52 protein-coding genes, 1 tRNA gene and 1 CRISPR repeat array (1 of these 54 running past the window's edge) are annotated in these 57671 nt (G+C 58.3%); of the genes, 36 read left to right on the top strand and 17 right to left on the bottom strand.

The window, feature by feature from the left end; all coding sequences use genetic code 11:
• The first annotated feature begins 45 nt into the window (after nucleotides 1-45).
• A CRISPR array of direct repeats spans nucleotides 46-1093; the repeat unit is 36 nt; unit sequence CTTTCCGCAGTGGAAACACTGCGGCCTCATTGAAGC.
• A 165-nt stretch (nucleotides 1094-1258) separates the two neighbouring features.
• The 7 genes from N655_RS0100010 to N655_RS0100040 form a co-directional block, all read right to left on the bottom strand.
• Nucleotides 1259-2137: a hypothetical protein gene (locus N655_RS0100010; RefSeq protein ID WP_026441349.1), complete on the bottom strand. Its 879-nt coding sequence runs from the start codon at nucleotides 2135-2137 to the stop codon at nucleotides 1259-1261.
• Nucleotides 2134-2493 carry a hypothetical protein gene (locus N655_RS16420; protein ID WP_049961143.1) on the bottom strand — a complete coding sequence of 120 codons (360 nt, stop codon included), beginning with the start codon at nucleotides 2491-2493 and terminating at the stop codon, nucleotides 2134-2136. Before N655_RS16420 ends, N655_RS0100010 begins: the two co-directional genes overlap by 4 nt.
• Nucleotides 2493-3491: an RAMP superfamily CRISPR-associated protein gene (locus N655_RS16425; protein ID WP_202900299.1), complete on the bottom strand. Its 999-nt coding sequence runs from the start codon at nucleotides 3489-3491 to the stop codon at nucleotides 2493-2495. Before N655_RS16425 ends, N655_RS16420 begins: the two co-directional genes overlap by 1 nt.
• Nucleotides 3452-6445, bottom strand: a complete 2994-nt coding sequence (locus N655_RS0100025) for a hypothetical protein (RefSeq protein WP_202900300.1) — start codon at nucleotides 6443-6445, stop codon at nucleotides 3452-3454. The genes N655_RS16425 and N655_RS0100025 overlap by 40 nt, the downstream gene beginning before the upstream one ends.
• Nucleotides 6442-7383 carry an RAMP superfamily CRISPR-associated protein gene (locus tag N655_RS0100030; protein ID WP_049961145.1) on the bottom strand — a complete coding sequence of 314 codons (942 nt, stop codon included), beginning with the start codon at nucleotides 7381-7383 and terminating at the stop codon, nucleotides 6442-6444. The genes N655_RS0100025 and N655_RS0100030 overlap by 4 nt, the downstream gene beginning before the upstream one ends.
• Entirely contained in the window at nucleotides 7380-8405 is a 1026-nt protein-coding gene (gene cmr1 / locus N655_RS0100035) for a type III-B CRISPR module RAMP protein Cmr1 (protein WP_026441352.1), read from the bottom strand. The genes N655_RS0100030 and cmr1 overlap by 4 nt, the downstream gene beginning before the upstream one ends.
• A 99-nt stretch (nucleotides 8406-8504) precedes the next feature.
• Entirely contained in the window at nucleotides 8505-9692 is a 1188-nt protein-coding gene (locus tag N655_RS0100040; protein WP_026441353.1) for an IS256 family transposase, read from the bottom strand.
• Between the two features lie 367 nt (nucleotides 9693-10059).
• On the opposite strand from N655_RS0100040, the gene N655_RS16430 reads away from it, so the two are divergent.
• The 4 genes from N655_RS16430 (at nucleotide 10060) to N655_RS0100060 (ending at nucleotide 14183) form a co-directional block, all read left to right on the top strand.
• Entirely contained in the window at nucleotides 10060-10737 is a 678-nt protein-coding gene (locus N655_RS16430; RefSeq protein WP_049961146.1) for an ABC transporter ATP-binding protein, read from the top strand.
• A 60-nt stretch (nucleotides 10738-10797) separates the two neighbouring features.
• Complete coding sequence (locus N655_RS0100050; protein ID WP_238324399.1) at nucleotides 10798-11526, top strand: ABC transporter permease; 729 nt, start codon at nucleotides 10798-10800, stop codon at nucleotides 11524-11526.
• A 57-nt stretch (nucleotides 11527-11583) separates the two neighbouring features.
• A complete protein-coding gene (locus N655_RS0100055) occupies nucleotides 11584-11805 on the top strand; it encodes a hypothetical protein (RefSeq protein ID WP_026441355.1) in 222 nt (73 codons plus the stop codon).
• A 281-nt stretch (nucleotides 11806-12086) separates the two neighbouring features.
• A complete protein-coding gene (locus N655_RS0100060; RefSeq protein ID WP_026441356.1) occupies nucleotides 12087-14183 on the top strand; it encodes a radical SAM protein in 2097 nt (698 codons plus the stop codon).
• Nucleotides 14184-14496: 313 nt separating this feature from the next.
• Here N655_RS0100060 and N655_RS0100065 read toward each other — a convergent pair whose 3' ends face one another.
• A complete protein-coding gene (locus N655_RS0100065; RefSeq protein WP_238324401.1) occupies nucleotides 14497-17406 on the bottom strand; it encodes a protease pro-enzyme activation domain-containing protein in 2910 nt (969 codons plus the stop codon).
• Nucleotides 17407-17814: 408 nt separating this feature from the next.
• Here N655_RS0100065 and N655_RS0100070 point away from each other — a divergent pair, with 408 nt between their 5' ends.
• Nucleotides 17815-18339: a hypothetical protein gene (locus N655_RS0100070; protein ID WP_349509459.1), complete on the top strand. Its 525-nt coding sequence runs from the start codon at nucleotides 17815-17817 to the stop codon at nucleotides 18337-18339.
• 42 nt (nucleotides 18340-18381) lie between these two features.
• On the opposite strand, the gene N655_RS0100075 is transcribed toward N655_RS0100070, so the two are convergent.
• A complete protein-coding gene (locus N655_RS0100075; RefSeq protein ID WP_026441359.1) occupies nucleotides 18382-18831 on the bottom strand; it encodes an antitoxin Xre/MbcA/ParS toxin-binding domain-containing protein in 450 nt (149 codons plus the stop codon).
• Nucleotides 18832-18946: 115 nt separating this feature from the next.
• Here N655_RS0100075 and N655_RS0100080 point away from each other — a divergent pair, with 115 nt between their 5' ends.
• The 3 genes from N655_RS0100080 to N655_RS16440 are packed head-to-tail and all read left to right on the top strand — an operon-like array spanning nucleotide 18947 to nucleotide 20945.
• A complete protein-coding gene (locus N655_RS0100080; RefSeq protein WP_026441360.1) occupies nucleotides 18947-19789 on the top strand; it encodes a purine-nucleoside phosphorylase in 843 nt (280 codons plus the stop codon).
• Entirely contained in the window at nucleotides 19786-20439 is a 654-nt protein-coding gene (gene udk / locus N655_RS16435; RefSeq protein ID WP_044933695.1) for a uridine kinase, read from the top strand. The genes N655_RS0100080 and udk overlap by 4 nt, the downstream gene beginning before the upstream one ends.
• A gap of 8 nt (nucleotides 20440-20447) precedes the next feature.
• Nucleotides 20448-20945 (top strand): DUF192 domain-containing protein, encoded by a 498-nt coding sequence (locus N655_RS16440; RefSeq protein WP_049961147.1) that lies wholly within the window; start codon nucleotides 20448-20450, stop codon nucleotides 20943-20945.
• Between the two features lie 13 nt (nucleotides 20946-20958).
• On the opposite strand, the gene N655_RS16445 is transcribed toward N655_RS16440, so the two are convergent.
• Entirely contained in the window at nucleotides 20959-22485 is a 1527-nt protein-coding gene (locus N655_RS16445) for an ArnT family glycosyltransferase (protein WP_044933696.1), read from the bottom strand.
• A 104-nt stretch (nucleotides 22486-22589) separates the two neighbouring features.
• Between N655_RS16445 and N655_RS0100100 the strand changes: the two genes are divergently transcribed.
• The 8 genes from N655_RS0100100 (at nucleotide 22590) to N655_RS0100135 (ending at nucleotide 29778) form a co-directional block, all read left to right on the top strand.
• Entirely contained in the window at nucleotides 22590-23330 is a 741-nt protein-coding gene (locus N655_RS0100100) for a uracil-DNA glycosylase (RefSeq protein WP_044933698.1), read from the top strand.
• Nucleotides 23331-23675: 345 nt separating this feature from the next.
• A complete protein-coding gene (locus N655_RS0100105; protein ID WP_026441362.1) occupies nucleotides 23676-24233 on the top strand; it encodes a hypothetical protein in 558 nt (185 codons plus the stop codon).
• 65 nt (nucleotides 24234-24298) lie between these two features.
• Entirely contained in the window at nucleotides 24299-25093 is a 795-nt protein-coding gene (locus tag N655_RS0100110) for a hypothetical protein (RefSeq protein ID WP_155987436.1), read from the top strand.
• 15 nt (nucleotides 25094-25108) lie between these two features.
• A complete protein-coding gene (locus N655_RS0100115; RefSeq protein WP_044933700.1) occupies nucleotides 25109-25636 on the top strand; it encodes a hypothetical protein in 528 nt (175 codons plus the stop codon).
• A 208-nt stretch (nucleotides 25637-25844) separates the two neighbouring features.
• Nucleotides 25845-26702, top strand: coding sequence for an NAD(+)/NADH kinase (locus N655_RS0100120; RefSeq protein WP_026441365.1), 858 nt, complete (start codon nucleotides 25845-25847; stop codon nucleotides 26700-26702).
• 47 nt (nucleotides 26703-26749) lie between these two features.
• Complete coding sequence (locus N655_RS0100125; protein ID WP_238324403.1) at nucleotides 26750-27811, top strand: L-threonylcarbamoyladenylate synthase; 1062 nt, start codon at nucleotides 26750-26752, stop codon at nucleotides 27809-27811.
• 10 nt (nucleotides 27812-27821) lie between these two features.
• Nucleotides 27822-28757 (top strand): glutamate formimidoyltransferase, encoded by a 936-nt coding sequence (ftcD, locus tag N655_RS0100130; protein ID WP_026441367.1) that lies wholly within the window; start codon nucleotides 27822-27824, stop codon nucleotides 28755-28757.
• A gap of 67 nt (nucleotides 28758-28824) precedes the next feature.
• Nucleotides 28825-29778, top strand: coding sequence for a hypothetical protein (locus N655_RS0100135; RefSeq protein ID WP_026441368.1), 954 nt, complete (start codon nucleotides 28825-28827; stop codon nucleotides 29776-29778).
• Nucleotides 29779-30212: 434 nt separating this feature from the next.
• On the opposite strand, the gene N655_RS0100145 is transcribed toward N655_RS0100135, so the two are convergent.
• Genes N655_RS0100145 through N655_RS16450 form a run of 3 tightly spaced genes read right to left on the bottom strand, consistent with a single transcriptional unit; the run spans nucleotide 30213 to nucleotide 31968 of the window.
• Complete coding sequence (locus N655_RS0100145; protein ID WP_026441369.1) at nucleotides 30213-30917, bottom strand: cytochrome c biogenesis protein; 705 nt, start codon at nucleotides 30915-30917, stop codon at nucleotides 30213-30215.
• Nucleotides 30918-30946: 29 nt separating this feature from the next.
• Nucleotides 30947-31396: a tRNA (N6-threonylcarbamoyladenosine(37)-N6)-methyltransferase TrmO gene (gene tsaA, locus N655_RS0100150; RefSeq protein WP_026441370.1), complete on the bottom strand. Its 450-nt coding sequence runs from the start codon at nucleotides 31394-31396 to the stop codon at nucleotides 30947-30949.
• A gap of 14 nt (nucleotides 31397-31410) precedes the next feature.
• A complete protein-coding gene (locus N655_RS16450) occupies nucleotides 31411-31968 on the bottom strand; it encodes a carboxymuconolactone decarboxylase family protein (protein WP_044933703.1) in 558 nt (185 codons plus the stop codon).
• Between the two features lie 162 nt (nucleotides 31969-32130).
• Here N655_RS16450 and N655_RS0100160 point away from each other — a divergent pair.
• Nucleotides 32131-32205 (top strand) — tRNA-Asn (locus tag N655_RS0100160).
• 6 nt (nucleotides 32206-32211) lie between these two features.
• Here the strand turns inward: N655_RS0100160 and N655_RS0100165 are convergent.
• Nucleotides 32212-33576: a tyrosine-type recombinase/integrase gene (locus N655_RS0100165; protein ID WP_162173456.1), complete on the bottom strand. Its 1365-nt coding sequence runs from the start codon at nucleotides 33574-33576 to the stop codon at nucleotides 32212-32214.
• A gap of 28 nt (nucleotides 33577-33604) precedes the next feature.
• The gene (locus N655_RS0100170; protein WP_026441372.1) at nucleotides 33605-33955 is read right to left on the bottom strand and encodes a helix-turn-helix domain-containing protein; all 351 of its coding nucleotides are present in this window, start codon (nucleotides 33953-33955) and stop codon (nucleotides 33605-33607) included.
• Nucleotides 33956-34308: 353 nt separating this feature from the next.
• On the opposite strand from N655_RS0100170, the gene N655_RS16455 reads away from it, so the two are divergent.
• Nucleotides 34309-35211: a LysR family transcriptional regulator gene (locus N655_RS16455; protein ID WP_049961148.1), complete on the top strand. Its 903-nt coding sequence runs from the start codon at nucleotides 34309-34311 to the stop codon at nucleotides 35209-35211.
• A 70-nt stretch (nucleotides 35212-35281) separates the two neighbouring features.
• Here N655_RS16455 and N655_RS16460 read toward each other — a convergent pair whose 3' ends face one another.
• A complete protein-coding gene (locus N655_RS16460) occupies nucleotides 35282-38701 on the bottom strand; it encodes a TonB-dependent receptor (protein WP_155987437.1) in 3420 nt (1139 codons plus the stop codon).
• Nucleotides 38702-39182: 481 nt separating this feature from the next.
• Between N655_RS16460 and N655_RS0100185 the strand changes: the two genes are divergently transcribed.
• The 8 genes from N655_RS0100185 (at nucleotide 39183) to N655_RS0100225 (ending at nucleotide 47194) form a co-directional block, all read left to right on the top strand.
• The gene (locus N655_RS0100185) at nucleotides 39183-39506 is read left to right on the top strand and encodes a TrbC/VirB2 family protein (protein WP_026441373.1); all 324 of its coding nucleotides are present in this window, start codon (nucleotides 39183-39185) and stop codon (nucleotides 39504-39506) included.
• A gap of 58 nt (nucleotides 39507-39564) precedes the next feature.
• Nucleotides 39565-39906 (top strand): VirB3 family type IV secretion system protein, encoded by a 342-nt coding sequence (locus tag N655_RS0100190; protein ID WP_026441374.1) that lies wholly within the window; start codon nucleotides 39565-39567, stop codon nucleotides 39904-39906.
• The gene (locus N655_RS0100195) at nucleotides 39906-42410 is read left to right on the top strand and encodes a VirB4 family type IV secretion system protein (RefSeq protein ID WP_026441375.1); all 2505 of its coding nucleotides are present in this window, start codon (nucleotides 39906-39908) and stop codon (nucleotides 42408-42410) included. The genes N655_RS0100190 and N655_RS0100195 overlap by 1 nt, the downstream gene beginning before the upstream one ends.
• Entirely contained in the window at nucleotides 42407-43171 is a 765-nt protein-coding gene (locus tag N655_RS0100200) for a TrbG/VirB9 family P-type conjugative transfer protein (RefSeq protein ID WP_026441376.1), read from the top strand. The genes N655_RS0100195 and N655_RS0100200 overlap by 4 nt, the downstream gene beginning before the upstream one ends.
• A gap of 12 nt (nucleotides 43172-43183) precedes the next feature.
• Entirely contained in the window at nucleotides 43184-44533 is a 1350-nt protein-coding gene (locus tag N655_RS19560) for a TraB/TrbI/VirB10 family type IV secretion system protein (protein ID WP_049961150.1), read from the top strand.
• Nucleotides 44534-44808: 275 nt separating this feature from the next.
• Nucleotides 44809-45618 carry a hypothetical protein gene (locus tag N655_RS0100215; RefSeq protein ID WP_026441378.1) on the top strand — a complete coding sequence of 270 codons (810 nt, stop codon included), beginning with the start codon at nucleotides 44809-44811 and terminating at the stop codon, nucleotides 45616-45618.
• An 18-nt stretch (nucleotides 45619-45636) separates the two neighbouring features.
• The gene (locus N655_RS0100220; RefSeq protein WP_026441379.1) at nucleotides 45637-46491 is read left to right on the top strand and encodes a type IV secretion system protein; all 855 of its coding nucleotides are present in this window, start codon (nucleotides 45637-45639) and stop codon (nucleotides 46489-46491) included.
• 19 nt (nucleotides 46492-46510) lie between these two features.
• A complete protein-coding gene (locus N655_RS0100225; protein WP_026441380.1) occupies nucleotides 46511-47194 on the top strand; it encodes a VirB8/TrbF family protein in 684 nt (227 codons plus the stop codon).
• Between the two features lie 211 nt (nucleotides 47195-47405).
• On the opposite strand, the gene N655_RS20415 is transcribed toward N655_RS0100225, so the two are convergent.
• Nucleotides 47406-47582, bottom strand: coding sequence for a hypothetical protein (locus tag N655_RS20415; protein ID WP_155987438.1), 177 nt, complete (start codon nucleotides 47580-47582; stop codon nucleotides 47406-47408).
• Between the two features lie 120 nt (nucleotides 47583-47702).
• On the opposite strand from N655_RS20415, the gene N655_RS0100235 reads away from it, so the two are divergent.
• The 10 genes from N655_RS0100235 to N655_RS0100285 all read left to right on the top strand — a co-directional run.
• Complete coding sequence (locus tag N655_RS0100235) at nucleotides 47703-48092, top strand: single-stranded DNA-binding protein (RefSeq protein ID WP_026441381.1); 390 nt, start codon at nucleotides 47703-47705, stop codon at nucleotides 48090-48092.
• Between the two features lie 65 nt (nucleotides 48093-48157).
• Nucleotides 48158-49141, top strand: coding sequence for a TadA family conjugal transfer-associated ATPase (locus N655_RS16470; protein ID WP_044933704.1), 984 nt, complete (start codon nucleotides 48158-48160; stop codon nucleotides 49139-49141).
• Complete coding sequence (locus N655_RS0100245) at nucleotides 49135-49494, top strand: hypothetical protein (protein WP_026441382.1); 360 nt, start codon at nucleotides 49135-49137, stop codon at nucleotides 49492-49494. Before N655_RS16470 ends, N655_RS0100245 begins: the two co-directional genes overlap by 7 nt.
• A complete protein-coding gene (locus N655_RS0100250) occupies nucleotides 49481-49816 on the top strand; it encodes a hypothetical protein (RefSeq protein ID WP_026441383.1) in 336 nt (111 codons plus the stop codon). The genes N655_RS0100245 and N655_RS0100250 overlap by 14 nt, the downstream gene beginning before the upstream one ends.
• Before the next feature lie 162 nt (nucleotides 49817-49978).
• Nucleotides 49979-52285, top strand: a complete 2307-nt coding sequence (locus N655_RS16475) for a type IV secretion system DNA-binding domain-containing protein (protein WP_162173457.1) — start codon at nucleotides 49979-49981, stop codon at nucleotides 52283-52285.
• Nucleotides 52286-52291: 6 nt separating this feature from the next.
• Complete coding sequence (gene mobF, locus N655_RS16480; protein ID WP_044933706.1) at nucleotides 52292-55015, top strand: MobF family relaxase; 2724 nt, start codon at nucleotides 52292-52294, stop codon at nucleotides 55013-55015.
• A gap of 160 nt (nucleotides 55016-55175) precedes the next feature.
• Complete coding sequence (locus N655_RS16485; protein WP_044933708.1) at nucleotides 55176-55517, top strand: helix-turn-helix domain-containing protein; 342 nt, start codon at nucleotides 55176-55178, stop codon at nucleotides 55515-55517.
• Nucleotides 55514-56224, top strand: a complete 711-nt coding sequence (locus N655_RS0100270) for an ImmA/IrrE family metallo-endopeptidase (RefSeq protein WP_026441384.1) — start codon at nucleotides 55514-55516, stop codon at nucleotides 56222-56224. The genes N655_RS16485 and N655_RS0100270 overlap by 4 nt, the downstream gene beginning before the upstream one ends.
• A 58-nt stretch (nucleotides 56225-56282) precedes the next feature.
• Complete coding sequence (locus N655_RS0100280) at nucleotides 56283-57506, top strand: SAVED domain-containing protein (protein WP_155987440.1); 1224 nt, start codon at nucleotides 56283-56285, stop codon at nucleotides 57504-57506.
• Nucleotides 57493-57671, top strand: partial view of a hypothetical protein gene (locus tag N655_RS0100285; protein ID WP_155987441.1) — the beginning only. The gene runs 721 nt beyond the window's last position; 179 of the gene's 900 nt are visible here — the first part of the coding sequence; the start codon lies at nucleotides 57493-57495; its stop codon lies beyond the right edge, outside the window. Before N655_RS0100280 ends, N655_RS0100285 begins: the two co-directional genes overlap by 14 nt.

The raw sequence follows: 57671 nt of genomic DNA on the forward strand, positions 1-57671 counted from the left end.
ATTGAAGCGCGCCGCTAAAGTTCGCGTCGGTGCAATCGGCACCGCCTTTCCGCAGTGGAAACACTGCGGCCTCATTGAAGCACTTTTAGTGCTGTAGATTCTCATCATCGTGCCTCCTCCTTTCCGCAGTGGAAACACTGCGGCCTCATTGAAGCATGGCCGCACAGGTGCTTTGTCGTATGGAACCGTGCCGCTTTCCGCAGTGGAAACACTGCGGCCTCATTGAAGCCAATACTTCGCCATTCGTGCTACCAGGTTGAATATTGCTTTCCGCAGTGGAAACACTGCGGCCTCATTGAAGCTCAAACATCCAGACAAGCCATATCAGGCACAAGGTCTTTCCGCAGTGGAAACACTGCGGCCTCATTGAAGCTCTTGAAAATCATCTACAATCTTTTGTCTTTCCTCCTTTCCGCAGTGGAAACACTGCGGCCTCATTGAAGCATGAGACTATCTCACAGCCAGACAATTTTTTCAGCCCTTTCCGCAGTGGAAACACTGCGGCCTCATTGAAGCACACATTTTCGGCAGCGGATGCGGGGCGGGTCGTATACTTTCCGCAGTGGAAACACTGCGGCCTCATTGAAGCAAAGTGGCGCAGGAGTGGCTGGCATGGCCTTATCGGCTTTCCGCAGTGGAAACACTGCGGCCTCATTGAAGCAAATGGTTTGGGTCCCAGGAGGCTGCCTTTCAGGCGCTTTCCGCAGTGGAAACACTGCGGCCTCATTGAAGCAATCGAAAAGGGTTAGCGCATATTTGACTGGAATGGCCTTTCCGCAGTGGAAACACTGCGGCCTCATTGAAGCACTGGACTAATTTCAGCGGTGCTCGCATTAAGAGTCTTTCCGCAGTGGAAACACTGCGGCCTCATTGAAGCAATAATACTGACTTCCGCGGGGCTGATTGTTACGGGGCTTTCCGCAGTGGAAACACTGCGGCCTCATTGAAGCTTTCTTTGCCAGGCGCTCCAGCTTATTGCGCACCTCTTTCCGCAGTGGAAACACTGCGGCCTCATTGAAGCTCGGCGTCGCGCAAATCGAGAAAACCCAGAAATTTGCTTTCCGCAGTGGAAACACTGCGGCCTCATTGAAAGCCGTCCCTTTTCCAGAAATTCTGCTCGTCGCGGCAATTCGCAGCAATCCTAACCCCAACTCCACCGGCCATTTGCATCCTTTGAAATCATCGAGCATCTCACTTACATCCGGATTCCATTTCTCGATCTCTCCATTTCTCCATATGCACTGCTTCGCGCTAACGCTCAGTTCTCAGCATCCCTTTTCCAGATTCCATCCTCCTCGAACATCCATCGATACTTATCCCTTTCGTCTTCGTCGCGTACTCGTGAACCCGGTGTCCACAACGGCGTTTCCGAGACCTTGCGAAACGGATTGACTTTCGTTCGATCCCACCCTGCAAGCAGTTCCTGGCCTCCGACAATCTCTGGAACATGATCGTCGGGTCGGGTGTGTGCGAGCAGATGGCTGCTTTGAACCGCGGGCGCGTCCTGATTCAACGACACTCCAGCGCCGAAAACCTCGGAAGCCGGCGCCATCTCAATCCGACGCAGCCGGCCGAGCCCGTATCGCGTGTCGCCCCCCAGAAAGAGATCAGTGAGGTCGCGCAGTTCCGGCAAGTCCTGCTTAAGGAACACGTAGCCCACAAAGGCAACGGGAGATTCGTTGCTTCGCCACTGGGGCAGCACGCACTCGGTTTCGCGCAAACTGCCCTCCTGGGCGCTATCAGAATCGGGATCAATGGCGGTTCCCGGGCGGGCATCCAGCAGCCGGAGGCGCATCTGATGATTAGTGAGGTCGTGCTTGACGTCCGACCGGTCCTCGCGCCGCCAGACCAAACCATCCCGCTCTTCATACCGCGGCAGCCAGGCCCGCCAATGCTTCCCGTCGCATTCCCCAGGATACAGGTAGCTGAAGCGAGCGTTCTTCTGCAGCGTTCTGCCCACTTCTTCGTAACTCGGGAAACCATTCTCTCGGCGTCGCGTCATCTCGGCCGTAAGGGCGCCCCACAGAGCACGCGAGGGCACATACAGCCGGCAACGATTCAGGCTCCCTGCGGGCAGCGCTCCCACGAACAGAGAAGACTCCAGCCGCCACGTCCAGCGATAGAGCGTCCAACTCACTGCGCCTTCGCCTCCCTGGCCTTGGCGTGATAGCGGCCATAGACGAGCGCCTGGCGGAGCAGGTCCCGCGCGAAGAGCAACTTGTCGAGATCCCCGGCGAGCGTTTGTAGGGCGTTGAACAAGTCGCCGGTCCCGAGTAGGGGCGAGCCTGCGGGAATTTTCTGAAGGAAGTCAGCAAGTTTGGAGCTGACATTGCGTCCAGCGTCCTTGCCTTGCGCATGGAGAAAGAGAAAACAGGCATAAACGCCTTGCTCTTCCAACACGCTCAACGCGCTAGTCAGCGTCTTGTCATCGACTTTATCGAGTTGAGCCAGCTCCCGGCCGAGTTTCGCGCATTCGACGTCCAGGTTCTGCATCAGGCACCTCCTGTCGGCTTGGGAGCGGTGGGCTGCTGTGGAGTCGCTGTGGGCGACAACACGCGGAGGCGTCCCATCCCGCGTGTACCCATCCCGCCGATCCCAAGGCATTCCATATATGGGTGTGCCGCGGCCACTACGTTGAAAACTCCAGCCGTGTCCTTCACTGCGTCAACGGTGGCGTCGCTCACCTTGAAGTGTGCCGGGTTCTTCGAGCTCACCTCCCACAGGAGTACCGTGGAACGCGGGAGCGCTTCGTAGGTAAACAGCGCGCCTTCCTCGGCTGCTCCGGTTTCTGGGTTGATGGACACGGAAGTCCGCACTTCCAGATAGCTGTTGACGATGTGGGAAAAGAGCTTGTCGGAGACGGCTGCTAGGTGTTGACGGATATACTCCGGAATCTCCAACTTATTCAGGGCTGGACCAGGATCTTGGCCATTGCCGTACTGCTTCACCTGGAGCAACAGCCAGCCAAGGTTGAGTGCATATCCTGCTTGCGACCGAAAAATGACGTGATCCTCTAGATCCGGGAAATCGCCAGCAACCAGCCGCATCGCCCCTGGACACGTGATCCAGACCGGCCCTTCGCACGTCGCCACAGGAAAGAGCAGGACCTGCGCATCGCTAAAGGCGGCCAGCCCGGCGAATCCGCCGCCCGCGCTCCGAGCGAAACCGAACACGGTACAGATCGGACACTCGGGCTTGCCGCAGTGGCCTCCCTTGCCTTGCTTGTCCGGCTGCCCCTGGCCCGCGCAGTCAGGGTACTTATCTTTGGCCATGGCGGCATAGGCCCGATAGACACCCGCCAGGCTCGATCCGGGAATCTTTGGCACACGCGTCACCGGATCCCGGACGATTGATTGATCCACGCGACCGAGACGCCCGCCGCCGGTGCCGACGTGAATTGGGTCGACTGCTATCCCTGTGATGCGGCGCGTTTTGAAGCTTTCTCCCATGCTCAATCCTCCATTTCCTGCTTCAGCCAGCCCAGATGCCATTCGATGGCCCATTCCAGAATGCCGTCGCGAGCGGCTTCCGTCAGGTGCTCCAGCGCTGCGCCCGAAACGCCGAGCCGGTTGCGCAGAACTGCATGCGCAAGGGCAATCCACTCCTTGTCTCCGCCGTCCACCCAACCTCCGTCTGCGTTGCGCCAGGCGATTTGCCGCTCTTTGAGTTCCGCCCATGCGCCGCGCAAGGCGCCAAGGCTCGGCGTGACGCGCTCTAGCAGAGCCCACGTGTCCCGCATGCGGCCGAAATCGGAAAGGTACCAACTCTTGGCCTTCTCAAACCGGCGGCCGGTCGCGTCCAGGAAGACCGCGGTCACGCGGCTCGGGTGGACCACGACGCCATCTCCACGATGGAGAGCCGCGGCATGCCGGTACAACGTTCCGCTCGGATGTTGGAAGTCGCGGACATCTCGGAGCTCACGATCCTCCACACGGACGTACGGATAGAAAACGTCATCGCGGCCGTCGGGCAATCCGGTGGGCACGAGGACCGCTTCATAGGCGCGATCGGAACGAACGAACGTCAAGGCCGTCACTCCGTACTTTGTGCGGCGGTCATGCACGCGCCACACTTCGGGTTCCGTTTCCGCCAGATCCGCTTCCAAGTTGCGGGTGCTCTCGATCACCGCCGGAAATGTCGTCATCCTGGGGAATGCAACGATACCCGCGCGGAGCGGCATCCGGTCCCAGATACGTCCAAATTCTTCCTGCCACTTTTCCAAAGCAGTTTCGATGCACGCTGGGGCGCATTCGAGAGGAACAAGCACGCGAAACCGTTGTGGACTGCGTTCAAGAGGAATCACTGGCGCGTAGGCCGCAATCTTGTCGGGGTCGTGCACACGTTGAATGGTAAGAGTGCGCGTCTGGCCGTCGTCACCTTTCACTTCCAAGGATCGACCTTGCAGGCTTGGCGCCGGCGCATCCGCGTCGAGACAACGAGCCAGATTGCAGATGGTCACGAAGCGGCCTAAATCGCCTCGGTACAGCACCTCAAAAGGATCGTTTCCAAGCCGTCCAGCATACGTCTCCCGGTCCTCCCAGCCGTCCGCATTACCTGGTTCCACCAGCAGCCGGCGAGTCCTCCACCGGTTCGGATGAGCGGCGGCTATTTCACGGAAGCGCAGGAGTAGTTCATCGAAGAACGCCTCGGCACTGCGCCAGAAGCGGTAGATGCGGCCAGGCGACGGTAACTTGCGGAAGAGTTGGTGTACGATCCACAGAGCCCGTGTATCGTCGTCGAGCTGCCCGCATTCCGGCGCTTCAGAGCGGTCCTCGACGATCTTAGAGAAATAGCTGGACCAGGCGGATTCGTACCGGTAGCCCTCTTGCAAGCTGCGGAGCACCGTATCATTCTTGTCGAAGTTCGAGAGCTTCGCCCGAACATACTCAACTAAAGACGCAAATGGTTTGGCAAGATCGATCGGGTTGTCGAGATTATCCAACGTGGCATTGAAGCGCCGCCACTCGCCGATGCTTTGCGCGCGGAGGGAATCAACGTGATCGCCGCCAATCCAGGCTTCGATGTCGAGGTTGAAGCTCAATAATGCGACGCGGTCATTGCCGTCTGCGACTTCGGAGATCCAGATCGTGTCCCCATCGCCATTGAGCCAGGCATCGAGCCGTCCCGTACGCCGATCGGCGCACGCGCCGCACACGCGCTGCTTGCGGGCATTGTCGGTTCGGTCGTTCGTGTGGGGTCGATTGAACCGCACCTGACAGACAGGACATACGTGGCCTCCCGCCGGGCCGGGCTCCGGGACCTCCCATGTCCGGTGCAGGGGAATGGCGAGAATCTCGCGTGCTTTGCGGAGCTGCTCCACCATGCCGATGAACGATCGCGTGGAGTCAGATAGCACTATGACCGGCGGCGTCTCAAACTTGTTGCACTTCGCGTATTCGTCAACCTGCTTTTCAATCGCCTCGCTCAGGATCTTCGCCGATGCATCATCCAGGCTACCGTGTGAATCCTGACTGGTCGCGTCGGAGCGCAGGCCAGGGAAGGTGAAGGCCAGCGCCTCGTCATCCCGGTAGATCAGCGAACCTATCGCGAGGTCCACTTCGATCAAGCGCCGGACTTGGTCAAAGAAGCCGTCGATGTCACGCCGGGCGCCGGCCCAATCGCCAATCTTCACGGCCCGCGCCTCGTAGTGGCGGCTGCCAAGACCGATGGTGAGCACGCGCCACCGCGTCTGCTGCTTCAAATTCGTCCATTCGTTGCGTTGCGACAGAAGCGCGCCGGCAACTGCTGACTTGAACAGCGCTGCAGCGACGTAGGACTGATCCCAGAGCGTAACGTCGTTGTTCGGCAGCCGCGTTTCGGCAAGTGTAGAAAGGAATGCCTCGCGCAGCCAGCCGTCAGGACCTATAGCCGCCTCGCGCCATTGCCACCACGGATGCGCGTCTGTGTCCGCGGTCTGAGCGAGCTTGTGTAAATCGTCAAGCAGTTTTCCGACGCGCTCCAGCAGGCTTTCGAAGGCGCCCGGCGCCAGAATGGGCGGCGGATCGGCAAGGAGATTCCTCACCGGATGCCCGAACGGCGAAGCCAGCCACATGTGCGTGATGTCCTGGCCGAGGTACGCAGAGGTGGAGCCAGGCAAGTTCTTTTCGATGCCCGAGGCCATCGCGTGGGCAGCCTGGAGGAAGCCGACCAGGCTACTTTGTGATTGCCCAGCGTCGTACTTTTCTAGAAATTCGGCCAGGCTGCCAGGCAGAGACACCTTACTCTTGGGCAACCTGAGCCACGCGAGCTGGTCGCTCCAAGCGGGCATGAGAGTCTTGTGCCATTCCTTAGGCTCGTAGTTCACGCCAGCGCCGCCGTGATGCCGCAGGAAATCGGGATGCGCCTTCTCGGCCATGTGAAGCCAGCCGATGGCCTCGCAGGCCAGCAGGAGCGATCGGCTCTCCCGGAGTTTGGTGATCATCATTTCCTGGGCCGGAACGCTCATCTCTGATCGACCTCTGATGAAAGCAGAGTGGCAAGCTCGTTCTTCAACTTGTGGAGTGTGCTCTCTTGTTTCCACTCCCCGCCATTGGCTCGGGCTTCTCTTACTTCTGCAATACCCCAGCCGGCGGTACGCTTGGCCGAAAAACCGTAGACTGTGAGGAGTTGCTCGGCCGCATCAAGCAGCTTTTGGAGCGCATCGATGCGGCCGGCAGATCCAAGGCCATCGTCGCCTGGGAGAGGCGCATAGAGCAGGCGCAGCACGCCTTCGGTGTCCGGCGGAACGACTTCGTAGAGAATGGGCTGCGTGCCTGCGCGCGTCTTCCGGCTGTGCGGATTGATCACCTCGAAACTGACTCTGTCGAACCAAGTCGGATAGAAGGCCAGCGACCCTCGCTGAAAATCCTCCTGCTCCCCCTTCTCATTGCCGAAAAGATGAATGACCCAATCCGGATCGGACCAGTCGTTCATCTTGCCGCCGTGCCGCTGAAGGCACTCCTGCAAGCCAGCCTGCATCCGGCAGGCCCAGCGAAGAAGCCCTTTCCAGCTTGCTGCGGACATGTAAGGAACACCAAACACCCGGTCCTTTCGCACCGGGTTGTCCAAAACGTGGAATGGGCGGTCGTCCTTCGAGTACCAGGGCGAAAGCAGCTTGAACTTGATTTCGATGGCAAGCCAGTACCTCAGGAGAGGTGCCCCAAGGTCCGGATCCAGTTTAAGCTCGAAGGGAAGTTGGAGCGTACCAGCGGCCGCGCGCTCCTGATAGCACTTCCGCGCCTCGTTTTTCTTCTGGTTCCCTGTCCTGGAGTCTAGATCCATCTCACCCTTGGTGAACCATATCGTGCAGCCGTCAACAAATCCAGATACCAGCCCGCCCGGTAAGGCCGACTTCGCGGGGCATGCCTGGAGAGATGCCAACTCAGCGTACAGATCGAACCTCATCGAACACCTCCCATAGCCTCCACCAACAGACGATCGAGAATGGTTGGACCTGTAAGGAACTCCTCGTTTTTCAAATCCTGCCAAACGTATTTCAACCGCTTGCGCATGTCGTCCAGAGTCAGCAGGCCGGGCTTCACGAAACCAAACGTACGCGCAGGGTCTTTGAAGCTGAACACCTTCTTGCTCTCTGCTCGCCCGCCGGCCAGCCACCTCTCTGGCTGCGCGGACGGGCTTCGGTCGCTATGGCGCCTCGGGTGTTTTCTGGTCTCGGGACATTTTGCAGGCGCGTTGTGTATGTTTCCGCAGTCGATACAAGTCTTTCGCTGGTCGCGGCCGAGGACGCTGTTGAAAGTGCTACTCGTCGCACTGTTTCGTGTTACGAACCTGCTTCCAACGCACCAGAAGTTCTCGACCGACGCCCAGCCGAAATCACCATGGTCGAGTGAGCGCCAGTCCGATACTACGTAGCGTTGTAGCGCTTCTTTCGTCATTGGGCGGTTAATAGGGCGTTGCGCAATGGCGATCAATCCGTAGTCCTGATGGTGCAGTTCTTTTTCTCGATCCTTCTCATCTGACGGCTTGAGCACCGTCTTACCGCCGATAGCGCCATAGTCGGCGATCAGACGCAGTGTGAGGTCGAGCAATGCCCACTCCTCCTCACGCATCGGACGCAGGGGTGTGAAACGAAATCGGAAGGTCTCATCCTTCTTAATCTGACCTCGTTTGATCTTGCCGCTTTCATCCAACACATCGAACCGGAACTTCCGCGCCCAGCCCGTACAACCGAAAAGCTCGCAGACCGCACAGCGCTTATTAATCTTGTCCGGACAGCGGCCAACGGAATCCGTCGGATCACAAGCGCAGCCATTAAGCCCACGAACCACCACCTCGAACCACCAGCGGAGCGAGCCAAGCAAACCCGTCGGAATCGTGTGCTCCCCCTCCCGGTCTGCATCCCCTGTCCAGATTGCAGTGTTGGCTTTGAGCACCCACACTCGCGGGTCTGAACCCTGTGTAGTCATCTCTTCCCCCGGAACAGCCAGGCGCTACACATCCTTCCAGCGATAAGATATTGCCCGATTCCAAGTAATCGTTCAACAAAAATTTGGTCGGGGGTGACGTCAAGCTGCTTGTGTAAATACGCGGAGGGTGCGGTTTTTCCATTCCAGATTGAATCTCTGGAAGATGGAGTAGATGATTCGGTCCACGGACTGCACGTTGACGAAGCAAACCATGGGCCTGGTTCTTCGACGCACTTCGACGAAGCAGCGTTCAATGATGTTGGTGGTGCGCAGCTTGCGCCACAGGTGCTTGGGAAAATGGTAGAAGACCAGCAGGTCGGGCAGATCGCGTTCCAGTTGCCGCACCATGGTGGGATATTCCCGGCGCCAGCGGCGGCTGAAGGCGCGCGCGGCAGCCTCGGCCTGACGGCGGCTATCGGCCAGATAGATGGCCTGGGCATCCAGCTTGACGGCATCATGGTCGCGCTTGCGCACCTTGTCGAGGATATTGCGCATCTTGTGCACCCAGCAGCGTTGATGGGCTACGCGGGGATAGACGGTCTGGATGGCGGCAGCCAATCCGGGGCAGCCGTCGGTGACGATCAGCAGCAGCTTGTCGCCCTTCAGACCGCGCCGGTAGAGATCCTCAAGCAACGCCTCCCAGTGAGCCTGACCCTCACCCTGGGTGCGCAGAAAGCCGAGCAGTTGCCGGGTGCCGTCCCGGCGCACGCCGTAGGCCACCAGCATCTGCACATGCTGCCGTCCCGCCGGCCGGCGCACCTTCAACGCCACGCCATCCAGAAACAGGTAAGCCCATTCGTCCTGCAGGGCGGCTCGATGAAACTCCCGCACCGCCTGATCCAGATCACGCGTCAGCCGCGAGACGGTCTGGGCACTGATCGTCTCGCCCGTCAAAGTGGCCACCAGCCGACCCACCTGGCGGGTAGAGATGCCGCGCAGAAACGCCTCCCGGATGAGTATGGCCAGCTCCGGCGCCCGGCGTTGGAACTTCTCCATCGCCCGGGGAAGAAAGCTCTTGCCGCGGGCCCGCGCCACGCGCAGCCGGATGGTGCCGAAGCGGGTCACAAAATCCCTCTCGTAATAGCCGTTACGGTACTGTCCCGGCTTGCGCGTTCCCCGTTCGTAGCTGTCCCAAACTGCATACTGATCGCGCAACCGCTCCGATTCCGCTTCCAGAAATCGCTTCCAGGCCACCTGCGTCTTCTGCTCCAGGTCGCCCCAGAAGCTCTCCTTCAGGTTGGTCAAGAAGTGCTGAAAATGCTCGGTGATCGATACAATCTTCGCCATGGGTGTAAGGCTCCTTTTCAAGTTCGGCTTTAGCTCGTCAGGCCAAAGCCACCTTACACCCTCCTGCCTTTTACACAATCGAAGTTACGTCACCTTGGTCGGGTCCTTGATCGCCGGTCTGCGCATTGCTGGAAGCCACCCTCCGCCTCTCTCAGGTCCGGCTGGGGCCCCTCACTCTTCTAAGCAAGACCCCGTGCGTCCGCCCTCGTCAGCACCATCAGACCTCCTGCCGGAATTCGGACCCTTATGACGCCGTTGTCCTCAGCTAGCTCCTGTTCCGGGTGTAAGAGATCCCTCCAGCATCGGCTCCAGGTTGGCATCCTTTTTAGGGAATGCTGGAGAACATCGGATAAAATACAGCCCTGGCATGATGCTTGAAATCAGAGGGCTGGGCCGCACTCTTCCACCGCCCGAGCAGCGCATTCTGCTGCGCGGCATTAGCTTTGCACTGGACCGCGGCGAGGTACTTGCCGTCGTCGGACCCAGCGGCTCGGGCAAAAGCACACTTCTGCGCCTTCTGAACCGGCTGGATGAGCCTTCCATGGGAGAGGTGCTGCTTCAGGGAAGGAACACCCGATCCATTCCGCCCCGAGAACTGCGCCGCCGCATCGGCATGGTCATGCAAAGAGCCTATCTCTTTCCCGGAACGGTTGCAGAAAATGTGTCCTATGGTCCCAGTCAACACCAGTCGTCCTTTGGGGAAGAAGAAATCCAGGCGCTGCTCGAACAGGTCGGCCTCCCGGGATATGCCGCCCGAAATGCCCTTACCCTATCTGGAGGAGAAGCCCAGCGCGTCGCCATCGCGCGGGCCTTAGCCAACCAGCCTGAAGTCCTCCTGCTGGACGAGCCAACGTCCGCCCTTGATGAAAGCTCCAGACGCACGATTGAAGACTTGCTGGAATCCTTGGTACGCCAGCGTCACCTGACTTGCATCTGGGTCACCCATAACATGGAGCAGGCCCGGTCCATAGCTGATAAAGTGGTGGCAATCAAATCCGGAGAAATGATCGCCTGCGGAAGCGTTCAGGAGGTGCTTCGCGCCTGATCTTCTATGCTGGAACACTTTTTTCACTCACGTCTCGCTCTTGGCTTGGCTGAATCGGCTGTGACCTTCGCTGTTGCCCTGCTGGTCATGCTTCTGGCCAGACAACGCGCAGTCGGTTTGCTGAAGGACCTGCCCCTGGCCATGCTGCGTGGCATGGTGCAGATCGTCATCGTAGGCGCTGTGCTCGCGATCATGCTGCACGCGCGGCAGTGGACTTCCGTTTTGGCGCTCATCGCCATGATGCTTGCCGCATCCAGCATCGTGCGCCGGCGTGTCCGCAAGATTCCAAGTAGTTTTTCTCTGGCCTTGATATCGATTTGTGCAGGAGCCGGGACAATACTGGCCATCATGGTCTCGGTGGGTGTCATTCCCTGGACGATTTCCATGCTGGTGCCAGTGGGAAGCATGGTGATTGCCAATACGATGAATACGCAGTCCCTGTTTCTTGAGCGCCTGCATGGAGAAGTCATTGCGCATACAGGTGAGATTGAATCTGCGCTGGCGTTGGGCGCCGCTCCAGAGACGGCATTATTGCCTTATTTGCGGGCCGCCTTCCGGGCGTGTCTCATCCCTTCCGTGGACAACATCCGCTCGCTTGGGATTGTCTGGATCCCCGGCATCATGGCCGGAATGGTGCTTTCCGGAGAGCCTCCGCTCTTTGCCGCCTTCTACCAGTTTGTTGTGCTCACCATGATCTTTTCCTCTTCCGCCCTTGCCTGCCTTGTTGCAAGCCAGCAAGTGCCGCAGCGCATCTTCTCCACGCAGCAGCAACTGCTTTTACGCGGGTAAATGTGCTGGCTACAGAACCGCCGCAAGTGCGCTCCGGTTCGCTATCATAAAAAAGAAATGCCGTTTCCTAGAAAGGTCTGTGTCATCTGTTCGCAAGAGTTTGAATTGAAACCGGACAAGCCTGGCTTTGCCAACCGCTGCCCGGAATGCAGTCTGGAGGAGAACGAACACTCTTCTTCTGGTGCAAAAGCCGAAACCGTAGACCGTCGAGCAGCAAGCGAGCTGAATGCAGCCCGCCGAAAGGCCATTCGTGACCTGCTTTACCGCAAAGACAGCTAGGAAAGAACCACGGCCCCAGGCGGCCCACCGGATTGGAGGGAGTGCTGTCCCGTTCACCCCGGCCCATACCCGTCTAAAGTCAAAATTTCCCCATTCGGCACGGAGCAGTTTCTCTTTTACAATCAAAGAGCTAGCCTGAACACTGGTAAAGTCCTCCGGAGGCAGCCGGACTACGCTTCCCCCGAGGGCCGTAAGCATTAAAAACCTGACTCCCCGTTCCAGAAAGCATTTTGCTGCATGGAGACATGAGGACGGACAGGGAGCATCAAGGAGATTCAAAAATGTCGAAAGCCGTCAAGTACGCAGAGCGGGCGGTCACCATCGCGGCCAATGGCGCGTGGGCCGTCTTCGAGAGACTGAACCGCATCAGCCCCAACCCTTCGTTTACTCCCAAATGGTCGGACAAACCGCTTCTGAAGTCCTACGAGAAGGAAAAACCGCCTCTTGGCTGGCCGCGCACCACTGACTCGCTTTGTCCCAAGTGCGTTCCCGAGATCCGCCAGCAGATCCTTGATGGCAAGCTGCCTCACGAGATCCTTTTGAATGAAAAGGTTGGCGAAATCAAAGCGCAGATCATCGAACGCGACGGCAAGATCCTGATGGTCAAGGACTGCCCCAAGCATGGCCACTTTGAAGACATCATGTCCATTGACCCGGAGTTCTCGCGCCACCTCGAAGAGGTCTTTCCCGGCCGTGACATCCGTGCCCATAACGACGAGAAACTCCACAACCATGGCACTTCGACCATTACCCATGGCCGCGGCTCGGTGCTTACCATTGACCTGACCAACCGCTGCAACATGATGTGCGACCCCTGCTTTATGGACGCCAATCAGGTGGGCTTCGTCCATGAGCTGACCTGGGAAGAGATCAAGACCATGCTGGACAACGCCATCTCGATCAAACCCCGCCGTCAGATGTCGGTCCAGTTCTCCGGTGGTGAGCCAACGCTCTCGCCCTACTTCCTCGACGCGGTCGCTTATGCCCGCAAGGTTGGATACAACTCAGTCCAGGCAGCCACGAATGGCATTGAGTTTGCCAAATCAAAGGAATTCTGCAAGGCCGCCGCTGAAGCCGGCCTGCGCTACGCTTATCTCCAGTTCGACGGCATCGGAAACGCCGCCAATTCACACCGCAAAGTGGGCAACCTGTTTGATGTAAAGCTTCAGGCCATCCACAACCTGCATGAGGCCGGCGTAGACATCGTACCGGTGACTACGATCGTCAACGGTATCAACAATGAGCAGGTAGGCCGCATCATCCAGTTCGCGCTGGACAATCCCAAAAAGATCAACTTCCTCAGCTTCCAGCCGGTCTCATTTACTGGCCGCGATGAGGCCGTTACCGATGAGCGCCGCATGGCACAACGTTATACGCTGTCGCACATGGCGCATGACGTCAAGAACCAGACGGGCCTCGGCGAACCCGCCCGCGACTGGTTCCCCATCAGCTTTATGAGCACCTTCTCAGACTGGGCCGACCTGGTACATGGACCGAACGCCGACTGGGGCCAGCTCTCCTGCGGATGCCACCCGAACTGCGGCATCGGTATGGCGCTGATGATTGACAAGGAAACCAAGGAGGCTGTGCCTGTCACCGCCTTCCTGAACGCCGACCGACTGGCGAAGGACGTGGCCAAGATCAACGATGCGGCCCGCGGTAAGTTCCTGTCGATTGTTGGCGTCGCGCTCGCGCTTCTGCGCAACTACGACCCGCGGAAATCGCCGACGCACTTCCGTATCCTCGACCTGTTGCAGAAGTTCGACAAATGCTTTGGCGCCACCGGCCGCGATTATGGCAAGGTCACCGGTGACCGTACGATGGCCGATATCGAAAAGCGCCGCGCTGACCGCTGGAACTTCCTCTTCATCGCGGGCATGTGGTTCCAGGACCTCTTCAACTATGACTTCCGCCGCACCGAGCAGTGCATCATCCCGTATGCCACGCAGGAGGGTGAAATCAGCTTCTGCGCCTACAACACGGGCATCGGCTGGCGCAACATCATTGAGAAGATGCACATGACTGCTACCCTCACCAAGTGGTACGAGGAGCACGGCCGTCATGAGATCTTTGCTGGCGGCAAGAAGGTCGGCATGGGCGATGTGCATCACAACCTCGTACTCAATGAGGAGCACGTACATGCCGCTGCGAATGACACCCTGGACAAGCTGGGCATCGCCAAGAACGCCCGCGAGGAAAAAATCCGCGCCCGCGATGCCAAGCTGAAACAGGACGCGGAGAACGCACGCATGGCTGCCCTCTATCGTCAGCACATCCTCGGCGAAAAGCCGGCCGAAGGCATTGTGCCGGTCACCTCGATTGCTCCTGCCCCCAGGCCGGCGGCGGCCCCGGCAGAAGAACCGGTCATGGGAGACTAAAACAGCGCGTCTCATCCTGATCAAATCTGAAAGCTGCTTTTCAGCAAAAAGTCCGGCTTCGCGCCGGACTTTTTCTTTTCAGCTTGGTCGGGGCCACTCTGGCTGGCCCCTTAAATCTGGATCCCTCACCAGGGCCCATCTGCTTGGCCGTGATGGTCTCAGACAGACTGGGGCCGGATGGCCATCCACCCCAGTCTCCTGGCAGAGTGGGCTTCCCGGTGTTCCACAAGAACTCTCAGGGCTGCTCCACTCGCTTTTCAGAGGTGTTCCTTTCCCCTAAAGGCACCTCTGAACTTCACCCACCCGAAATGCTCTATTGCACGGTCAGCGTCAGGGTTGTGGAAGCGGCAATACTTGGTGTTGTTGTGTCCTGCCCATCCAGGGTCAGGGTGTAAGTGCCTGGCGCGACATCTGTGGATGTAGAAGAAGAAGTCGAACTCCCTCCGCAACCGGTGGCGTAACTCAGAACACCTGTCAGCGCGATACAGATCAACACCAGCCAGACCTTCGATTTTCGCAATCGAAGACCGCCACCCAGCAGCCCCACCAGGATGGCGGCGCTTATCGGCACGCCCTTGCCGGAAAACGGACCCTCCGGAATGGCAGTACGACTCCGGTTCCCTGCGTTCACAAATGTGTGCCTTGTACTACGCCGTACAGACGCCGTCGTGGTACACGCACTTTCCGAGGTATAAATCGTCAACGTTGTGGTTGCCGTTCCGTTTGCTGCAACGGAGACATTGTTCACGTCATAGCAACCGTAGGTAGAAAGTGAGGAACTGGTCGTGGACAGCGTAAAGGCAACGGTTCCGGCATACGAGTTCTGGGAAGTCACAGTAACAGTCGAGGTACCGGAACTCCCTTGCGTCACCGTGACATTGGTTGCGGAAAGGGTAAAGCTTCCGCTGGAAGAGGTACCGCTCGATCCTCCCACATTCACCGTCAGAGATCCGCTCGAGGGGGCAAAGGTAGAATCCCCGGAATAGGTTGCCGTAATGATGTGTGCTCCGGTTGTGGATGAAGAAAAGGAATACGTAGCTGAACCGTTGGAGAGAGCCAGCGACGTTGTGATGGTCGTGCCATCCACCACAACCGTGAGTGTTCCCGTTGGCGTGGTGGTAATGGTGCTGGACTGCGGAGCGACTGTGATCGTAATCGTGTCACTCGCGCCTACAGCCGGAGTGGTGGTGGCCGCTGTCAGTGCCGTTGTAGTTGCCTGTAGCGAAGCAGAAGACCCCGAGGGCCAGGAGGTCAGCAGGTTATACAGGTCGACCGACCCCAGTCCTGTGGCCTCATCATAACCTGTAGTTGCTGCGTATTCCGATGCTCCGGCCGTAGAGCAAAAACTTGTCCCTGCCGTACAGGCATTGCTCCCGCTGGTAATGTCATGGAAGGCAGATGCGTAGGTGGTAGCATTTGCAGCCAGAGAGTACAGCGTTGTGTTCACCACTCCTTGACCGGTAGAGTTTTCCTTTTGGTTTATGATCGCCAGCATTCCCGCAAATATGGGAGCGGCAAAGCTGGTGCCCCCGGCCACAGTCAGGTATTGCGTGCTTGCATCCCGAAAGCCGCTGTTGCAGCTTGCCTGCTGTCCGGTGCTCCACGCCGAGGTATCACTGGTGCAGTAAAGATATCCGGCATTGTTTGGGGACGAATCCAGAGAAATGTCTGGGACCATCCGGTAGCCTTTGGAATAATCCGGAGCGGTAGAAATCCCCGTCACTCCCGCCTGCCAGCTCGGACGCGGAGTGAAGATGCTCACCCCACCCCCGCCAGCTGACAGGGCATATTCTGCGCCATATTGCTGCCCATAGGTAGCACTGTCATCGTTCCAGACCTGCTCAGGAATGTACGAGAGGGCAGACGTCACGACATCGCTGCCACTGGCCGATTTCCAGTAGGTCGTATTGGATGAGGAGACATCAGCGGAAGGAAACTCCGTGCCGCCCAGCGCAGTCACATAAGCACTGCTCGCAGGGTAATTCACGGCGAGCTCTTCTTCTGTTGAAGTTGGTGTCACCGTGCTGCTGGTTACGTCTGCATAACACGCGGTAGAACCATCATCCCCGGAAGAAACAATGATGCTCTGCCCCTGGCTGGCCCCCTGCTCCAGAATGGCTTCCAGCGTAGAGTACTCGCTCGTACTAAGATCTGGCTCACAGGCGCCATAGCTCATACTGATGATGGGGGCAATCTTCGTGTCCACCGCATATTGCAGTGCGTCCCATACACTGTAGTTTTGGTTATTGCCTACGTAGACAAAATAAATGGTCGCGTCTTTGGCAATGGACCCGCTGTACTCCAGGTCCAAATCTGACTCAGACTCGTCCCCGGAAGAAATGGCTGCAGTTCCTGACCCGGGCACCAGTACCTGGACTGGATCTTTTACGCTCAGTCCGGCAGCATTCTGGAAGGCCTCGATATCGGAAACCAGAATCTCCGACTGGCCAACAACAGCGATGGCCTGCCCCGCACCGGTATAACCCGCATTGTAGGCTGCGTTGATGTCATAGATGACTGCCACATCTCCGGGCTGAAGATAGTGACTTCCCGACTGCCCCGAGGTAAACTGCGGCGTGATTCCATTCACGGCACCGCTTGTTTGCCGATGGAACCGGACAAAGGGTTTCGGACGAAAATCATTCAGATTGCGTACCGACTGTACGACCCCGGCCAGAGCGGATGGGACTGCAATCTCAGTGCTGTTGGCAAAGTGCCGTTCACTGCCAATCTGATAGCTGTGGATCTCGGTCCTGAAGGCCGATTCCACCTGGGCCACAGTGCCCGAAAACGTAATGCTATTGTGGCTGTTGGAGACGCGGTCCACCGTGAACCCCTGCGCTTCAAGCCAGCTTTTGATTTTGGCAATATCGCCATCACTCAACCCAAAACGTGCCGCATACTCGGCAGGAGTAAGCCATTTGTGATAGTTGGGCGAACCAGGGGTCTGCTGTTCTTTAACCAGTTCATCCAGCTCGGCCTTCTGTTCTGCCGTCGGTTTGAAGTACATGGTTATGCCATTCAATCGCTGGCTTGCGGAAACACGTCCCGAATCGAATTGGGCCTTTGCATTCGGGTTCACGGAACCGCGCAGCGGTGCAGCGGAACTGGAAGATATCTCCTCCTGAATCCGGCTCTTTAGGGTCTGCGCCAGCAAGGTCCCGTTGTGCACAAGCAAAAACAGAATCGCAATCCAGCTTAGGAACAGGAAACGAAGTCTCACACACATGCTCTACCTGCTTTGTTGTTTCGTTAAAACTACCCGTCTGCTGCCTTCACAGGCAGCAGTACGACCTCCGACGAACCGGCAGCAACGGAACCACTCCCGAATCAAGGTTGACTTTCGATACTTCTGAATTCTTCTTAGTTCAAGACGAAAAAGCAGGCTGATTGTTTACAAAAAAACAAATCATTTCTGGAAATACGCTTGCCACTGCAACATTCCTTGTACCGCTCGATCCGCACCATGTTCTGGTAGTCCCCGACTCCAGAGAAAACCGGCAAAAGTATCTTCCGGCAGCCATAGAAACAGTGGATATTCGTGCCTTGACCGCCAACGAGTTCACGGATGTGCAAAACATCACGCGGACCCTTTTTGGAATAAAGCATCCTGTGGCCCGCGACCAGCGCGGTGAAAATGCTGGACCGCACTCAACTTCGCGTTCAGGACCAGCAGGATGCCACCTTCCGCAGCGGCCAACGTTATCCCATCATCACATCCAGTTACACGGCCCTGGGCAGTTCGTCTTCTTCATCGCTGACTGTGCCTCAGGTTCAATATCAGGACCTTGGCCTGACTCTGAAAGTCAGGCCCGCCATCGAAGACGAGCACACTATACGGTTGCATGTGGATCTACAGCTCTCGGCACTGTCCGGTGCCTCGCTCAACAGCATCCCCGTGCTCTCTCATGAGCAATACTCGGGGACCCTGTCTGTACACACAGAGCAAAGCGCTCTGGTTGCCAGTCTCCTGTCCCGCCAGCAGGAGCGCGAGGTCCTTGGTTTTCCTGGATTGAGCGGGCCTTCTGCGTTGGACAGCGCAGCCGATCATCAGAACACAATCAGCCGCAAGGAGCTTGTCGTGCTCATCACACCACACATTCTGCAAAGCTCTCGGCTGCTGACTGCGGGGCCCATCTACGCCCTGCCTAGGTAAATGCTCACGACCCCCAGGCCGTCTCAGCAAAAGCGCCGGCCTTTATCCTCCTCGGCGGGCATCCAGCAGACGCCGCACGATCTCCATGGCTGGAGTGCCACCCTGCAACATATATTCCAGCGGCGGACGTCCGGCAAAGATTGGATTTGTATTCGGCAATCGTACCCACTGGTCGGCCAGTCTGGAACTGTAAAGGATGTTCAGCGATTTGAAAATTCCAATCAGATACGACACGCGCAGCAGACGGTCCTGGTCCAGGACCCGGTTCGGGTTCTGCTTCATCTGGTAAAAAGCGCCATTGGACACGCCACCCAGCAATTGACGCGCGTCTTCATCCCGGATCTGCCACTTTTCCATAATGTTGAAGAAGGCGCGCAGGGCTGAGGGAGAAAGCCGGCGGCGCTCCTCAGCACGGGAGAGATCAGGCACCGATGGCGGTGCATACATGGTGGACGGATATGCGAAGTTCTGGGCCGCGGCTTGCTGTGGCATTCTCTCTTTTATTGCTCCATATATGGAGCATCATAACTCCATGTATGCTTTGCCTGCAATCAGTTTCTGCTTTCGCTTTGTTCCTGACCGCAGAGAAAGGTAATCTACAGGAAACATGACCTCTGAGTTTGAAAAAGTCTCGGCTGCGGCTGACTTTGTCCGAGCACGCATCCGGACTGTTCCCTCGCTTGCAGTTGTCCTTGGCTCCGGACTTGGTCCCTTTGCGGACAAGCTCTCCGGCGCCGAAGTGTTTCCTTATGGTGAAATCCCCCACTTCCCTCAATCTACCGTTCCCGGACACTCCGGCCGCATGGTTGTCGGCGAAATCCACGGCGTCCCTTTGGCTGTGATGCAGGGGCGCGTCCATGGATACGAGGGCTATTCCCCGCAGGAAGTGGCCTTCCCCATCCGGGTCCTGGGCCTTTTGGGAGTCAAGGCCCTTGTGGTTACGAATGCAGCCGGCGGTATCCGCATGGACCTGAAACAGGGAGACCTGGTGCTGATCTCGGACCACATCAATTTCACACAGCGCAATCCCGTTGCAGGCAGGCACGAAGAGGCCTTCGGCCCTCGTTTCTTTGACCTGACGGAGGCCTATTCCCGGCGCCTGCGTTCCCTGGCTGCACGGACCGCGCAGGATCTCGGTATCTCCTTGCCAGAAGGCGTGTATCTGTGTGTCACCGGTCCCAGTTTTGAAACTCCCGCTGAGATCCGGGCCTTCCGCGCCCTGGGGGCAGATCTGGTCGGCATGTCTACAGTGCAGGAGGTCATCGCAGCGCGTCAGATGTCCATCGAAGTGCTGGGTATTTCCTGCGTCACGAACATGGCCGCGGGCATACAGAGTGAACCCCTTTCGCATGAAGAGGTCATCGAAACCGGGCAACGCGTCGCACAGCGGTTTACCAGTTTTCTTACCGCGCTTCTTCCTGTTCTCCACCAGGAGTCGGTCAAAGCATGAACGGATCTCCGGTCCTTGTCGGCATTGCAGGCTGCTCCGGCTCAGGCAAAACCACCCTGGCCCAGGAGCTGGCCCGGGAGCTGGAAGGCACACACTTTCATCTCGACCACTACTATCGCGACCTGGGGCATCTGGCCTACGAAGAGCGATGTCAGCAGAATTTCGACCATCCCGACGCCCTCGAAGCAGACCTGCTGGTCGCCCATATTCGCCAGCTCGCTTCCGGACGCTCCATCCATCAGCCGCAGTATGACTTTGTCACCCACACCCGCATTCCCGGAAAGTCCGTTCTTCTTTACGAGCCACATTTCCTGCTCGTCGATGGAATCTTTGCGCTGCACTACCCGGCGCTGCGTCGGCTCTATCACCTGCGCGTTTACGTGGATACCCCTGATCCGGTCTGCTACCAGCGCCGATTTGCCCGCGATGTTCAGCAGCGCGGCCGTACCCCCGAATCGGTCGCACAGCATTACGCGGCCACCGTCAGGCCGATGGCCGAACAGTTTGTGCGCCCTTCATCGAAGCACGCTGACCTCATCGTAGACGGGACTTCCTCTCTCGACTGGTCCGTCGAGCAGGTACTGAGCAAACTGCGCCAGATGCGGCTGCTGGACCGCCTGGAACTGACCATCCCGGCCGGCCACTCGTAAAATAAAAAATGATGCGGAAACAATGGATCCTCTGTCTTCTGGCAGCCGCGCTGTTCTGCGGGACCGCAGCCTCTCTTCTCTCTCAAGAGCAAGAACCCGTCATTCCTTACGTGCCGCCGCGTCCTGCAACCACTCTGGTCATGCTGCCAGATGGATCAACCGTCCACGTTGAGCTGGCCAGGACTGAGGCGGAACGCGAATATGGCCTGATGGGCCGTACCAGCCTCCTGCCTGGTCACGGAATGCTCTTCATTCATGACCGGCCTGCGGAATACAGCTACTGGATGTATCACTGCAAAATTTCGCTGGACATTCTCTGGATGGATGCCGACCACCGTATTGTCGAGCTCTCCCCCGACACGCCTCCCTGCAAAGGAAAAGCAAGCACCTGTCCTTCCTACGGCGGCCACGCACCCTCGCTGTATGTGCTCGAACTACCTGCCGGGTCCATCAAAGCGCATGATCTGCAGGTTGGCCAGACAGTGAACTTCAACCTCACCCGGTGACCTCCTGCGGAAGTCATCGGCCGGCATTCTCCGCCTGCTCTTCCTCGGCGTTATAGCTTTGTTTGTCTGAAGGAAGAGGTTCCATCCTGTAAAGGACCAGGTCATTGCGGTCCGGATCATCGAAGGCATGAAAATGCGCTGCCTCTTTCAGTGCATACTGCGTGTTGATGTCTGCCAGCGTACCCGGGTCCAGGTCGTTCCACGCCGCGTACCAGCCAGGCCGGTAGGTATGGATCCGGTAAGGCAGGTCATAAGTGCCAAAGTCATCGCAGATGGATGGAAGATGGGTAATCAGAGTAATGTCCGCCCCGCTGATGGACAGCAGCAGACGATTGCCGTTCGGATGTTCATCAATGTAGCGCGTCAGATTCCGCGCGGCTGTGACAAAGGTATACTCCGGATGCCGCGCAAAACCACCCACCATGCGCAGGTTCAGCCCCAAACTCACCAGGAGCACGGCAAGCCCCGCCGCTGCTGCCCATGGCCAGCGCTGCCATAACGCCGCCAGTCCTGCGCACATCACAAAGACCAGAGGAAAAGCAATCACCTGGTAATAGCGCGGCTGCATGTTGTTGTGGTAGCCAATAAAAAACACATAGCCGGCAATCGCAATCCAGGACGCGGCAAAGATGGGGCCTCTCCACAGCTCTCGGTAGAACAGCGAGATCACAAGCAGTACAGCAGCCAGAGTGGCCAACGGTTTATCGATCCACAACGCTCCATGGGCTGCATACCAGAATGCGGCCAGCCATCCACCAATGGAGACCGGCTGCGGCATCTGGTTGACCGCGAAAAGATAGGAATAGTCCTTCAGGTATCGGGGGTGGACAAGCAAAAAATAGTATGCGCTCCACAGCAGGGCCAGGGTCCCTCCTGTCACAGCAGCGTATCGGGCAAAGACCCCCAAACGAAATCCGGCAACATACCAGACTAGATAAAACGCCGCAGGCAGCAGAAAAACGCCCGTCGTCTTGGTAAGAATGGCCAGGCACAGCGACGCTCCGGCAAAGGCCAGCAGCAGATACCTTGCACCTTCTCTCGTCTGATTGGGAACACGCAGAACCAGCAGCCATGAAAAGAGCGTCCAAAAAATCAGCATCGGCTCCAGCAAGGCCAGCCGGCTGAACGAATAGAGAAATGCATTCCCCGCCAGCAGCGTCATGGCCAGAAGGGCGGCGCAGGGCCTTTGTTTCTGCGTCAGAAAGAGCGCGCAGGCAAGCATCAGGTTCCCGGCAAAGACCGCCAGCGCCAGCGCCCTTGCGGCCACAATGCTTACGCCGGTAAAGTGAAACAGCACTCCCTCAAACACTGGCCATACCGGCACCGCCGCCGCCGGATTGAAGTCTCCGGGAACACGCCAGGACCCAGTGAGGGCATAGCGCACGGCCGCGCTCCCGTACCAGCCCTCATCGGTGTATTTGGAATAGTCCATCCATGGGGAAAAATTGGGGAAGTCTGCGCTCAGATGAAAGAGATGCACGGCATAGAGCGCACCAATGGCAGCAATCCAGAAGATTGTGAGGAAACGTGACCTGTTCATCGGGACCTGATTTTTACACTACAGAAAAAACCCCTTCCAATGAAATCCCTTTTGTGGCCCCACCCTGCTGCCAGCAGCGCAGCAACTAAAATAGTCCTGTGAACATGCCATCTCTCTCAGCAGAGCAGGCACTGGCCGCGTTGAACGCGCGCATCATTGAGTGCAACCGCTGCGCGCGACTCCGGGAGCATTGCATCTCTGTAGCAGAAAAGAAGCGCCGCGCATATCTGCATTGGGAGTATTGGGGAAGGCCCGTGCCTTCCTTTGGCGATCCCTCGGCCCGCGTACTCCTTCTGGGACTCGCTCCCGGAGCGCATGGCTCCAACCGCACTGGCCGCCCCTTTACCGGGGATGGATCAGGCGATTTTCTCTATCCGGTCCTGCACGAGGCGGGCTTTGCCTCGCAACCCCGCGCCACTTCACGCAACGACGGGATGCTGCTGCGGGACCTTTGGATCACCAGCGTGGCCCGCTGCGCTCCCCCGCAAAACAAACCGTTGCCTCAGGAGCTGGCCAACTGCGCTCCCTTTCTGGACGAGGAGATTGCATCGCTGCCAAGGCTGCGGGTGATCGTGTGTCTGGGAAAGATCGCCTTCGATGGCTTTATCGCCCACCTGAAACGAAGTGCGGCCGAACAGCACCATGTCGTCAGCAACGAAAATTCGCAGTCCGCTCCGCGCCTCCGATCATGGAAGTTCGCGCATGGTGTGGAGTATGGTCTGCCGGATGGGCGCTGGCTGCTGGCTAGTTATCATCCCTCATTGCAGAACACAAATACAGGTAAACTCACCCGGGAAATGTTTCTTGAAATTTTCCGCCGGGCAAAGCAGCTTGCCGCCCGGTGAGGATAAGAAAGATCTCTTTCCCTTTGAAGGGAGGAGATGAGAACCTGCCACCTCCAATTGAGCCATGTCCCAAAACGGGACAATATCCTGGTCAATATCTAAATCTTTTTATTTCAAGAATTTACACAAAAACATTCCTCTGAGGTGCGACCCCGCGTGGTAAATTTTTGCCAACGGAGTGCCGGATCAGGCCAATCACTCATGCTGATCACTCAGAAGAGATGAGACGAAACTCTCTGAAAATACAGCTACTTTTTCTTCGAAATGTCAAGAATTTTTTCTTGTAATCGCCCTTGATAGACCGTTACGCTCATCTTAGCGCGTCCGCGCACCAGGAGAATTCTTATGCACAAGTCTGTTCGTAATCTTGTTTTTGCTGCCACTGCGCTCGCGTTCGGCGCCATTTCCCTGCCCGGCCTTGCCGATGTCCACAGCAATATCTCCAGTGATACTACCACGCTTCAGGCGAAAGGTATCGGCAACAGCCTGCCCCGCCCAGAACCCAACCAGCAGATTGCCAAAGGCATCATTGGTAGCTTGCCTCGTCCCGCTGGCACACTTCAGGCTAAAGGCATTATTGGCAGCTTGCCTCGTCCTGCTGGCACACTTCAGGCTAAAGGCATTATTGGCAGCTTGCCTCGTCCTGCTGGCACACTTCAGGCTAAAGGCATTATTGGCAGCTTGCCTCGTCCTGCTGGCACACTTCAGGCTAAAGGCATTATTGGCAGCTTGCCTCGTCCTGCTGGCACACTTCAGGCTAAAGGCATTATTGGCAGCTTGCCTCGTCCTGCTGGCACACTTCAGGCTAAAGGCATTATTGGCAGCTTGCCTCGTCCTGCTGGCACACTTCAGGCTAAAGGCATTATTGGCAGCTTGCCTCGTCCTGCTGGCACACTGGGATAACTTAAAGTTAGGCGCTAAAAAGTTTAAAGCCTTTATATTTTCATTTGTTATGAATTTCAAATGCAATGTACTATTGCATTTGCATGGGTCTCTCTCCCGTAGCGAGGATCCTATGGGCGACTGGTTTTATTGGACAGGTCGCTCTTCTGCTTGTTTTGTGTTTAAAAAACCGATGGAGGATTTTTAGATTCTTCACGGCTTGGGTAATTTTCCAAGTCATTCAGAATATTTGTGGTTTTTATTTTCTCTATACTCCTTCCAGCTACATTTCATACAAAAATTTTTATTGGAGTTCTGAAATCATAGATTTATTTCTCCAAGTGTGCGTAATCCTTGAGATGGCGCGCATTGTACTTAGGCCTACCGGTACTTGGGTGCGAGATGCCCTTAGGTCATTTTTGACTATTGGCATAGCAGGTATTCTCATTGCCGGCCTTCTTTCCTACTTGGCAAAACCCCACGGTGCAGTCTTCCCGGATGCATGGATTGAGCGAGGCAGTCTTTTTTCTGCCATGCTGTCCCTGGAACTTTTCATTGCCATGGCAGCCAGCTCAACAAATTTAGGCCTTGTCTGGCGCAACCATGTTATGGGCCTCGCCACCGGTTGGTCTGTCTGGGCCATTGTGGACTTTTTCGTTGAGGGGGCCTACAGCTACCTCGGGCCTCACTGGCATGGAATTGTTTTAGATCAAATAAGGATTGTGATCAGTCAGGCTACCATCATCTACTGGGCAATTATTTTCTGGCTTCCGGAGCCAAAAGAGCGTACACTTTCCCCAGAAATGCAGAAGTACCTCATTTCTCTCCATCATGATGTACAATTGAGTGCACGAAGGGCCAGTAGTCTAAATCATCATTGAACTGAGCTGACACACATGTGGATTCTTGCCTTCTTCGGATTAGGGGTGGCCTGTGCGGCCTGGGTCCTTTATATTCAGACCCGCGCCCACAAGCTCCGGTCTACGGACTGGGACACCCTGGTCTCCTCCATCCAGCCCATGCATTTGCGCGGGCTCCAGCTTGTGGCGCTGGACCATCTGGAACCAGACCGCAACCAACTGAAACTTGAACCTGCTGAGATCTGGGGCCTGCTCGGTGGCACCGAAGGTCTCCGCCGCATGGAACACAATGCCGACCTCATCATTGCTCTGGCAGCTTATGTGCGCCGCTGGAACTTTGAAGAGTCCATCATCGTCGCCGAGCGTATCCGCCAGGACGCTGTCCAGTTGAAGCGCGCTCTGCGCCGCATCCGCTGGGCCTCGCTGCTCCATCGCAGCCAGTTGCGGATCCCCTTTTACCTGCATCAGGCAGCCGCTTCCTACTACCTGATGACTCGCCGCCTGCTCAACCTCTACCAGGCGAATCAGTACCTGCTGTACCCAAAACTCGCAGAGGCGCTGTAAGTTTTTATCCAGATTGATCCAGATTTGCACGGCCGCGCCAGGGTTTCTCCCTGGCGCTTTGCGTTTGGAATACAATCTGTCCGATTCGAAAAACAATCGTTCCCCTACTTCTGAGAACGCCTCTTTCGCTCCTGCAAGAGCAACCCTTTTACCCCCAAAGAGCACACAACTCCTGCTCTGATCGCTTCTGCGAGTACACTGGACTTTCATGCGACGCATCGCCATCATCTCAAAGCCACAAAAAGAAGAGCTGGCCACGCTGCTGCCCGAACTGGTGCTCTGGCTCCGTTCACGAGGGTTTACCCCTGTGCTTGACCCCGTAAGCGGAAACTATGCCCTGGAAAAGAACACCGTACCGCGGGCCGAGCTACCACGGGAGTCTCCCGAGCTGGTGATTGTACTGGGTGGCGACGGTACCCTGCTGGCCGCGGCCCGTGTCTTTGCCAAGACCAGCGTTCCCATTCTGAGCGTCAATCTGGGCTCGCTCGGCTTCCTGACCGAGGTCCGTCTCAGCGAGCTTTATTCCACCCTTCAGGGCTGGTGCGAAAACTGCTGCGCCATTGACACTCGGGTGCTCTTGCACAGTGAACTCTGGCGCGAAGGGCAGAAGCTGGCCGAACATGAAGCGCTAAACGACGTCGTTGTGGCCAAGGGCGCCATTGCACGCATGGTGAATTTCACCATCCGGCTGGACGGTCAACTGGTTGCGGCCTTCCGCGCCGATGGTGTCATTGTCTCCACTCCCACCGGCTCCACGGCATACTCCCTTGCTGCTAATGGACCGATTGTTGTGCCCAATGTAGACGCTCTCGTGGTCACCCCCGTCTGTCCGCATCTGCTCACCTTGCGTCCTCTTGTCGTTCGCGGAGACACCAATCTCAGTGTCTGTGTAGAAGGTGTTCCCGATCAGACCTATCTCACGGTCGATGGGCAGGAAGCCGTGCCCCTGCGTCTGGGGGATGAATTGCGCTGTCGTCGTTCTGAACACCATGTGCGCTTAGTGCGCATGGGATCTACGGGTTTCTTTGATGTCCTGCGCTCCAAGCTGAAATGGGGCGAGCGGTAGAGGGAAACCACCCAAGAATGTCTTCTGCGAGGTTGTACGCTGAAAAGGTGAAAACTCTACGCTTGACAGTTCCCCCCTCTGGCCTGGATTCCGGTCCGGCACTGGAGGCCGTTCAACGTGCTGCGGCCATCCTGCGCGCGGGCGGTACCGTTGCATTTCCTACGGAAACCGTCTATGGCCTGGGCGCCAATGCACTCGATGACCAGGCTGTGGCAAAAATTTTCGCCGCCAAGCAGCGGCCTTCCTGGGACCCGCTGATTGTGCATGTTTCTGATACAGAGATGCTGCAGCGTGTCGCCGCCGAGGTCCCACCCGCGGCCCAACGGTTGGCGGAACGCTTCTGGCCGGGTCCATTGACGCTGCTGCTCAGAAAAAAGGATCTGGTGCCGGATGCTGTCACCGCAGGCCGCCCAAAAGTCGGTGTGCGAATGCCTCAACACCCGGTAGCGCGCGCCCTGGTTCGCGCCGCGGCAGTGCCCATTGCGGCACCCAGCGCCAATCGCTTCGGACGCACCAGTCCGACCTGTGCAGCGCATGTGCTGGAAGACCTGGATGGGCGCATCGACGCCATCCTCGATGCAGGGGAAACCTGGCATGGCCTGGAATCTACCGTGCTCGATGCCTGCGAAACTCCCTGTGTACTTTACCGTCCCGGAATCATTTCCCTGGACCAGATCCGCGCCGCCGGCGTTGAGGCCATCGCTTTCCAAGAGCCGGCAAAACTTCATGAGGTGCCGCCGGAATCCCTTCCTTCCCCGGGTGTCGGACTGCGTCACTACGCTCCCAGAGCCACCTTGGTCCTGATCGAGGGGCAAGGAGAAACGCAGGCCCTGGCCTTGGAGCAGGCCCTGAGACAGGCAACAGCAGAGGGCCGCAAGGCCGGACTGATGCTACCCGACGACTTTGCGCCGCACATGGCCACTCTGGAAGCAGTGGTTTTCGCCTGGGGCTGCTGGCAGCGGCCAGAAGAACTGGCACGCCGTCTCTTCGCCGGGCTGCGCTTTCTCGACCATGCAGGGGCTGAAGTCATTCTCTGCCCCGTTCCTGCGGCAGAAGGAATCGGCATCGCCATACGGGACCGGCTGCGCAAAGCCGCATCGGGCAAATAAACTGAATACGATGAGTGAGCAAGCCATGAGCGATGCACTGATGGAATGTGTGCCGAATTTCTCGGAAGGACGCGACCTGCGCAAGGTCACTTCCATCATTTCATCCATGCATATCGAGGGGGTCCAGCTGCTGGACTGGTCCATGGATGAAGACCATAACCGCTCTGTGGTTACCATTGCCGGACCTCCCGCCGCTGTGATCGAGGCCGCCGTTCGCGCCGCCGGGCGTGCGGCTGAGCTGATTGATCTGACGGCGCAGGCAGGCGTGCATCCTCGCATGGGCGCCGCCGACGTTATTCCCTTTGTGCCCATCCGCAATCTTTCCCTCGAACAGTGCGCCCTGCTGGCCCGCCAGGCAGGTGCGGAGATCTGGAAACGGCACCATGTGCCGGTCTATTTTTACGAGGCAGCAGCCGCAAGGCCAGACCGCGCCCTTCTGGAAGATGTGCGCCGCGGGCAATTTGAGGGGCTGCGCGAAGCAGTGCGGAAAGACGTTTCCCGCCGCCCCGATGTCGGCGGCCCCGACCTCCATCCCACCGCCGGGGCATCCGCTGTAGGTGCCCGCCGCTATTTGATTGCCTACAACATCTATCTGGACACTGACCACGTAGCCACCGCCCGGGCCATTGCCAAAGAGGTCCGCGCCTCAAGCGGGGGCCTGTCCGGAGTCAAGGCCATGGGGGTCCTGGCCCATGGTCTGGCACAAATCTCCATGAATATCACAGACTTCCGGCAGACCTCCGTGGCCGATGCCTATGCCGCAGTCAAGCGACTGGCAGCCAGATATCGCACCCGCCCCGTGCGTGGCGAGCTGATCGGGCTTCTTCCCGAGGGGGCTTTTGAGCCAGAAAGCGAGTGGGTGCGTCAATTAGATGGGTTTCATCCTGAAGAGAAGATCCTGGAACGTCGCTTGCAGAACCCCTTGCAGTGGCCTTCGCAGGTCTAAAATAAAAGTTAGAGTTGGGCAATTGCTCTTCGGAAAGAACGGAGCAACTGTTCGCGGAGGTAGAGATTTGAAGCGTTTGTTCAGGGCAGTGCTGGTGGCCGCTCTTGGGACCATGTCCGGACTGCCGGTCCTGGCCGCACAACTGGGCGAAGATGCCCGCGCCGCCATCCCCAAAGACGTCCAGCAACTGATCGTCGTAGATTATCGCGCCATGCAGAATTCCGATGCGGCGATGAACCTCAAAGCGCGCATCCTTCCCCCCGAATTAAAAGACCTGGAACGTGCGCTCAATCAGTCAGGACTGAATGACAATCACGACATTGATGAGCTTGCCTTCGCGGCCTTCCGCACCAGCCCCAGCGTCGATTACACACGCATCATCGGTGTCGCCCAGGGACAGTTTTCCTTGCCAGACATCCTTGCCAGCTTTCGCAAGAAGAAGGTCAAACCGACCCGGGTTCGCGACAATTCTCTTTACCCCATGGGTGGCAGCGGTATGCTGGTTTGCTTCCTGAACCCGACAACCATGGTTTTTGGCTCCAGTGATTCCATCAAGTATGCCCTTGACGCCCGCGATGGGCTCTCTCCCAGCCTGCTCTCCAATGACGCAATGATGCAGCAGATGTCTGCCGTAGACAGCGAGCCAATCTGGAGCATTCTGGACCAAAAAGGTACCCAGATGATGATGCGTGGCGTCCTTGGAGATGCCTCCCAGCTGGCTGACTACGACACGGTCAAGAAGCGCCTCCTCGGTTCGCGGTACACCATGAACTTTAATAACGGCGTAAAGTTTGGCCTCGATGTCATCACACCAGACACCATTACGGCTGCAACACTCTCTTCCCTGCTCAACGCTGCCGCTTTGTATAAAAAAATGTCTGGGACCGCCGTGGAAAAGGCCGCCATCGATAGTACGAAGATTGATTCCAACTCCGGCGTCCTGCAGGTACGCTTTGCCACTTCAGACAGCCAGTTCGAATCGCTGCTGCAATCGCCACTCTTCCAGTCCGTAGTCCATTAGGGCGTAGAAAAACACAGGCCGGGGCAGTTTAAGGCATGCCCCGGTCCCGCTCTTTCTGATTGCTTTCCCTCGAAGGAAAAATCCCAAGATCGTAAAAAAAATCGTCAAAATCTTGATATCGGTGCCGGGAATTTCACCCTTTTTTGAAAGAATAGAAAGTGGGGTTTAGAAAAGTTTCCCTGGTGGGTCCCCTGCCCTCATTTTCCCATAAGTGGCTTTAGTTTCAAGAATTTACCAAGGTCTACTCTTTCAAATCACCGATTTTCAAGAATTTGCGTTACCGCACAAGACGGAACTATGTTTCTTTTCAAGAATTTACGATTTTTTACTGTCTCGTCCTGACTTCCACTTCCAAGCAACAAAGGCCAAATAGCCAAGCTGGATGAGCCAGGTGAATGCGTAAGCCAGGACCAGATGGCGATGAAACATAGGATTCACGAAACCACCTCCAGGGCGTGCAGTGCTTCTTGTTCTTCCTTGAGTTGGTCTCGATAAGCCACCGCATAACGAAAAGCAACCAGCAGCATTCCCCAGGCAAGCCATGCAGCCAGGTTCCACCAAACAGCAGGCATCATACTGGGGTCAATGCCCGAGTTGGGACCTCCGCCAAAAACCGGGGCCGGGTGCTGGGTCCTCCACCACCGTGTGGACATATAGACGATAGGAACGTCCACATATCCGAAGATGGCCATGATGGCTGCCAGCGTGCGCATCTGCGGGCCAGCAGCGAACCGACGCAACAGAAGGTAGGAAACGTAGATGAGATAAAGCACGAGGGTAGAGGTCAGGCGCTCGTCCCATGTCCACCAGATGCCCCAGACAGGACGTGCCCACAGAGGACCGGTAATCAGCACGACAGAGCAAAAGACCACGCCCACTTCAGCATTGGCGAGCGCAAAAGCATCGGCCTTGAGAGCGCGAGCAGGATGGTTGTTGCGCGAAGCCAAATAGACAATCGATGCGATGAAGCTCATGAAGAAAAACAAAAACGTCATCATCGCAGAGGGAAAGTGATAAAAGAAAATGCGAAAGATGTCGCCCTGGTCCTTGTCAGCAGGAACGACAAACATGGCAACGCGAAAGGCCTGAGCAAGCATGCCCAGCGTGACCACTGCCCAAAGCCATCGAAGCAGCTTCATTTCGGATCCTTGGTTTCAGTCTACCGCCATCAAGGCGCCCTGCGCGCTTCGGCTTCAGCCAGCCATCCGCGGCGCAGTTTTTCTGCTGGAATACTGGACATATACGGCTTGATATCCAGAATCGGTGTACCATCCAGCATATCGATGCCGCGCACGATCAGGTCTGCATTCTCCCGGCGCAGCAGCTCCACGACAGTAAGGCCAATCGGATTCGGACGGCGCGGCGAGCGCGTAGCGAAAACGCCATGCGGGCGCTCCTCAAAGGGCGAGGAGCCCAACAGGTCATAATCGTGGGAACGATCGAACTCCCAAATAACAAACAAGTGAGAGAAGCCCTCGATGTCAGTCAAGCCCAGCTCAAAATCGCGGAGGATCCTGAGCACCCCTTCGGCATCGTGCCGAGTGTTGAGTCCTTTGGGAATCTCTGAGGTATTTTTATAGGGACTGCTCACATACCCTATGGGTCTGGGAGTAAACATCGCGTCAAGACTCCTTACTCGGCCCCTTCCCCAGGTCTTGTGGGTTCAATCTGCAGTGCGTTATTGAACCGATTGAAATAATTGAAAAGGCCGATTGCACACATGAGCTCAACGATTTCGCCTTCGTCAAAGTGTGAGCGCAGATCATCGAAAAGCTCGTCGGAGAGATGATTGGAATCCAGTGTCATCTGCTCGGCCAGGCGTAAGGCTGCCTTTTCTGCCGAGGTAAAATCGCTGCGGTCTTCAAATTCTGCAAGGTGGTCTAACTGCTCTCGGGACCATCCCAGTTTTTGCGCAATCTGTGTATGTGAGCCGAGACAATATTCGCATTCGTTCAACTGCGATGTCCGTACGATGACCAGTTCCTTAAGTTTGAGCGGTACAGTCCCCGTTTGCAGAACGGCCTCAAAGTGGGCAATCATCGTCTCAAAAATTTGCGGACGGTGCGCCATGGTTCGGAACATATTCGGTACATTGCCGCGGGTGCGCATGTAGCGGTCATAGATGACGGCAACAGAATCCGGGACCTCTTTGCGGCTTTTGCGTGAGATACGTGGCGCGGTCTTCAACATGGATAGGAGTTCTCCTGAACAGATAAGACTAACGAATTGTAGTGAGACATGTCATATGCCGAACCAGAACGTCGACTTCGGTGACGCGGAAAGAATTTTGACGCGCACGGATTGATTTGATATAAAAACTTCAGGCAGGAACACCTGCCTCTCCGCAGACACTCCTCAGTAGCTCAATGGCAGAGCATTCGGCTGTTAACCGAAGGGTTGTAGGTTCGAGTCCTACCTGAGGAGCCAATTAAATCAAGCACTTACAAGCACCCTTCCTTCAGAGCTTGGTCCAAGTTGGGACAGTTGCTCAGCACCCCTTGAACTGCCGTCCCTCCGCGAAGATCCTTCTGTCCCTTCTTTCATTTCATTACCATTCGGCAAAAGCGCCGGTTTCCACGCCGACAGGATCTCCTTGGTCCGCGCGTTCATCGCGTCCAAAACGCTGGCCTCGATGGACTGCATGTACACATCGCCGGTCGTTTTGATGCTCGCGTGGCGTAAGGCCCCTTGAGCGTCTTTGAGCGTGCCGTAGTGCTGCAGATCCGTTCCCATCGTCCGCCGCATCACCTGGAAGGTGACGAGGTGATCCGGGATGCCCAGCCTGCGTGCGATCGGGCGAATCCGGCAGCGCAGGAAGTTCTTGCCCAGGTGCGGCACCGTCTGGCCCTTCCGTCTTCCGCGCCCGAAGGTCGAAAACATCAACGCCTCCGGCGAGGGATCAGGACATGCCCGCCGCCACGCCTCGATGACCGGACGCACCGCCTCCGGCACGCCGATGGGAGCCTGGCTGGCGCGCGTCTTGAAGCGGCCAGGATAAAACTCCCCCTCGAAGACGGTTCCGTACGGAACCAGCGTCGTTCCCGTCCAGGACTTCCACTGCAAGCCCAGCACCTCGCTCGAACGAGGACCGCAGAAGATGCCGATGCACATCAGACACAGATCGTGCAGGTCTTGAATGCTGGCGACGAGCGCGAGAATCTGCTCCTGCGTCATCAGCGGCTTTTCGACCGGCTTGGTCTGCGGCATCGTCACGTCTTCTCCAATATCCTCGGCCAGGAACTTCTGCTTCTTGGCCATATGCAAAATCGAGCGCATGTTGGTGTAGCAGTGGTGAACGACCGAATGCGAGAACTTCGCAGCCAGGTTGTTCAGCCAGACCTGAATCTCGAAGGTCCCCATCTTTTCCAGCGGTACCCGGCCAAATTGCCCGATGAGATAATGATGAATCTCATAGGTATTGATCTTCCGGTACGCAGGACTCCATGAGCCTTGCCGCATCGGAAGATACCGTTCCTCGACAAACCAGCGGAAGGTAACGGACTCGGTTGCGACGGCGCTGGAGTCTTTTGCTGGAACTCCGGTCTCCTTGAGAATGAGCGCGTGCAACATCTGCTCGGCTTTCCACTTCGGCGTGTTGGCCTTCGGGCAGAGCGGAACGTTGCGCCGCTTGCCGACCTCCTTTCCCTCTTCATTGCGCAGATACGTGGTGTACCTGCCGTACCACATCTTCACCTTCCGCCCTCGCAGGTAGACGGTGCCTTTCTGATACTTCATTGCCATGGCTGTTCTCCTTGTAGCCTGGCGTCGAACCCTGATCGTGGAGAACAATTCCTTCATACACCATGCGGGTTCCCGCGGGAAGCGGCTATGTGCCAAGTTCCTGCATGAAGAGATCGACATCGGCGCGGCGGTAGCGCATCATCATGCCGAGTTTCACACCACGGATCTTTGGCGAGCGGCGCGTGGTATGGTCCCGCACCCAGCGCTCAGAGACGCCGAGCCTTTCAGCGACCTGCCGCGCATTCAGTAGCCGATCTTCGTCACGCTCGGAAAGGTCGCGCGCTGGAATCGCCTCATCCTTGAGCGTCGTTTGCTGAACGGAAGAAACGTCCCCAGTGGAGAACTCCATCAGATTGGGCGGCAGGGGAAATCTGCAAGGTGGGAGTTTTTCCTGCTGCTCGCAGTGCGAACGGTTGCCGGTAGTGGCTATGGTCATGGCGCACCTCAGGGGGAATTGTGTGCATCTTGCTCATGCAGGACACCGGCAGCGGGGGCTGACCTTTGCCGCCGACGGCCAGCGTTTTCCCCAGCCTGCGGCGAAGACGCCATTCTGTCCAATACGTTTTATTGATCGGGTGATCGCTGGCAGTTATCACCTCAGTTGGAGTCAACCGCTAAATCCGATACGAACATTACGCAAGTAACCCACAAAACGTACACCTGTGGAAAAACAGTGTTTTAATAAGTAACCAAGGAATTTTGCCGTACCTCAAGAATTCGAAAGCCCCAGAGTAGTTCATGCGTTTTTTGTTTCTGGCTCTCTCACTCTAATCCCCGGGAGTGGGCACAATGAACGACTGGGTTGAATTCAGACATTTCAAGTATCTGCTGGCGATTGTGGAGCACAAGGGCTTTCGCGCAGCCGCTGAATCCCTGCACACAGCTCAGCCAAACCTCAGCGCTCAGGCCAGGCACTTTCAGGAAATCGCTGGCGTGCATCTGTTTCGGCGATCCAGTGACGGCCGCATTCAGATCACAGATACAGGCGTCGCTTTTGAAGCAATCGCGCGCAATGTGCTGCAAGCGCGCGATGAAGCTCTTGCCGCGCTTGTCGCCATCGAGAGAGGTGAGATTCACTCACTTCGCCTCGGCTGTGGTCTTTGCGTAAGCCCGGAGCTATTTCATCTGGCCTGCGAGGCACACAAGAAACTGATTCCTGGTTGCCAAATTTGGCCGGTACACAACGATTCCGTGCGCCTTGTGCAGGAAGTCATTTCCGGCGACATCGATGCCGCGCTTGTCACCTTGCCCGTGAGCGATGACCGTCTTCAGATCGAGGAGATCTGGCGCAACCGGTTAATGGTCTGCCTCCGCGCCAACCACCCGCTCGCTGCGCTTCCGGCATTGCAGCCGGAGCATTTGCAGGAGAATCTTTCTGTGCTGATCGATCCGCAACGGCATCCTGACGCCCATGCGGTGCTGCTGAAATTCCTGGAAGCGGCCGGTGTACACTTGCGCGAATATTCGCGAGTCTCCCACCCGCATGAACTGCAAGAACTGGTCAAAGAGGGGTATGGCTTCGCCCTTGTCTGCGAAGGCACTGTGCACGATGCGGAACTGACGACACGGCCGGTCGCCGGAATGGACTGGGCACTGCGAACCGCATTCGCCTACAACAAGCAGAGCCATCCCAAGACGATTCCCGTGCTCCTGCGGTGCCTGAAGAAGCAACTAGGAGTCTTTCGAGCATAGATTATGACGGAGCCTATCGCGTGGGCGACGGATGAGCAGCAGCTTCGGTCATTGTGCACCGGTCGATTGCTCAAAACCGTATCCGCGCGGCGATCTGCATCAGCCGCGGCGGCATGGCGCTGACTGCCTGCCCAAAGGTTCCGCTCGAGATGTTACCCTCAACCGAAGCCGGCCCGAAAAACTGCGCGTGGTTGAGGACGTTAAACGCCTCGGCGCGCAACTCAAGGCTGCGATCATCGCCCAGAAAAAACCTGCGCGCCAGCGTCGCGTCGAGATCTTCCATGCCTGGACCGGAGAAAAAACGCCGCCGCGCATTGCCCATCGTGCCCAGCGCGGGCAGGCCGAACTGACTGGCGTCGAAGACGGGAACTCCGCCACGAGGATTGGTGTGGATGTGAAGGGATTGGCCGCTCCAGTTCGGCGTATCGACGCCGTTGTCGTTGATGCCGTTGGGAATCGTGCCCAGCAGAGAGGTGTCGTTGTTGTTGAGCAGCGTAATCGGCAGGCCGGTGGTCAAGCGTGCGATGCCGGCAAACTCCACTCCATGCAGCGGATTCTTCGCCGAGCGCACGGGAAAAAGGTAGTCAAACGAGGCCACGAAGTTATGCCGCATGTCAAAGGCAGAGAGTCCGCGGCTCAGCGAGGGATTGACCGGGTTGACCGGTTCAGGCAACCCCGCCGATTGATCGATCGACTTTGCGTAGGTGTAGCTGGCCAGCAGATCGAAGCCATGCGTGCGATGGTTGAGCGTGGCGTCGAGGGCGTTATAACTGGAGTTGGCGATGGTCCGCTGCAACTCGACGCTGCCAAAGCTGGGACCGAAGACGGTGCGGGCCAACTGCTCATTGAACGGCCCGCAGGCGGAACCGAGGCTGAGGCAGAGGGCTGGATTGGCGGGATTGGCCTCCTCAAGCACGAGCAGATGATGCGCCGATGCGCCGGTGTAGCTAAGGGTGACAAGCGTAGCCGCACCCAGTTGCCGCTCGAAGCTGGTCATCCAGTGCTGCGCGTAAGGCGTCACGTCGTTCGGCGCAACGGCAGGAATGCCGACCAGCGGTTCGAACTGGCTCCAATCGACGCTCGCATTCGGATGAGCGCGGCTGGCTCCGAAGGGCACGCGCTGCAAAGGGAAGGGCTGGACAACGCTTGCGTTCGTCGCCGCCACGGTGAAAGGCTCGGCAAACAGCGGCGGTGCGGCTGAGGTATACGTGTAGCCATACGGCGGATTGGCGCTCATGATGCCCGCCGAGAGCCCTTCGTAAGCGGTGTAATAAAGTCCGTAGCCAAGGCGAAGGCTGGTGCTGCCTGCGTTGCCAAGAAGTTTGTCCAGAAGGTTGCTGCCCGCAGCGCCGGCGGGAGAATACGCAATGCCGATGCGCGGCGAGAAGTTGTCGCGTGGCGGCGCCAGCGAGCGGGGAATGCCCGGATCGCCCGGAAAGACCAGACCCCGTGGCGCTCCGGGAAAGACCTGCGACTGCTCACCAGCCACCAGCGTTTGCAGTTGGTTGTACTTCTCAAGCCAGGGCCGGATGCGATCCCAGCGCACTCCGTAGTTAACGATCAGATGGTCGGTTGCTCGCCAGCTATCCTGCGCGAAGGCCGCCATGTACAGATTGCGGTTATAGAAGCTGCCGGCCTGGCCCTGCGTATAGCTCGAAGCTACGCCCAGCAGGAAATCGGCGAAATCCACACCCGTCTCCGTTCCGTTGAAGGCGAAGCTGCCGTTGAAGATGACGTCGGGATGAGTGTTGATCTGATCGATCTGCATCTCGCCGCCAAACTTCAGTCCGTGACGACCGACGATGCGCGAGAATTTGTCCATCGCTTCGTAGATGTTTTCAACCTGCACGAGAGCCGTGGTGTCCACACCGAGGGTGTAGTCATTGAAGGCGATATTTTCCACGCCTTCTGTCGAAGGCTGGAGCGGAACGATGCCGCTGAAGCCCTGTGCGGCAAGCGACGGGCCGACGCCGCCGCGCGGCTGGCCCACGGAGTTCGCATTACGCATGAAGCTCAGTTGCGCCTCGTTGAGCATTGAGGCGCCGAAGGTCGCCGTGTGCTGAACGGTAAAAAGCTGCGCCAGCCCATTCGAGGTCGCGTCGAAGCCCGGCACGCTGGCTCCGCCCGTTCCCGTGGGATACGGATTGTCGAGCGAGTAACTGTCGAGAAAATAGTAGCCCGTCAGCGTTCCGTGGCCGTGGCTCCAGTCGGCGCGCAAGCTGCCCTTGTTGTCCTCAAGTGTCTCGGCAGCGCTCGCCGTCTCAAAGACCGCCGAGCCCGCATTCGGCGGCGGAATCGCGGCCAGCAAGGCTTTTGCCGGAGTCGACCAGATGGATTGCGGAATCCGACCGGTGGGAAAGACCTGCGCATACGGCTCGCCGGGCGTGACCGTCTCGCCCAGCAAGGACGAAAGATGCGCCGCCCAGGCGCTGCCGTTCACGCTGCCGGTGAGCGGCGCCTGGCTGAAGTCGCCGCGCCGTTCGGCTGCCGATGGCACGGAGATATCCCCCGTGTCGATCCCCTCGGTCAGCCGCGTGCCCTGGTAGTCGCCAAAGAGGGCCAGGTTTTTGTGAAACGGCGTGCCGCCCAGCGTCGCGCCAAACTGATTCTGCCGGTAGGCCGCGCGGAGCGAGGAAAAATAATTGCGCGCATCCAGATCCGTATTGCGCAGGAAATCAAAGGCGTCGCCATGCCACTGCGGGGTTCCGGATTTGGTGGTCACCATCACCTCGCCGCCGCTGGAGTTGCCGTACTCGGCGTCAAAGTTCGAGGTCAGCACGCGAAAACTTGCGATCGAATCGAGGTCGGGCATGATCGACGTCCCCATGTTCACGTCCTCTTCGGCATCGGCCCCGTTGACGCGAAAACCATTCGAGTCTTCCCGCTGGCCACTGATGGAGAGCGTGCCCGGATTGGCGTTGCCGGAGGGCGGCGTCGACGCCACGCCGGTCATAATCACCGCGCCCGGTTGCGCGGTGTTCACCGGCACAATTCCCGGCTCGACGGCCATCAAATCGGTAAAGTTGCGTCCGTTCAGCGGAACGGCCTCCATCTTCTTCGATTCGAGCGTCTCGCCGAGTTGTGTGCTGGTGGTCTCCGCCGTCAGAGCATCGGCCGTCACCTCAACCGTCTCCGCGCCGCCGCCAGCCACCAGCGTCACATCCAGATGGGCTTGGGGGGCGGCATCGCTGACGGCCGTCTCACCGCGATACGCCGCAAATCGGGCGGCCTTCACCGCGACATGGTAGACGCCGGCCAAAGGAACCGCGAGCTGGAAGCTGCCCTGCGCGTCGGTTGTCCCGATCAACGGAGCTGCGGTGCTGTCCGGTTGCAGCGTAACCTCCGCGCCGGGAATCCGGCCGCCGGTTGTGTCATGAACGACGCCGGCAACGGTATATCGGGGCCTCTGTGCCTGCATTTTTGTCATGCCAAGGAAGAAGAAAAGAAAAAGTACAAGGAAAATATGGCCTTTCAAATGAACAACCTCCAAGAACACAATTTGCTTCGATTGCTGACGAGGAATGTCAAAGCCAGCGTCAATATACGACTCAATTAGTCCTATATTGGTGCGCAGAATCCCCTTCCTCCGCTGTCCAACACTTCTTCTCGCGTTGCTTCCTGAAATTAGGACTAATTAAGTCGGATATAGATTACGACAAATTCAGTCCTATTTTCAAGCCTCGGCTCTGCTGGGTTTCTGAGGAAATCTGACTGTGTCATTACGCGAGGCCAAATCTGACCAACGATATTCTCAATGTCTTCAAACCAACGTCTTCGAATGGGGTTCCTTCCAATTTTGCGGCGCAACCTATTTTGGTGCTTGAGTGACCAGGCATATTGCTCATACAGAAATAAATAGGGCGGAGTGATAGCTGGCAGCTATCGCCCGATCAATAAAACGTATTAGACAGCGCAGCGGGATCGTCCTACGGTTCGGCATATCGCGGCCCATCGGGCCGCTGGAGGTGCCGATGAACGTGCTGCCCAATCCCAATGCCCGGCGCCAGTCGTTGCGCCGGCTGCTCACCCGCCTCAGCCTCACCACTGTGCTGATTGTCTTTCCCGCTCTGGCCGTCGCGCAGAGCGGCTCACCCTTTGATAGCGGCCTCACCTCGCTGCAAAACCTCTTCACCGGAACCATCGCCAGGGTTGCCAGCCTGATCGCCATCGTGATCGGCGGCTACCAGTTTGCACACGGAGAGCCGGGCGCGAAGAAGACGCTGGCCGGCGTGGCGGCCGGAACGGGTATCGCCGTGATGGCCGTCAATGTCCTCAACTGGCTGTGGGGCATCTGACCGCCGCGCCCGAAGCCGCAACCGCAAACACACAACCGTTCGAGTGTGAGGGGCAACGATGCAGACACACACCTATAGCCGGCCAACCATCGGCGCAGCGAGCGACGGGTCATCGCCGCCGAGGCGCAGAAACCGGGTCTACAAGAGCCTGCACAAGCCCCTCACTTACCTTGGTGTCGAGCGAACGCTGTTTTACTTCGTCTGCGTCGGCGCGGTGGGCGCGTTCAACCTCTTCAACAGCCTGCTTGCCGGAGCAGCGGTCTTCGTCGGGGGCTTTGCCTTCGGCCATTGGGTGACGGGGAGCGATCCGGCGTTTCTGCAGATTCTCGCGAAGTCCGAACGCTACAAGAGCCGCTACGACGCGGCGAAACAAGGCACGTCCCGCGTGGAGGTCATCTGATGCTGCGTCTCGATAAGGTCATCAAGCCGTGGAAGGAGGCCGCCGCGCTTTCGGACCACATCAACCTGTACGGCTTCTGGAACGAGACGGCGTTTCTGACCAAGAGCGGCGACCTGGGGATGGTCCTGAGCGTGACCGGCGTCGATTATGAGAGTCTCGACTACGCCGGACAGGAATATGCCGTGAAGCGCCTCGAAGCCGCCCTCAAAGCATTCGGGCCGGGCTTCCACGTCTATCAATATCTCTTCAAATCGAACCGGCCGGAGATTCCCTTTGCCGACTACGACAGCCCTGTTGTCGAGGAAGCCGTGGACTACCGGCGACGGTTTTTCGCGGCCAAGGCCGACAGCCTCTACCAGATTGAAATCTTCTACTGCGTCGTGCTTGAAGGAGCGCGATCGAAGACCGGCATCCGTGCCGCGCTAGCGCAGATGTTCCGTGATCCCGGCGGAGCCGTGAATGAGCTGAAGGCCCAGTTCACAAGCAATCACATGAAGACGCTGCTGCGCGCGCAGATCAAGCGCGATCTTGCGCGGCTCGAAAGCCATGTGCAGGGATTCATCCGGCAGCTTGGCGACTTCGTGCATATCGATGTGCTCGACCAGCAAGGCCAGTTCCGGTTCTTCCGGCGTCTCGTCAACTACGACGACTGGCGGATTGCGGGCGCGCCGAAGCATACGCAGTTTCTCGATTACCAGGTGGTCAACTCCGACATCGAGGCCGAGCGGGACCATCTGCGCGTGGGCGACCACTTCGTGCGGATTCTGACGATGAAGGAAGCTATCGGCGAGACACGGCCGCTTGTGCTCGATGCGCTGCTCAAGATTCCAGCCAACTTTTACGCGGTCACAGAGTGGACGCCGTTGAGCATTGAGAAGGCGCGCAAGGAAGTCAACAAGCGCCGCCGACACTTCAACATCTCGAAGACAGGCTTTGTCTCGCAACTCGGCAACGATGCGGCGCAGACCAATCCGCGCGATGTGTTGGTGGACGAATCGAAGCAGGCCGACATCGAGAATCTGGGTAATTGCTTGCGTGAGCTGGGCGAGGGCCAGTCGCTCGGCGAGTTTTCGCTGACCATCGTACTCTATGGCCGCGACCGGCAGGCGCTCGATGAGCGCGTCGGCGCGTTCGCCGGCGTCTTTACCAACGCCGACGGCAGCCTGTTCGTTGAAACCTACAACCAGCTCAACGCCTACTTCGCTACCGTGCCCGGCGGCTACGCATTCAACCTGCGGCGAATGCTTCTCTTAAATACAAACTACGCAGACCTGTCGTTCCTGTTCACGATCCTGCCCGGCGAGAAGGTCAACAGCTATCTCAACGCCGAGTACCTCGCCGTGCTGGAGACGGACAACGCCACACCCTACTATCTGAATCTCCATTGCGGCGAGGTGGCGCACACGCTGATTCTTGGCATGACCGGTTCGGGCAAATCGTACTTCTGCAACTTCCTTTTGCAGAATGCGCAGAAGTATAAGCCATTAACTTTCATCTTCGACATCGGCGGCAGCTTCGAGTCGCTGACGACGATCTTCGGCGGTTCGTATCTCAATGTCGGCCAGGAGACGCGCGACTTCACTATCAATCCCTTCTCACTGGCGCAGACCAAGGAGAACATGCAGTTCCTCTTCAGCTTCTTCCGCGTACTGATCGAAGGCAATAATCAGCGGTACCGGCTCGACTTCAAGGAAGAGATCAAGCTGTGGGATGCGATCGAGCGCATCTACATGCTCGAAGCCGGGCAGCGGACGGTCTCGAACTTCTCGAATATCATTGGCGAACTGAAAGACCGGCTACATCGCTGGACCCGCGCCGGGCAGTACGGGTTTCTCTTCGACAACGCCGAGGACACACTCTCGTTCAGCGAGTTCCAGACCTTCAACTTCGCCGGCTGGGGCGATGCGCCGGAGGTGCTGGAGCCGCTGCTCTTTTATGTCCTCCATCGGGCATCGAACGAGATCTGCGATCCGGCGCGGCTGGCCACCTTCAAGATCTTCCTGCTCGACGAGGCGTGGCTGTTCATCAAGAACGAGACCATCCGCAACTACGTGGTGCAGGCGCAGAAGACATGGCGCAAGCACCGCGCCGCAATGATCCTGGCCACGCAGTCGATCAAGGAGTTACAGGAATCGGGAATGCTGCATATCGTCTCCGAGAGCTGCCCAACCAAGATCCTTCTCGCCAACCCGGAGATGGACCGCTCGGTCTACGCCGAGGCGTTCCACTTGAACAACACGGAACTTGACCTGATTGCCGGTCTCGTTCCACCGGGGCAGATGCTCATCCGCAAGGCGCAATCGTCGAAGAAGGTCCATCTGAACGTCGATTCTGTCACGCACTGGATGGCGACCAACAACGCCAAGGACAATCTGCGCAAGCGCGAATACTTCGCGCGCTACGGCATCGCCGAGGGCCTGCGCCGGCTCGCCGAAGAGTTTCCGTTTCAGCCACGCACCATCACCACCACCACCTCTACCGCTATGAAAGGAGCCGCAGCATGAATGGCAAGCTGATCTTCATCGCCGGGCTGGCCCTGGCGCTCATCCCCCTTGGCGCGTCCGCGCAGGATGCGTCGGCGCGCACCGTCGAGTACCACTCGCAGGACATCGTTCCCATCCACGCCAAGTTGAAGTACACGACGCTGATCGAGCTGCCGGCAACCGAGAAGATCATGGAGGCCGCCACCGGCGACAAGGACTTCTGGGTCGTCGATGTCGTCGGCAACTTCTGCTTCGTGCATCCGGCCAAGGCTGGCATCAGCTCGAACCTGAACTTGATCACCGACAAGGGCAACATCTATTCGTTCACCCTGCAGGACGTTTCCGGCTCGACGGAGACGCCGGACCTGAAGGTGATCGTTGTGCCCGCAGACCGTTCCTCCATCGTCGCGTCCGCCGGCCCGCCGCAGTTCGTCCCGGCTGCGCAGCTTGAGCAGTCGCAACAGGCACTTGCCGCCGTGCAGTCGCACATTACTGAACTCAACGACGAGTTCAAGAGCGCCTATCCGCTTTCGCTCAAGTTCGATTACTCGTTCCACGCGAACGAAGCGCCCTTCGACATCCAGGCCATCTACCACGACGACAAGTTCACCTACATCAAGACCGACGCGCAGGAAAAGTTCTCGGTCTACGAGATGAAGGACGGCAAGCCAAACCTGATCACCTATCAGCTCAACAATGGCACCTACATCATCCCCAAGGTGATGGACTCAGGCTACGTCGAGCTGGGCAAGAAGAAGATGGAGTTTTTGCGCAAGGGGTAGTGGAGGTGAGAGATGCCGGAACCGATTGTGAATGCATCGAGTGCTTTGCCGGTTGAGCCTGGGTTGCACCGTTCCGCTCAGGAGCCCAATGGAGTGCTCCAGAAGAACCTGAAGCCGCTGCTCTACCTGGGCGCGGCATTGCTGGTCATCGTGGCGGCTGTCTTCAGCAGCACGGGCACGAAGACGACCGCGAAGAAGAGCGCGACGCCGAGTCAACCGCCGCAGCCGGTGCTTCAGGACGCCACCGACAACAACGTGCAGGACCTGAAGAACCAGGTTGCCGCCGCGCAGCAGCAGGCGGCGCAACAGAAGGCGGCAGCCGATCCGGCGCTGGCCAACGCGACGCTGGCGCAGCAGGCCGCCGCGGCCAATTACGGCCCGAACGGGCAACCGCTCCCTTGCTCGCCGGGTCAGCCGTGCGCGCAGCAGACAGGTTCTATGCCGCCGCAGTTAACTCCGTCGCAACAGGAGGAACAGCAGCTCGCGGCAAAGGACAAAGAACTTGCCTACGCTTCTCGGTTTGCGTCTAACATTGTTTACAGAAACGCGCAGGATGAAACGCCTCGCCAACCTAACTCTGCTGCCTTGGCGGAGAGCGAGAGCGCACCTGGCGCGCAGGGGAACGCTGGTTTCTCTTCTTCGGCGCAGAATCGCGCTGCGAGTAGTCTGGTAGCCGCTCGACCGGCAGGCGATCCGCCGAGTTCTTCTTCTACACAATCGACCGCCCAGCATAGGGCGGAAGTCAACATCGACGCGGCCACGGGACAGCCTTACGTGATCTACGAGGGGACGACCTTGGATACCGTTCTGATGAATCGGCTGGATGGAGACGCCGCAGGGCCGGTGAAGGTGCTCGTGTCGAATCCTCTCTACTCGCATGACCGGCAGCACGTACTCATCCCGGACGGCACGATTGTCTTGGGCGAGGCGCGCAAGATCGGCGCGTCCGGCATCGGCCAGCAGCGCCGTTTGGCTGTCGTCTTCCACCGCATGATCATGCCCGACGGCTACAGCGTGGACCTCGATCAGTTCCACGGCCTCAACCAGATTGGCGAAGAGGGATTGAAGGACAAGGTCAACAATCACTATTTCCAGATCTTCGGCACCTCGATTGCGTTGGGCGTCATTGCCGGGGCGGGCGAGGTTGAGCAGGGCGGCGGAATGATCACGACCAGTGGTTCCCAGGCCTTCACGACCGGCGCGGCGTCGAGCATCTCGCAGTCGGCGACAACGGTGCTGGACCAGTTTCTGCAGATTCCGCCGACGATCACCATCCGCGAAGGCCACCGCGTCAAGGTCTATTTCACGCAGGACATGCTCCTGCCCGCTTACGACAACCACAGCATCCCACAGACCTTTTGAAGGAGAGTTGCATGTATTGCACGATTCGATTCACTGCTCTTTCGGCCGTTCTGATTCTGGCTCTTGCCGGGTGCAAGAGCCACCAGGCAAAGGTCGATGCGCTCCAGAAACAATACGACCAAGCAGAGGCTCAATTCAGAAAAGACTGCAACGCGGAATATCTCCAGGTTCCACCAACACTGAGCCCCAAGTGTGCTGACGAGGATAAGCAGGCCAAGGAAGCGTGGAACCGTCTTCAGGCGGAACGCGCCAAAGACTAAACACGGAGGAACAACATGAAGTTATCACTCACGCTCGCACTCGTTGCGGCGGCAGGATTCGTGTCGCCCGCACACGCACAATTCGGCTCCGGGATCGTCTTCGATCCCACGCAATCCGCGCACGCGATTCAGCAGATTGCGCAGGCGAGCCAGCTCTACACAACTACGGTGCAGACTACGCAGAACGTTATCGCGGCCTACAACCTTGCGCGGCAGATGGCAAGTCTGCCCGAGACGCTCTACACAGGGTACAGCACACTCGGGCAGCAACAGTGGTCCGCAATCATTCAACCGGCCAACACCTACGGCAACTCGTCCGAGTGGATGAATGCGGTCGCCACGGGCTATGGAGCCGCAGCGGCAACACAATCGGCCAGCATCAGCACAGCGGACCGTATCGCTGGGTACAGCGCGCTCAGCCCACAAGGCCAGCAGGCGATTGCGGCACAGGGCGCAACAGTCGATCTGGCCAATGCAGTCAACGCAACAAGCCTGGAGACCATCGGAGCCATTCGTTCCGCCTCCGCGCAACGGGAGGCGGACATCGCCCGGCTGGAAGCGGACAGCCACTCGACGGACCCATCGCAGCAGACCGAAATGGCAACCTTGCAGCGGATCAATCAGGCTCTTCTCATCGAGTTGCGTTCACAGCAGGAAACCAACCAGCTCTTGCAGGCCCAGGCGCTCCAGCAGCTCATCGCTCAGAAGACGCAACAGGACAACCTGAAGGCGCTCTTCGTGGCCGGCAACAACTACCAACAGAGCTTCAACGCAGTCACCCCACAGCAGACCAGTTCCGGTACACAGTGGGCCTTCCACTACTGACGGGAAGGAGCGGCGGCAATGGACTTTCTCATCCTCATCAAGAACGGCTGTGACAACCTGACGGCGACCGCCGCTCCATCCGTCGATGCGCTCGGGCTTCGCATGGTCATTGCGCTCGCCACGATCATGCTGGTCTGGTTTGGCGTACAGGAGTCGCTCGCTTCGGCGCAGGGCGGCCCAGGCTTCAACGTCGGCAAGTTCCTGAGCTTCTTCCTGCTCATCACCTTTGCGTACAGCTTCGTGAAATTCTACGACGGCTCGATTCCCGGTATCGGCTACTCGTTGAAAGGATTCGTCAGCGGGGGAACAAGCAGTTTGGTTGACTACATCGGCAGCGACTCGACGCAGGAGGTGCAGAATACAATCCGCACGGCCCTGAGTCAGGTCGGGGGTCTGTCTCCATCCTTCACCGAACCGTACACGCTGCTCTGCACCTACACCGTGCAGATTGTACTCAGTATTCTGACGGCATTGATCGGCGTCATCATTGCCTACGGAGCGATCGGAGCGACGGTCATCGGCCTACTCGGCCCGGTGTTCATCCCCTGGATGGTCTTCGACAAGACGGACTTCCTTTTCTGGGGTTGGCTCCGGGCCTTCATCGCTTTCGAGTTCTACAAGGTCGTGGCCGCGGCGACCATGAGTGTGATGAGCCACTTGCTGATCACCTATCTGACCAGTGGCGCAATGACTATCGATGCACCACAACGTCTTATTACGCTCATGCCCGGTCTGCTCATTCTCTGTATCGTTGCCGGCTTCGTTCTGCTCAAGATCCCCACCATGACGGCAACGCTCTTCTCCGGCCACACGGGCGGCCACGGCATCGGCATGGGTGGATTGATTACCGCGGCAATCATCCGGGCCATTTAGGCCCAGTGGAGGAAATTCCATGACAACTCAAACATCAACCCCTCCCGACATCACCCGCGCCGCCGAGCGGTACCTCGAACAGTACGGCGATCCGCTCGTGATGAACACCTACCTCAAGGTCACGATCCTGGTCCTTGCAGGCATCGTGGTCCTGCTCGGCGCGATCGTCTATCGCGGCCAGATGGCGCTGGCGAGTGTTCATCCGTTGATCGTGCGCATCAACGACGTGGGCCGCGCCGAAGCCATCGATTATCGCAACTTCCAGTACCGTCCCCAGGAGGCCGAGAACAAATACTATCTGACCCGCTGGGCGGAGCTTTACTTCAGCCGCAACCGCTTCACCATCGAGCGCGACCAGACCGACGCTCTTTACTTCCTCAACGGCGACGTGCAGCGGGCGGTCATCGATCAGGAACGCAAGGACGGCATCATCGCCAAATATCAGGGCGATAGCTCGCTCCCATTTGTCGATGTCGAGGTGAAGAATGTCATTCTCGACGACCTCCGCCAGTCACCCTATTCGGCGCGCATCGAGTTCGAGAAGATTTACTCGAATCCCACGGATCACAGCGAACTCAAGCGGGAGCAATGGACCGCCAGCGTCACCTACGTCTTCCGCGAGCAGGTGAAGAACAAGGAACTGGCCGTCAATCCTCTGGGATTGACCATCGTCCGCTTCCGAGCCGACCAGGCGTTCGAGTAGATCGAGCCACAGCCCAAACACTAGGCTTCCCATGTCCACACGCGGCCACAAATCGCGGCAGATACGCCCTTCGTTTCTTCGCAGACGGCACAACGCCTCATCGTGCGCGATGAAGCGGTATCGCCCATCGCCCAACCGAGTCCTTGTCCGGGTGGCATCGAGGAAATTTCGTCGGCTGCGGCGGGCCGCTGGCCTGCCGGGAAACCGCGGGTCAATGCTGCCCATGAAGCGTTCGCTCCATCGTTTCTCCCCTTGCTTGTCCGGTCACACGCTTCCGTGCATTTTCGGCGCCCGGCGGCACTGCGCCGCTCTGCTTTCCGGACTCCTCTCCCAGAACGAGTCTGGGCCCCTGCTCCAGAATGCGCGGCTTGGCTCCGGCGATTTGCACGCGATCTTCGATCGGAACCGTTCATGCGCGCAAAACGCCTCTTGGGAGCCGAGCACGTTGCTTGGGTTTCGCCAGAGAGTGACCCGGCCAAGCCGGGAATTCAACTCAAGGAGACTCACCATGTATCAGAATCGCATCTCGCTCATCGGATTCCTCGGCCAGGACGCCAGCACCTACACCGCCAACAATGCCAGCTTCACCGTTCTCTCGCTTGCCACCAAAAGCTCGTACAAGGACAAGAAGTCGGGCGAGTACAAGGGCCATACCGAGTGGCATCGCTGCATCGTCTGGGGCAAGTTGGCCGAGTACGCGAAGACGCTCACAAAGGGCGCGCATCTGGCCATCGACGGCGAACTGCGCAGCCGCGAGCGCGTGGACAAGAAGACCGGCGTCAAGAGCCGGGTTTGGGAGGTGCGCGTGGCTTCGATCCTGAAGCTCGACCGCGCCGAAAAGGCCGCCCCGGAAGAGACCGCGGACGATGAGATCAACCCCGAGGAAGAGGCTGCGTAAGCCTCTTCCTCACTCCCACACGGAAGCCCGGCGACACCGGGCTTCCATTGGCGCGAGGCCCCGCGATGAGTTTCGATCTGATCCTTCCGTTTATGCGCCCCATCGAACCGCTGCTGCTCGACGACGGCATCAGCGAAATCATGGGTAATCCCGACGGCTCATGGTGGTACGAGCGCGACGGGATCATCCACCGGGAAACGACGGTGTCCTTCGACGCCGGCAAGCTGCGCACCGGCCTCGAAGTGATCGCCAACAACATCGGCAAAAAGCTCGACGATGACAACCCGCTGCTCCATGCGCAGCTTCCCGATGGCAGCCGCCTGGCCGCAGTCATTCCGCCCGTTGTGCGGCCTGCTCCGGCGCTCGTAGTCCGCAAGTTCACCAGCCGACAGTTTACGGTCGATGACCTCATCGCTCGCGGTTCGCTGACGCGGCAGCTTGCAGAGTTCCTTGAAGAACAGATTCGGACCGGGAAGACGCTGTTGATCAGCGGCGGAACAGGTTCGGGAAAGACGACTCTGCTGCGCATTCTGGCCAACGCCATCCCGGATACGGAGCGCATCGTCGTCATCGAAGATACTTCCGAGCTTGGCATTCAGAAGCCGAACATTCTGGCGACTGAATGCCAGACCGATACCTTCAAGAGCAGCGTCACCTTCGACGACCTCTTGAAGTCCGCTCTCCGCTGGCGGCCCGACCGGATCATTCTGGGCGAAGTCCGCGGAGTCGAGGCGCGCACACTGCTCGACTCCCTCAATACGGGCCACTCCGGCTCGCTCGCTACGATCCACGCTAACTCGGCCACAAAGGCGCTTCGCCGCTTTGCGAATCTCGTCCTTCGTTCCCATGCGCAAGCCGCTTTCTCCGACATCGAAGCCGAGATTGGCGAGTCTGTCGATTTCGTTGTCCATGTGGATCGCGAGCCAGGGCGTCGCGTGATCCGTGAAGTACTCGCATTGACCGGCTATGACCGGCCTTCTCAACGCTTCCAGATGGAGTACGTCTACCGGGCCGGCGAGGGGCCCGCAACGGAGACAATCCCATGCTGAAGACCATGCGCCCATTCACCTGTTCCGGCGAAGAATTCAGCCGGGTTCTCGCCGCCCTTCGGGCCGGCATTGACCCGGCTAAATTGACCCGCGAACTCGCGGCTCAATACCCCAGCGGCGCCGGCTTCGCGGGCCGCCTTGTGTACATCGCATCGGCTCGCCTCTGGCTCGACGATGGTGTCCCGCTTGCGGACGTTCTCACCATGCTCGAACTCCGCCATCGCTTCGAGCTTTCGCCTGCCGATGCCCGTGCCTATGCCGTCGAGATTCTCTGGGCGGCACAGCACCCGGTTGATGCCGTCCACGCTCAACCAATTCCAACCGAGAAGGAGACCCGCTATGCCGTTGCTTGAGATCGTTCAGACCCACCATGTAACCGCCATGATTCGCCTTGACGAGACCACCGCCGGGCAGATCGACCAGTACGCCGCCTTTCTCCCCGCTCCCGCCGACGATGTGGTGGACAAGGCGCTCGCCTACGTCTTCTCGAAGGACCGCGACTTTCAGGATTACTTGCGAACCCCTGAAGCCGCCCGCGCTCCGCGCAGCCTTCGCATTCGCCGCTACGGCCGAGACAGCGATGCCGCCGAACCTGCCAATGGCGCTGTGAAGCTCGCTAAAGCTGCGGAGACCGGCCATGATTCGCGCCCATGCAGCAGGGATGGAGCGGCCTGATGCCCGTTCGGTGCTCCGCACCGGGTTGATTTCGACACTCCACCCCTGAAAGGGAACTGCCTAGATACTTTGGTATCTCGACAGATACCACTGAAAATTCAAGGCGATTGCGAAACACGGTATCTGCCAAGATACCGGCGAACAAGCGAAATGGAGGCGCAAATGGCCACCCTTCAAAGCATCGATCAGGTTCCAATCGAAAAGCTGCATGGGCGCAGCCGACGTTCCTTGAATCTGAGCACAAAGCTCACACCAATGGAGGCAAAGGCCGTGGAAGATGCTGCTTCTGCCGCTGGCAAGACACCGAGCGAATGGGCACGTGAGCAACTGCTTCGACGCGCGGACGCCGAGATTTCGGGCCAGATGGAGATGCACATCTTCACCGAATTGGTCGGCATTCAGATGCTCCTGATGGGCACGCTCGAACCGCTGCTGCGCGGCTCGAACCTGTCCGCCGAGCAGGTCGATCAACTCTTCCGCCAGGTGCAGACCACCAAGGCGGCCAAGGCACAGGAACTCTTGGCCCGGCGCAGCCAGAAAACAGGAGAGATAGCCATGCCAGCCGTTCAACAATGGGGTCGAAAGGAATCTCTGATCTGGCCGCCGCGCGGTCATATCTATACGCTCGGCGCATTCTTTCTATCGCTGGTTGCGGCGGGCTTTTTCATCTGGCTGCGCTTTCAGTTTGGCCTCACGCTTCTCCAACGCTACTACCTGCCGTACTACCTGCGCAGCGAAACGGCCGGCCTCACGCGCCAAGCCAGCCAGTACCAGATGCTCGTTGTAACCGATGGCGAATCACGGAGCCGGGCTGCGCTCGACGCGGACGTGCAGCCAGGGTCCACGCCCCAGTTTGGCGGGAAACCATTGCCGATGATGCTGACGCAAGAAGCCGCACGGCAGGGCGCCTACTACCTTGCCCGCGAGCCGATGCGCAGCTATCAGAACAAGGCGCTTCATGCCTGGCTCGCGCACTGGATCTATGGCGACGCTTCCTTGCTCGATCTCTTCAAAGTGCAGCTTCTCTTTGGGCTCATGGCGTTCCTGCTGCAGCTTCCGTTTTCGATCCGCAAAGACATTGCGCGAACCCGGATGCTGCGCTACGGACGGTGGCTCAAGGGACCGATCCTCGTCAGCGCCAAGGAGTTTACGAGGGCCATCGCCGGCGATGGAATCGGCATCACGACCAACGATTCCAAGGAGCCGCTGCGCATTCCGCGCAATGCCGAGAACAAGCACTTCCTGATCGTCGGAGACACCGGCACCGGCAAGTCGAGCATCATCCGTCAACTGCTCTATCAGGTCGATGCGCGCGGTGATGCGGCCATCGTCTACGACCCGGCCTGCGAGTTCGTGAAGCAGTTCTACAACCAGCGCCGCGGTGACATCGTGCTCAACCCGCTCGACGCCCGGATGCCGTACTGGAATCCCTCGAAGGAATTACGCCGCAAAGCCGAAGCCAAGGCTCTGGCCGTCTCCATGTACCAGCCGGAAGGCGTCACCAACCGATTCTTCGTCGAAGCGCCGCAGAAGATTTTCGCGCACTTGCTGAGTTACCTGCCGACGCCGGAAGACCTCGTCCAATGGATGTCCGATCCCGATGAGATCGACCGCCGCGTCAAGGGAACCGAGTATTGGGCGCTGATCGATCCCAAGGCTCCGCAGCAGCGCACCGGCGTCCTTGGCTCTCTCAATATGAGCGCCGACAGCTTCCGGCTTCTGCCCAAGGAGGACGAGACAACTTCCATGTGGACAGCGACGAAATGGGCCGAGACACGGCGCGGATGGATCTTCATCACCTCGCGCCCGACGATGCGCGAGGCGCTGCGCCCGCTCATCAGTCTGTGGATCGACACGCTTGTGCTGCGCCTGCTCAACGAGCCGACGCCCGACCACAAGCCGGTCTGGTTTGTGATCGACGAGCTGGCCAGCCTGCAGCGGCTGCCGCAACTCCACACCGCGATCACCGAGAACCGGAAATCGCAGAATCCGGTTATTCTTGGATTCCAGGGCCGCAGCCAGATGGAGGCACGCTACGGCGACGACGCCGAGGCCATGCTCTCGCAGCCGGCCACGAAAATCTTCCTGCGCACCACCGAGCCGCGCGCGGCCAAATGGGTCAGCGAGGCCATTGGCGAGGTCGAGATTGAGCGGCTGCGCGAGACGCATTACGACGGCACGCGCCAGGGGCACAACTTCATGCTCGACCGGCAGACGGAGCCGCTCGTTCTGCCGTCTGAAATCTCCGGCCTCGACGACCTGCGGGGCTTTCTGAAATACGGCAATCACGTTGCGCGATTCACCTTCCCCTTCATCGAACTTGAGGAAAAGAACCCCGGCTATGACGAGCGCAAGATGGACGACCTGATCGTTCCCAAGATGCCTCCGCCAATCGCCCCGGAGTCCGTTCAAGGCCATCTTCTCTTTCCTGAGCTCACGCACCAGCCAGTCGGAAACCAGATGGAGTAACCGTCCATGCTTACCATCTCCAAACCGCTCTCGTCCGGTCAGGCGCAGAACTACCACTCCAAAGAGTTCACGTCAAAAGAGCAGAACTACTGGTCCCAGCGAGGCGTGATCCAAGGCGAATGGCAGGGTCAGCTCGCTTCGCGCTTCGGACTATCTGGAGCGGTCTCCGCTGAGGACTTCGCACGGCTAAGCCAGGGCCAGCATCCGCAGACCGGCGAGCAGATCGTGCGTCAGCGCGCCTCCTATGAGTATGTCGATGAGAACGGCAAGACCGTCAAAACCATGGAGCACCGCGCCGGTTGGGATGCGACCTTTTCCGCGCCGAAGTCTGTCTCGCTGACTGCGCTTGTCGGCGGCGACGAGAACGTGCGCATCGCCCATCGCGTCGCCGTCAAAGTCGCCCTCGAACAGCTTGAGATGTACACGCAGGCGCGCATCGGCGGGAACCAACCTGCCGAGAGCACGGCCAAGTTGATCGCTGCCAAATTTGAGCACGATACGGCCCGGCCTGTCGATGGCTACGTGGCTCCGCAACTTCATACGCACGCCGTCTTCTTTAACGTCACCGAGCGCGAGAACGGTCAGTTCCGTGCCGTTCAGCCGCAGAGTTTGTTCGCGTCGCAACAGTTCGCCACAGCCGTTTACCAGTCAGAGTTGACCTACCACCTGCGCCAACTCGGCTACGAGATCACGACGGGCCGGAGCGGCGCGCCGGAGATCAAGGGATACACGCAGGAGTACCTTGACGCATCGAGTCCACGCAGCCAGCAGATTCGTGAGTATCTGGAACGAACCGGGCGCACCGGCTCAGAGGCCGCGGAGATTGCCGCGCACTCGACCCGCGACAAGAAAGCGATTCACTCGCCGCGTGAAGTCATGGCGGCGCACCGCAAACTTGCCGCTGACTTCGGCCATCAGGCCGAAGCCGTCGTCCGCGAGGCGCGCGAGCGGCTCCAGCGCCAGCAGCAGCCAGCGCAATCCATCGACCGCGTGCGCGAGTCACTCACTTTCGCTCGCGACAAGAACTTCGAGCGCGAGGCCGTCGTGGACGAGCGCGCCCTGATCCGCGACAGCCTCCGCCGCGGCATGGGGGAAGTCAGGTATTCCGAAGTGCGCAACAATCTCAACGCTCGTCTTGCCTCAGGCGAATTCCAGATCGTTGATCGCCAACAACACTCTCCCGCGCGGCAGTTCACAACCGCCAGGACCATCGCTGCCGAGCAAGAAATCGTTCATCGCGTTAGCGAGGGGCGAAACCAGATCGATCCGGTTCTCTCTCGTCAGCAGGCGATTGCCGTGGCCGATCAATATGGACATCTGAACCGCGCGCAGAAAAGCGTCGTCGAGGATGTTTTGAGTTCCCCGGACCGCATCCAGGGCATTCAAGGATACGCCGGCGCAGGCAAGACGACGGCGCTTTCCGTGATCCGCAGCGCGGCGGAATCGGAGGGCTATGCCGTGCGCGGTTTCGCCCCAACCTCGCGCGCAGCGCGGCAACTCAACGAAGCTGGCGTTACTTCCGAAACCTTGCAGAAATTCCTTGTGCGGCCCATTGAGCGCCCAGCGCCGGCACAGCGGAACTTCTACTTCGTCGATGAATCGAGCCTGGCGAGCACCAATCAGATGCGCGAGTTTCTTGCGCGCCTTGGGCCGCAGGACCGCGTGCTCTTGATCGGCGACACGCGCCAGCACCAGGGCGTTGAAGCCGGCCGCCCATTCGAACAGTTACAAGAGGCTGGAATGCGCACGGCGCGGCTCGACGAGATCGTCCGCCAGCGAGACCCAGAACTGAAATCGGCCGTCGAGATGCTCGCCAAAGGGCAGGCCTCCGCCGCGCTCGAATCGCTTCAACAGCAGGGGCGCGTCCGGGAGATTCCGAATGCCGAAGAGCGCATTCGCACCATCGCCAAAGCCTATGCCGAAGTCCCGGCAAAGACGCTAATCGTCTCGCCGGACAACGCCTCACGCCGTGAGTTGAACGTTGCCGTCCGCGAGGAACTGAAGGCCCATGGGATCGTTGCGGCTGATGACCGCAACTTCCGGGTTCTGGTTCAGCGCCGGGACATGACCGGAGCCGAGCGGACCTGGGCAAGCCACTACGAGACGGGCGACATCGTCCGCTTTTCGCGCGGTAGCAAAGCTCTCGGCATCGAGGCCGGAAGCTACGGTTCGGTTGTCGGCGTGAACTCCGCCGCCAACCTGCTTTCCGTCGAGAAAGTCACCGGCGAGATCGCCACTTACGACCCGCGCCGCCTCACCGGCGTCAGTGTCTACCGCGAGATCGACCGTGAATTTTCCGCTGGCGACCGCATCCAGTTCACCGCGCCCGACAAGGCGCTTGGCGTCGCCAACCGCGACCTTGCCGTGATCGATTCGATTGCGCCCGATGGCCGCATTTCGGTCCGCCTCGAATCCGGCCGTGAGATCAACTTTGACCCCGCCGAGCACCGGCACTTCGACCACGGCTACGCCGTTACCAGTCACAGCGCCCAGGGCCTCACCGCCGAGCGCGTCCTCGTCAACGTCGACACATCCGTCCACCCGGACCTGCTCAACTCTCGCTTCGGATATGTTTCCATCTCCCGCGCCAGCCACGAGGCAACGCTCTTCACCGACAACCTCGCCAAACTCAACCCGCAGCTCAGCGCCGACATCTCCAAATCCTCCGCCTTGGAAATGAATCAAGGTTCATCCATCGCACCGGAAATCAATGTCGGCATGAATATGTGAGGGGCATAACTGATACTATCGTCCACGTTTTTTATCCATCATTCGCGCTCATCATGCAGCAACGAAACGGCAAGTTCCGCGCTTGATTCCTTGCCCAAGGATCGTGAAATGCCCCGATTGACATCCGCCTCAAACAATGTAAGCTGACAGTGACGGACAGATGAAAACATTCGGTGAACAAATTAGGGATCTTCGGGAAGCAAAGGACATTTCTGTCCGTGAACTAGCTAGGCAACTGAATGTCTCTGCTGCATTTTTATCGGATGTGGAACTAGGGCGCCGCCATCCGTCGGATGAGATCATGCGAAAAATGGCAGAGTGCCTTGGTACAACACCGGAAGAACTCCAGAAATACGACGCGCGTCCCCCTGTACAGGAACTGAAACGGATTGCCGCAAATGATCCTGCGATGGGATTTGCGCTGCGTCGTGTGGTGGACGAAGGCATAACCGCGAAAGATCTCCTTGAGTTTCTCAACCAACACGGGAAGAAGAAGAAATGAGAACGTACCGCTCGAAATCCGGGCCGTTTCTCGAACAGCCCTTTTACCGCCCGGCCGATTTCGAATCGATTTGCGTCGAAGCGCTTAGGAGCGTGGAGCTTTTCCCCACATCCCCATCGCCCGTAAGAATCGACCGCTTTATAGAAAAGCGCTTCAAGGTGCAACCGACCTACGCATCCCTCCCACCAGGTGTCCTCGGATTCACCCGTTTCGGCGCGAATGGGGTCGAGGAGATTGTAATTTCCCAGGCGCTCGACGAAGAAGGCACGGCGACTGCCGAGAGGCGATTGCGCACTACGCTCGCCCACGAAGGGGGCCACGGGCTCCTTCACGCGCATCTCTTTGCCTTGGGCGACCGCCCCGATTCCTTGTTTTCTGGAGAACTCGCTCCCGATGCCCCGAAAATCATGTGCCGGGACGACGTGCAAACCGGCGTAAGCACTGGCAAGAAACCGCCGTACCGATGGTGGGAGTTCCAGGCGAACCAAGCGATGGGAACCCTCCTACTCCCACAGTCCCTTGTGGAAAAAGCGCTCGAAACAATAATTGAAAAGCGCGGCCTCCTTGGTGTACCTGTTCTTTCTACAGGCCGCCGGAAGGACGCTATCCGGCTCATTGCAGAGACGTTCAACGTAAATCCCATCGTTGCGCACTACCGGTTGGACGCCCTCTATCCCACGTCGGCCGAGCAGCAGTTGACACTCTAAATTTTTTGCCTAAAATGTAAGCTATAGTAGCTTACGTAAGCTATCTATCGGCGGAGCAATGGCAGCCACACACAAGCACATCGTGAACCCACATTGGCCACGCTCGGTAACTCAAGCCTCGCGGGCGATGACCTCGCCGGTCCGCAAAGCTCGAAGCGTACCAGCCCTCGTCCGCCTTTTTCTCTTTGTCGAGGCCGGTGGACGCTGCGAGTTCGATGGCTGCAACAAGTACCTCCTCGAACATCACGTCACGCTCACCGCAGGCAACTTCGCGGAGGTGGCGCACATCGTCGCGTTCCAGGAGGACGGTCCGCGCGGACGAAGCAAAGTGCGCCCCGTAGACATTCATGAGGCCCAGAACCTCATGCTTCTCTGTCCCGAATGCCACAAGCATATCGACGACCATCCAGAGCGGTTTCCCATAGCGACGCTTCGCAAATTCAAGGAGCGCCACGAGCGGCATATCCACCACATGACTGCGCTCAGGCCCGAATACCGAACCTCAGTCCTCATGGTCACCGCCAACATTTGCGACCAGGGCGTCTTCATTCCGTTCGATCAGGTCATCGAAGCGCTTGCGCCGCGGTATCCAGTCTCGAAACCTGGCAAACTCATCGATCTTACGTCAATTCCGATCAACGACACGGCATCGCTTGAAACCGCGCGAGAGGCGGTCCGGCGCGGGCTCGCCGCGCTCTACGACGCTGGCGGCGAGGTCCAGACGGTAAAGCACATGTCGATCTTTGCGCTTGCTCCCATGCCGCTCCTCGTGGACCTAGGCGCGCGTCTCAGCAACAAGATTCCTACCGACCTCTACCAGCGGCATCGCGACACTGAAGATTGGACGTGGAAGCAGGGAGACACTTCGGTTTCGTATACATTCGGTATCGTGCAGCAGGGCACCGATCCAACGAAGGCGGCGCTCATAATGTCGCTGAGCGGCACCATCCGGCTGGAAGATTTGCCACCGAGCATCGACCAGACATTCACGGTATACGAGTTCACCTTGAAAGGCGCGATTCCCCATCCCGCGTTCCTGAAGACCCGGTCGGACCTCGAAGTGTTCCGCGCGAGTTATCAAGCACTCCTTGGGTCGATCCTTGACAACCAAGGCATCGTGAAGGAACTCCACTTGTTTCCTGCAGTACCCGCGCCTGTGGCGATCCTCTGCGGGCGCGAACTCCTGCCGAAGGTTCATCCGGGCCTCCTCGTGTACGACTTCGACAAGCAAAAGGACGGTTTCACATTTCAACTCAAGGTGAATGCATATGGACACGAATGAATACCTGCAATCGGTGCTCTCCGGTCAGTCTCTTGGGGAGGACAGCGCGGAATTGAAAGAACTACAGGCGGAGCGAGCAAAAGTGGAAAAACTCATCCGCGAGAGCTTCGGCTCCGTGCCAATCATCCGCTATGGCGGGTCGAAGGCAAAGGGGAGCCTTATCAA

Source organism: Pseudacidobacterium ailaaui, assembly GCF_000688455.1.
In the GTDB taxonomy this organism is placed as follows: domain Bacteria; phylum Acidobacteriota; class Terriglobia; order Terriglobales; family Acidobacteriaceae; genus Pseudacidobacterium; species Pseudacidobacterium ailaaui.

Bases quoted from the DNA above. Each gene is read 5' to 3' on its own strand.
- N655_RS16420 (WP_049961143.1), bottom strand. From the start codon at position 2,493: ATGCAGAACCTGGACGTCGAATGCGCGAAACTCGGCCGGGAGCTGGCT.
- N655_RS16425 (WP_202900299.1), bottom strand. From the start codon at position 3,491: ATGGCATCTGGGCTGGCTGAAGCAGGAAATGGAGGATTGAGCATGGGA.
- N655_RS0100025 (WP_202900300.1), bottom strand. From the start codon at position 6,445: ATGAGCGTTCCGGCCCAGGAAATGATGATCACCAAACTCCGGGAGAGC.
- N655_RS0100030 (WP_049961145.1), bottom strand. From the start codon at position 7,383: ATGAGGTTCGATCTGTACGCTGAGTTGGCATCTCTCCAGGCATGCCCC.
- cmr1 (WP_026441352.1), bottom strand. From the start codon at position 8,405: ATGACTACACAGGGTTCAGACCCGCGAGTGTGGGTGCTCAAAGCCAAC.
- N655_RS0100040 (WP_026441353.1), bottom strand. From the start codon at position 9,692: ATGGCGAAGATTGTATCGATCACCGAGCATTTTCAGCACTTCTTGACC.
- N655_RS16430 (WP_049961146.1), top strand. From the start codon at position 10,060: ATGATGCTTGAAATCAGAGGGCTGGGCCGCACTCTTCCACCGCCCGAG.
- N655_RS0100055 (WP_026441355.1), top strand. From the start codon at position 11,584: ATGCCGTTTCCTAGAAAGGTCTGTGTCATCTGTTCGCAAGAGTTTGAA.
- N655_RS0100060 (WP_026441356.1), top strand. From the start codon at position 12,087: ATGTCGAAAGCCGTCAAGTACGCAGAGCGGGCGGTCACCATCGCGGCC.
- N655_RS0100075 (WP_026441359.1), bottom strand. From the start codon at position 18,831: ATGCCACAGCAAGCCGCGGCCCAGAACTTCGCATATCCGTCCACCATG.
- N655_RS0100080 (WP_026441360.1), top strand. From the start codon at position 18,947: ATGACCTCTGAGTTTGAAAAAGTCTCGGCTGCGGCTGACTTTGTCCGA.
- udk (WP_044933695.1), top strand. From the start codon at position 19,786: ATGAACGGATCTCCGGTCCTTGTCGGCATTGCAGGCTGCTCCGGCTCA.
- N655_RS16440 (WP_049961147.1), top strand. From the start codon at position 20,448: ATGATGCGGAAACAATGGATCCTCTGTCTTCTGGCAGCCGCGCTGTTC.
- N655_RS16445 (WP_044933696.1), bottom strand. From the start codon at position 22,485: ATGAACAGGTCACGTTTCCTCACAATCTTCTGGATTGCTGCCATTGGT.
- N655_RS0100100 (WP_044933698.1), top strand. From the start codon at position 22,590: ATGCCATCTCTCTCAGCAGAGCAGGCACTGGCCGCGTTGAACGCGCGC.
- N655_RS0100105 (WP_026441362.1), top strand. From the start codon at position 23,676: ATGCACAAGTCTGTTCGTAATCTTGTTTTTGCTGCCACTGCGCTCGCG.
- N655_RS0100110 (WP_155987436.1), top strand. From the start codon at position 24,299: ATGTACTATTGCATTTGCATGGGTCTCTCTCCCGTAGCGAGGATCCTA.
- N655_RS0100115 (WP_044933700.1), top strand. From the start codon at position 25,109: ATGTGGATTCTTGCCTTCTTCGGATTAGGGGTGGCCTGTGCGGCCTGG.
- N655_RS0100120 (WP_026441365.1), top strand. From the start codon at position 25,845: ATGCGACGCATCGCCATCATCTCAAAGCCACAAAAAGAAGAGCTGGCC.
- ftcD (WP_026441367.1), top strand. From the start codon at position 27,822: ATGAGTGAGCAAGCCATGAGCGATGCACTGATGGAATGTGTGCCGAAT.
- N655_RS0100145 (WP_026441369.1), bottom strand. From the start codon at position 30,917: ATGAAGCTGCTTCGATGGCTTTGGGCAGTGGTCACGCTGGGCATGCTT.
- tsaA (WP_026441370.1), bottom strand. From the start codon at position 31,396: ATGTTTACTCCCAGACCCATAGGGTATGTGAGCAGTCCCTATAAAAAT.
- N655_RS16450 (WP_044933703.1), bottom strand. From the start codon at position 31,968: ATGTTGAAGACCGCGCCACGTATCTCACGCAAAAGCCGCAAAGAGGTC.
- N655_RS0100165 (WP_162173456.1), bottom strand. From the start codon at position 33,576: ATGAAGGAATTGTTCTCCACGATCAGGGTTCGACGCCAGGCTACAAGG.
- N655_RS0100170 (WP_026441372.1), bottom strand. From the start codon at position 33,955: ATGACCATAGCCACTACCGGCAACCGTTCGCACTGCGAGCAGCAGGAA.
- N655_RS16455 (WP_049961148.1), top strand. From the start codon at position 34,309: ATGAACGACTGGGTTGAATTCAGACATTTCAAGTATCTGCTGGCGATT.
- N655_RS0100185 (WP_026441373.1), top strand. From the start codon at position 39,183: ATGAACGTGCTGCCCAATCCCAATGCCCGGCGCCAGTCGTTGCGCCGG.
- N655_RS0100190 (WP_026441374.1), top strand. From the start codon at position 39,565: ATGCAGACACACACCTATAGCCGGCCAACCATCGGCGCAGCGAGCGAC.
- N655_RS0100195 (WP_026441375.1), top strand. From the start codon at position 39,906: ATGCTGCGTCTCGATAAGGTCATCAAGCCGTGGAAGGAGGCCGCCGCG.
- N655_RS0100200 (WP_026441376.1), top strand. From the start codon at position 42,407: ATGAATGGCAAGCTGATCTTCATCGCCGGGCTGGCCCTGGCGCTCATC.
- N655_RS19560 (WP_049961150.1), top strand. From the start codon at position 43,184: ATGCCGGAACCGATTGTGAATGCATCGAGTGCTTTGCCGGTTGAGCCT.
- N655_RS0100215 (WP_026441378.1), top strand. From the start codon at position 44,809: ATGAAGTTATCACTCACGCTCGCACTCGTTGCGGCGGCAGGATTCGTG.
- N655_RS0100220 (WP_026441379.1), top strand. From the start codon at position 45,637: ATGGACTTTCTCATCCTCATCAAGAACGGCTGTGACAACCTGACGGCG.
- N655_RS0100225 (WP_026441380.1), top strand. From the start codon at position 46,511: ATGACAACTCAAACATCAACCCCTCCCGACATCACCCGCGCCGCCGAG.
- N655_RS0100235 (WP_026441381.1), top strand. From the start codon at position 47,703: ATGTATCAGAATCGCATCTCGCTCATCGGATTCCTCGGCCAGGACGCC.
- N655_RS16470 (WP_044933704.1), top strand. From the start codon at position 48,158: ATGAGTTTCGATCTGATCCTTCCGTTTATGCGCCCCATCGAACCGCTG.
- N655_RS0100245 (WP_026441382.1), top strand. From the start codon at position 49,135: ATGCTGAAGACCATGCGCCCATTCACCTGTTCCGGCGAAGAATTCAGC.
- N655_RS0100250 (WP_026441383.1), top strand. From the start codon at position 49,481: ATGCCGTTGCTTGAGATCGTTCAGACCCACCATGTAACCGCCATGATT.
- N655_RS16475 (WP_162173457.1), top strand. From the start codon at position 49,979: ATGGCCACCCTTCAAAGCATCGATCAGGTTCCAATCGAAAAGCTGCAT.
- mobF (WP_044933706.1), top strand. From the start codon at position 52,292: ATGCTTACCATCTCCAAACCGCTCTCGTCCGGTCAGGCGCAGAACTAC.
- N655_RS16485 (WP_044933708.1), top strand. From the start codon at position 55,176: ATGAAAACATTCGGTGAACAAATTAGGGATCTTCGGGAAGCAAAGGAC.
- N655_RS0100270 (WP_026441384.1), top strand. From the start codon at position 55,514: ATGAGAACGTACCGCTCGAAATCCGGGCCGTTTCTCGAACAGCCCTTT.
- N655_RS0100280 (WP_155987440.1), top strand. From the start codon at position 56,283: ATGGCAGCCACACACAAGCACATCGTGAACCCACATTGGCCACGCTCG.